Source organism: Rhodococcus sp. PvR044, from assembly GCF_040548995.1.
Taxonomy (GTDB): domain Bacteria; phylum Actinomycetota; class Actinomycetes; order Mycobacteriales; family Mycobacteriaceae; genus Rhodococcus_G; species Rhodococcus_G oryzae.
This window is the reverse complement of sequence record NZ_JBEPSX010000010.1, coordinates 113190-170860: the sequence shown is the minus strand read 5'-3', so window position 1 is coordinate 170860 and position 57671 is coordinate 113190. Positions and strand designations below refer to the sequence as shown.

At 68.5% G+C, this 57671-nt stretch carries 39 protein-coding genes (2 of these 39 cut by a window edge); 21 read left to right on the top strand and 18 right to left on the bottom strand.

Translation table 11 applies throughout. The features are described from left to right. The 6 genes from brxC to ABIC28_RS21645 all read right to left on the bottom strand — a co-directional run. Positions 1–103: the beginning of a BREX system P-loop protein BrxC gene (brxC, locus tag ABIC28_RS21670; protein ID WP_354580793.1), read on the bottom strand. The gene continues 3425 nt to the left of window position 1, outside the view; the window shows 103 of its 3528 coding nt (coding positions 1–103); it begins with the start codon at positions 101–103; the stop codon falls past the left edge of the window. Next, entirely contained in the window at positions 100–723 is a 624-nt protein-coding gene (locus tag ABIC28_RS21665; protein ID WP_242421153.1) for a DUF1788 domain-containing protein, read from the bottom strand. The genes brxC and ABIC28_RS21665 overlap by 4 nt, the downstream gene beginning before the upstream one ends. Further along, on the bottom strand, positions 720–1352 hold the full coding sequence (locus ABIC28_RS21660; RefSeq protein WP_354580790.1) for a DUF1819 family protein: 633 nt from the start codon (positions 1350–1352) through the stop codon (positions 720–722). The genes ABIC28_RS21665 and ABIC28_RS21660 overlap by 4 nt, the downstream gene beginning before the upstream one ends. 150 nt (positions 1353–1502) lie before the next feature. Continuing rightward, positions 1503–3134 carry a DUF5677 domain-containing protein gene (locus ABIC28_RS21655; protein WP_354580788.1) on the bottom strand — a complete coding sequence of 544 codons (1632 nt, stop codon included), beginning with the start codon at positions 3132–3134 and terminating at the stop codon, positions 1503–1505. 984 nt (positions 3135–4118) lie between these two features. Continuing rightward, positions 4119–4400, bottom strand: a complete 282-nt coding sequence (locus ABIC28_RS21650; RefSeq protein ID WP_354580786.1) for a GNAT family N-acetyltransferase — start codon at positions 4398–4400, stop codon at positions 4119–4121. Between the two features lie 65 nt (positions 4401–4465). Continuing rightward, entirely contained in the window at positions 4466–5401 is a 936-nt protein-coding gene (locus ABIC28_RS21645) for an NAD-dependent epimerase/dehydratase family protein (protein ID WP_354580784.1), read from the bottom strand. A gap of 67 nt (positions 5402–5468) precedes the next feature. On the opposite strand from ABIC28_RS21645, the gene ABIC28_RS21640 reads away from it, so the two are divergent. The 9 genes from ABIC28_RS21640 to ABIC28_RS21600 all read left to right on the top strand — a co-directional run bounded on the left by ABIC28_RS21640 (position 5469) and on the right by ABIC28_RS21600 (position 12435). Further along, complete coding sequence (locus ABIC28_RS21640; protein WP_354580782.1) at positions 5469–6080, top strand: TetR/AcrR family transcriptional regulator; 612 nt, start codon at positions 5469–5471, stop codon at positions 6078–6080. 195 nt (positions 6081–6275) lie between these two features. Continuing rightward, positions 6276–6956 (top strand): NUDIX hydrolase, encoded by a 681-nt coding sequence (locus ABIC28_RS21635; RefSeq protein ID WP_354580780.1) that lies wholly within the window; start codon positions 6276–6278, stop codon positions 6954–6956. 291 nt (positions 6957–7247) lie between these two features. Next, positions 7248–7559 carry a WXG100 family type VII secretion target gene (locus tag ABIC28_RS21630; RefSeq protein WP_354580778.1) on the top strand — a complete coding sequence of 104 codons (312 nt, stop codon included), beginning with the start codon at positions 7248–7250 and terminating at the stop codon, positions 7557–7559. Further along, positions 7559–7855 carry a WXG100 family type VII secretion target gene (locus tag ABIC28_RS21625; RefSeq protein WP_354580776.1) on the top strand — a complete coding sequence of 99 codons (297 nt, stop codon included), beginning with the start codon at positions 7559–7561 and terminating at the stop codon, positions 7853–7855. The genes ABIC28_RS21630 and ABIC28_RS21625 overlap by 1 nt, the downstream gene beginning before the upstream one ends. Before the next feature lie 2 nt (positions 7856–7857). Beyond that, positions 7858–9141, top strand: a complete 1284-nt coding sequence (locus tag ABIC28_RS21620; protein ID WP_354580774.1) for a hypothetical protein — start codon at positions 7858–7860, stop codon at positions 9139–9141. A gap of 9 nt (positions 9142–9150) precedes the next feature. Continuing rightward, positions 9151–9498, top strand: coding sequence for a hypothetical protein (locus tag ABIC28_RS21615; RefSeq protein WP_354580772.1), 348 nt, complete (start codon positions 9151–9153; stop codon positions 9496–9498). A gap of 260 nt (positions 9499–9758) precedes the next feature. Continuing rightward, complete coding sequence (locus ABIC28_RS21610) at positions 9759–10622, top strand: hypothetical protein (protein ID WP_354580770.1); 864 nt, start codon at positions 9759–9761, stop codon at positions 10620–10622. A gap of 91 nt (positions 10623–10713) precedes the next feature. Then, positions 10714–11352, top strand: coding sequence for a nicotinamide riboside transporter PnuC (pnuC, locus tag ABIC28_RS21605; RefSeq protein WP_354580768.1), 639 nt, complete (start codon positions 10714–10716; stop codon positions 11350–11352). Positions 11353–11355: 3 nt separating this feature from the next. Further along, positions 11356–12435 carry an AAA family ATPase gene (locus ABIC28_RS21600; protein WP_354580766.1) on the top strand — a complete coding sequence of 360 codons (1080 nt, stop codon included), beginning with the start codon at positions 11356–11358 and terminating at the stop codon, positions 12433–12435. A 37-nt stretch (positions 12436–12472) separates the two neighbouring features. Here the strand turns inward: ABIC28_RS21600 and ABIC28_RS21595 are convergent, their stop codons facing one another. Together ABIC28_RS21595 and ABIC28_RS21590 are read right to left on the bottom strand one after the other, a co-directional pair. Further along, entirely contained in the window at positions 12473–12850 is a 378-nt protein-coding gene (locus ABIC28_RS21595; RefSeq protein ID WP_354580764.1) for a hypothetical protein, read from the bottom strand. Positions 12851–12925: 75 nt separating this feature from the next. Further along, on the bottom strand, positions 12926–16159 hold the full coding sequence (locus ABIC28_RS21590) for a DEAD/DEAH box helicase (protein ID WP_354580762.1): 3234 nt from the start codon (positions 16157–16159) through the stop codon (positions 12926–12928). A 138-nt stretch (positions 16160–16297) separates the two neighbouring features. Here ABIC28_RS21590 and ABIC28_RS21585 point away from each other — a divergent pair, with 138 nt between their 5' ends. The 6 genes from ABIC28_RS21585 to ABIC28_RS21560 all read left to right on the top strand — a co-directional run bounded on the left by ABIC28_RS21585 (position 16298) and on the right by ABIC28_RS21560 (position 23551). Then, positions 16298–17440: a patatin-like phospholipase family protein gene (locus ABIC28_RS21585; protein ID WP_354580760.1), complete on the top strand. Its 1143-nt coding sequence runs from the start codon at positions 16298–16300 to the stop codon at positions 17438–17440. A 260-nt stretch (positions 17441–17700) separates the two neighbouring features. Beyond that, positions 17701–19371 (top strand): thiamine pyrophosphate-binding protein, encoded by a 1671-nt coding sequence (locus tag ABIC28_RS21580; RefSeq protein ID WP_354580758.1) that lies wholly within the window; start codon positions 17701–17703, stop codon positions 19369–19371. Positions 19372–19385: 14 nt separating this feature from the next. Then, positions 19386–20060, top strand: coding sequence for an SRPBCC family protein (locus tag ABIC28_RS21575; RefSeq protein WP_269589942.1), 675 nt, complete (start codon positions 19386–19388; stop codon positions 20058–20060). A 20-nt stretch (positions 20061–20080) separates the two neighbouring features. Beyond that, positions 20081–21118 carry a 3-oxoacyl-ACP synthase III family protein gene (locus ABIC28_RS21570; RefSeq protein ID WP_354580755.1) on the top strand — a complete coding sequence of 346 codons (1038 nt, stop codon included), beginning with the start codon at positions 20081–20083 and terminating at the stop codon, positions 21116–21118. 17 nt (positions 21119–21135) lie between these two features. After that, positions 21136–22143 carry a pyridoxal phosphate-dependent aminotransferase gene (locus ABIC28_RS21565; protein ID WP_502945062.1) on the top strand — a complete coding sequence of 336 codons (1008 nt, stop codon included), beginning with the start codon at positions 21136–21138 and terminating at the stop codon, positions 22141–22143. Positions 22144–22156: 13 nt separating this feature from the next. Continuing rightward, positions 22157–23551, top strand: coding sequence for a cytochrome P450 (locus tag ABIC28_RS21560; RefSeq protein ID WP_354580849.1), 1395 nt, complete (start codon positions 22157–22159; stop codon positions 23549–23551). Between the two features lies 1 nt (position 23552). Here ABIC28_RS21560 and ABIC28_RS21555 read toward each other — a convergent pair whose 3' ends face one another. Together ABIC28_RS21555 and ABIC28_RS21550 are read right to left on the bottom strand one after the other, a co-directional pair. Next, positions 23553–24506, bottom strand: coding sequence for a GTP pyrophosphokinase (locus ABIC28_RS21555; RefSeq protein ID WP_097214082.1), 954 nt, complete (start codon positions 24504–24506; stop codon positions 23553–23555). A gap of 42 nt (positions 24507–24548) precedes the next feature. After that, positions 24549–25607 (bottom strand): TY-Chap domain-containing protein, encoded by a 1059-nt coding sequence (locus ABIC28_RS21550; protein WP_354580751.1) that lies wholly within the window; start codon positions 25605–25607, stop codon positions 24549–24551. Between the two features lie 185 nt (positions 25608–25792). On the opposite strand from ABIC28_RS21550, the gene ABIC28_RS21545 reads away from it, so the two are divergent. From ABIC28_RS21545 to ABIC28_RS21530, 4 genes are read left to right on the top strand one after another with little or no spacing between them, the layout of a single operon-like run. Continuing rightward, the gene (locus ABIC28_RS21545; protein ID WP_257017812.1) at positions 25793–26335 is read left to right on the top strand and encodes a DUF3558 domain-containing protein; all 543 of its coding nucleotides are present in this window, start codon (positions 25793–25795) and stop codon (positions 26333–26335) included. 38 nt (positions 26336–26373) lie between these two features. Next, positions 26374–26757 (top strand): hypothetical protein, encoded by a 384-nt coding sequence (locus ABIC28_RS21540; protein ID WP_257017813.1) that lies wholly within the window; start codon positions 26374–26376, stop codon positions 26755–26757. A 24-nt stretch (positions 26758–26781) separates the two neighbouring features. Further along, a complete protein-coding gene (locus ABIC28_RS21535; protein WP_354580748.1) occupies positions 26782–27372 on the top strand; it encodes a DUF3558 domain-containing protein in 591 nt (196 codons plus the stop codon). Positions 27373–27419: 47 nt separating this feature from the next. Beyond that, complete coding sequence (locus tag ABIC28_RS21530; protein ID WP_354580746.1) at positions 27420–27800, top strand: hypothetical protein; 381 nt, start codon at positions 27420–27422, stop codon at positions 27798–27800. Positions 27801–27809: 9 nt separating this feature from the next. On the opposite strand, the gene ABIC28_RS21525 is transcribed toward ABIC28_RS21530, so the two are convergent. Then, a complete protein-coding gene (locus tag ABIC28_RS21525) occupies positions 27810–29180 on the bottom strand; it encodes an FAD-binding oxidoreductase (protein ID WP_354580744.1) in 1371 nt (456 codons plus the stop codon). Positions 29181–29266: 86 nt separating this feature from the next. After that, positions 29267–29887 carry a DUF4232 domain-containing protein gene (locus tag ABIC28_RS21520; RefSeq protein WP_354580742.1) on the bottom strand — a complete coding sequence of 207 codons (621 nt, stop codon included), beginning with the start codon at positions 29885–29887 and terminating at the stop codon, positions 29267–29269. Between the two features lie 111 nt (positions 29888–29998). Between ABIC28_RS21520 and ABIC28_RS21515 the strand changes: the two genes are divergently transcribed. After that, positions 29999–31492, top strand: a complete 1494-nt coding sequence (locus ABIC28_RS21515) for an HNH endonuclease signature motif containing protein (protein ID WP_354580740.1) — start codon at positions 29999–30001, stop codon at positions 31490–31492. A 411-nt stretch (positions 31493–31903) separates the two neighbouring features. Here the strand turns inward: ABIC28_RS21515 and ABIC28_RS21505 are convergent, their stop codons facing one another. From ABIC28_RS21505 to ABIC28_RS21480, 6 genes are all read right to left on the bottom strand, one after another. Beyond that, complete coding sequence (locus ABIC28_RS21505; RefSeq protein WP_354580738.1) at positions 31904–32857, bottom strand: GDP-mannose 4,6-dehydratase; 954 nt, start codon at positions 32855–32857, stop codon at positions 31904–31906. Positions 32858–32928: 71 nt separating this feature from the next. Next, positions 32929–34071, bottom strand: coding sequence for a UDP-N-acetylglucosamine--N-acetylmuramyl-(pentapeptide) pyrophosphoryl-undecaprenol N-acetylglucosamine transferase (locus tag ABIC28_RS21500; protein ID WP_097213765.1), 1143 nt, complete (start codon positions 34069–34071; stop codon positions 32929–32931). A gap of 144 nt (positions 34072–34215) precedes the next feature. After that, on the bottom strand, positions 34216–35214 hold the full coding sequence (locus ABIC28_RS21495) for an alpha/beta hydrolase (protein WP_354580736.1): 999 nt from the start codon (positions 35212–35214) through the stop codon (positions 34216–34218). Between the two features lie 210 nt (positions 35215–35424). Continuing rightward, positions 35425–36858: an HAD-IB family hydrolase gene (locus ABIC28_RS21490; protein WP_354580734.1), complete on the bottom strand. Its 1434-nt coding sequence runs from the start codon at positions 36856–36858 to the stop codon at positions 35425–35427. Next, the gene (locus ABIC28_RS21485) at positions 36855–39146 is read right to left on the bottom strand and encodes a glycerol-3-phosphate 1-O-acyltransferase (RefSeq protein WP_097213762.1); all 2292 of its coding nucleotides are present in this window, start codon (positions 39144–39146) and stop codon (positions 36855–36857) included. Before ABIC28_RS21485 ends, ABIC28_RS21490 begins: the two co-directional genes overlap by 4 nt. Further along, entirely contained in the window at positions 39143–40615 is a 1473-nt protein-coding gene (locus tag ABIC28_RS21480; protein ID WP_097213761.1) for a wax ester/triacylglycerol synthase domain-containing protein, read from the bottom strand. Before ABIC28_RS21480 ends, ABIC28_RS21485 begins: the two co-directional genes overlap by 4 nt. Before the next feature lie 445 nt (positions 40616–41060). On the opposite strand from ABIC28_RS21480, the gene ABIC28_RS21475 reads away from it, so the two are divergent. Beyond that, positions 41061–57671 carry the 5' portion of a non-ribosomal peptide synthase/polyketide synthase gene (locus ABIC28_RS21475; RefSeq protein WP_354580732.1) on the top strand. It continues 2121 nt past the right edge of the window, so 16611 of the gene's 18732 nt are visible here — the first part of the coding sequence; it begins with the start codon at positions 41061–41063; its stop codon lies off the right edge, out of view.

Sequence of the window (57671 nt, the reverse complement as noted above, 5' to 3'; positions counted from 1 at the left end):
CGACCTCGGTCGCGAGCTGGGAGGTATCGTCGGCCTTGATGACGCCCTCGATCGAGCGGTCGATCGGTTTGGCGAAGATCTCGTTGATCGTGGTCATGCTCATGCCTCCTGCTCCAGAATGTCCTTGGCCCGGTAATAGCTGTCACTCGCGCCAAGGTTCAACGCGCGGAGCTGGTGTCCGGCCGACTGAGTGAACTCGTACGTCCCCGGAAACCACGCCAACATCGGGCGTCCCACCACCACACTCTGCAAGTTCTCCAACACCGTGTGCGTACGGACGAACGGGAATACCTCACCGATTCCGGTGAGGAAGACGACGGTCGTGTTGGGCTCGGTTCTTGACTCGGCGTCGAGCCGGGCGCGGATTGCCGGGGCGAGGTGATCGTGAGGATCGAGCATGCCCTGGAGCATCTCGCGGAAGTCGGTCTTGTCCATCGTCGGTTCCGCTTGGAGAACGCGGTCCCAGACACCCCGCTCGGTGAGGAGTTCGACGGTGAGATCGTAGAGATTGATCTCCACCACGCTGATCCCGTCATCGCTCTGGAGCTTCGTGGTGACCCGATCACGCATGCCGTCGACATCGAGGGCCCAGGCAGGCGGGAAGTGATAGATGAAGAAGGGAACTTCCTTGGAGAGGCCTTCCATCCTCAGGAACCGGTCACTGCGCAACACGTCATAGACATGCTTCTCGTCATGGGTGAGGTTCCGCTGGGTCGTTCTCATCGCTGCACCTGGTCGCCTGAAGATGTGAATGGTGTGGTCGTCGGGAAGAATCGGAGGTCGCTGGGCATGCGGTGGTCCAGCACCTCGGTGACACGCTCGGACATCACGGCGGGGACGATGTCGCCAGCGTCGGTACGCAGACCTGCCTCGCGGAGCATCTGGAACAACGTCTGCCGAAGCCTCTGCCGCGTCGACGGCTTCAGACCGTCGAGCTCGGGATGCCACAGGCTCTTACCGGTGATGAACCGGTCGAAGTCGTCGGCGTCGAGCGTTGGCGTCATCAGAAGAAAACGCTCGCGCAGCACCTCTTCGGCGAAGTCACCGATCAGCGTGTAGCGGCGGCAGGCCGCAGTCCACATCAGGTGGTACTGCTCCGTCGGGCTGCCCGCCACAAGCAGCTCGATCTCGTCGTCGTCCAGCGCCGCAAGTCGTTGTACGGTCTCGCGTGCGAGTCTGATCAGCGATGAGGTGGTGCGGGCCAGCAGGAGGTTCTCATCGACAACGCGGGCACGGGTCGCTTGCCAGTCCCGAGAGTCGAGGTATATCGCTGCGACGATTTCACCCTCGCGGGCTAGGAGGCCGCCACTGGTGAACGACAATGCATAGCGCGATTGCGTCTCGTCGGTCACTTGGCGCTGTGCCTCCCCTCCTGTGTGCTGGGCGGCACTAAGACTATCGGGAACCTACGACCTTTCTGGCAGTGGTTCCGCTGACTGAGGTTAGAAGTCGCACTGTTGCGCGTCCAGTGGTGGTCAAGCCACGTCGCCACATACGTTCCGTCAGGCCGGATGCTCCTCACTATCCTCGCCCTCGCTCATCCAAGCGAAGGCAGCGTCCACCGCGCCCTCGTCAGTCCCCAGGATCTGCAGCCCCGCTCGCACGAGCGAATAGAGCTGATCGACCCATGCGTTTGCGAGCTCGACGTTGCCTCCGTAGTTCAGCGAGAGGCTGGGGATTTGATGCATCCCATGGAGCACGTTCAGACACGGTTCCATCGCATGTGTCTCAACTGACCACCATTCTGAGTGAGCGACACCGCTTGCGAGCGAATACGACTGTCGGTAAAAGTCCAGCACGCCGGCTTCTTCGGCCATCACGCGAATCGACTTGCCTTCCGCAAAGGTGTCGCGGGTGTCGACGATCCGGTGATCGAGCACGTCGTCGTTATGACTCAGCCGCTTGAGTTCAGCGATACTCTCGCGAAAGCCAGCGGTTCTCGCTTCGTCGGGTAGCTCATCCGCGATTCGAGAGTAGAGCTTCGCCTTGCCTGCTCCGTATTCCTGAAACTGTCGATAGATGGCCGGGTCCTGCTGCGCCATCCAGTGGAGGTAAATCTTCGTCTCCACCAACATGCGTCCGATGTGCGCACCGTGCTCAACGCACCACATATCTGGAGCGCCCAGCACCGCGATGACATCACGCCCGGCGCGGGTCACAAGCCCCGAAACGACCTCCTGCCGTTCATTCGCGTAGAGGTCGGCCGGGGCGGTCTCCAGCGCCTCGACGAAGCTGCTGAGCAAATCCATGGTGAACCGACGCAGGTTTTCGCCGCCCTCGGGCATCGGCGTTGGCTGGGCCGGACGGCCAGAAAGTGCCTCAGGGTCCAACTCTTCGGTAAAGGCATCCTGCGCGCCGTCGATCTCCCGCTTTCGGATACATCTCGACGTCATCGAGTTAGCTCCCCAGAACACGCGCGCCCACTCGATCGCTGCATCGAAGTGATTTGGATCATCGACCTGAATCATCGCTTTGTGTGCGCCCCACATTGCCCGCACGACCGAGTCAGCCGCTGCACGTTTGGTTGGCACGACTGGATAGTCCTCGAGCAGCTCGATCGTGTCGGCTCTCGAGCTGAACGTTCCGGCCTGGACGGTGCTCCACGTGCGGAAGCACTTCAGCAGCGCCTCGCGATGGTCATCCTGCATGACACCGAGCACCGCATCCCGGATGAGCTCGAGGTCCTGTTGCTGGGGTGGTGTGACCTCGACGTCGCCGACAAGCCACCGGGCAGGAAGGTACGGATAGGACACCAGCGCACCTCGAACCCCTTCAGAAAGAAGGCCGTGGCGTCTCGCCTCGTCCACGACAATCGCAGATGCGTCGGGGAATTTATCAACCAGCACGGCTAGATGAGTGAGTCGTCCATCGAGTAACTCCGCTACCCATCCGCCCTCGTCATGGTGAGCGAGCCACTCCTGCACAGCCTTCTGCCATTTCACGAACTGCCGGACACCGTCGTTACCCAACTCGACCAGGACGAGTGCAGGCCAAAGGAGATCGGGAAGGTCGTCCTTGAGCCAGTTCGCGACGCTCAGCACACCTGTCGCAGCGAGCGGGGACTTGTAAACGCGTCCCTTTCTCACATGGCCCGTCAGTGGGCCTGAGTGCTGGTTTGGCTTCGGGAAGTTCACGTTCCGAATTTACCTTCAGGGACCGACAACGCTGGCTGACCGCAAGTCCGCACGGGGAATTCCGGTGCCACCAGCGGACTGGTGGATCCAGCCGGAAGCCAGACCGATCGGGTGGAAACAGATGTATGCCCGCTCGCGGCCTCACCTATCGACGCGGACCACTGGGCCTTCCGCGGCACCATGCACTTCACGCCCGAGGATCGAGAGAGACACGAGGCCGAGGAAGCGCGCTCCCACCAAACTCACGAGCATTGCCGTGCCGGCCCTCATTCAGTCAACGGCGCGCTGACGATGCGCTTGTCAACGACGCTGCGCCATTTCCCAAGAAACACCGCACACACCTGCGCGCAACTTGCCCGCACGAATGGCTCTTCCGGGGCTCGACGCACCGCGGCCAGGATATCCGGACCTCATCGATCAATGGTTCCGCGGTTACCTAGATTCGCTACTCCGCGTTGGTGTTTCATCTGATGACCGCGATGATGGCCACCATCACGGCGCTATGCGGTGGGGCGCGATCGAGATCTATCTGAACACCCGAGGCGAGGGCTTTCCCGGCGCGAGCGTCATCTTCGGGGCGATCGGCCTCTTCAGTGCGTCGTATCTCGCTGCCGTGCTGGCCGTCCGGCTGCAGCGGGGATCGCTGATGCTGTCGAGCGACGGTATCTGGCAGCGGGGCTGGAGTTTCGAGTCGTATCTGCCCTGGGAGTCGGTGGCCGGGGCCACTGCCGTGCATCACGGATTTCCGGAGACGCTGGTGATCGCGTACTCGAACGCCCCTTGGGGGCATCACTACACGACTCGACTCTTCCGGACTGACCGCTTGCCGCTGTCGCCGCTGATCGAGGTTGACACCCGCCAGTTCGCCGTCGACCCGGTGCTCCTGCATCACCTGGTCAGCTACTACGCCAACAATTCGGACACCCGAGCTGAGCTCGGCACGGACGCGGCGATCGCCTGCGCCCGTGCCCGCGACTACCCTAGCTACGCCGCCAGCAGGTCCTTGTACTCCGGATTCTGCTCCACAAACTTCTCCACATACGAGCACGACGTCGCGATCGAGATCCCGTCAGCACGCGTCGCGTCCAGCGCCGCCGCGACCAGCTTGCCGGCCAACCCCTGCCCGCGGAATGCGGGATCGGTGACGGTGTGGTCGAAGTCCCGCACGCCGTCGATCACGGTGTAGTCGGCGTACCCGGCGAGGGCGTCGTCGACGTGGATCTCGAAGCGGTTCTCGGCCGGCTTGTGCTCGATGCGGTGCGCCACGGTGACGGGTCCCTTCGTCGGAGGATGCCTCGCACGTTACCCATGCGGGGTACTAGCCGAATCAACTATCCGGCGCCGAGTGCTATTCCGGCCTCCAACAGCGCCGAGCGAAGCTCGTCCAAACTCACCGTCTCGTGCAGCCACGTGGGCGCCTCGATCGGGCTCTGCAGCACCCGCTCAACTGCCAGCGCCGCGACCACCGCCGTCGCTCGCGACTGCCCGCGGCCGGTGGCCCACCACGACCTGCCGTCGCCGCCGCGCGCGGCGATCACCCAGCCGTCGCCGGCGGGCATGCCGCCCGCCGGCATCAGGGCCGCGATCCGCGGGGTCCAGGTCAGTGCCGCCAGGCCGACGGTCGCCAGGCGGGAGTCCAGGCGCAGGTAGCTGCGGACCGGTACCCCCAGCTCCGCGGTCAGCCGGTGCTGGTCGGCAAAGTCCGTGCGCAGGGCCGGGAACCGCGGGTAGCCCGCCTCGGCAGGCAGGTCGAACCGCGTCGGCCGGGTGTAATTGCGCACCCGCGAGCCGTCGGGGTCGTCGAAGCGCTTGCCCAGCAGCCCGTAGGTCCATGCCGTCGCGGCGGGCCCGTGCTCCTCGCCGGCGCCGAGCCCGATAAGCACGTCCACCGGCCCGCCCGCGCGCGCCGCCTCGGTCGCGAGCAGGCCGCTCAGGCCGGGCGCGATCCCGACGCCCAGCAGCACCGGTCCGTCCACCCGCTCAAGCTCCCGCGCGTACCCGGACGTCGCGGTGATGTCGACGAACGCGATGCCGCGTCCGGCGACCGCCGCCGCGACCGCGGGGTCCTCGGCACCGGAGGCGTTCACCACCGCCGACACCCCGTCCAGCCCCGACACCAGCGAGCGGGGGTCCGCGAGGTCGACCACCCGGTCCGCCCGCGCCGGGTCCCGGCCCGCGGCCAGCGCGTCGATGCCCGCCGCGCGCAGCCGCTCGACCACGTGGCTGCCGACCGCGCCGTATCCGCCCAGAACCAGTACCGAAGTCATGTCGATCTCCCATTCGCTTCACTAGAGTAGTGCTCTAGTGCGTCACTCTAGATCTACACTTCAGTTCGTGGCAACACCGAACGAGGACGACAAGACACCGGCGCGGCGGAAGATCCTCACCGCGGCGCGCACCCTGTTCACCACCACCGGCTACGCGTCGACCACCATCAAGGCGATCGCCGCGGAGGCGGGCGTCGCGGTGCAGACCGTCTACTTCGTGTTCGGCAACAAGCGCAGCGTGCTGGCCGCGCTGCTCGACGTCTCGATCGCCGGCGACGACGAGCCGATCGCGACGCTGGACCGGCCGTGGGTGGCCGAGGCCGTCGCGGAGCCGGACCCGATGGCGCAGTTGCGGATCCAGGTGCACGGCGCGCGGCTGATCCTGGACCGGGTGGGCCCGGTGCTGCTGGCGGTCCGCGCGGCGGCGGGCGCGGACCCGGAGGTCGCGCAGCTGTGGGCGACCACCTGCGAGCACCACGAGACGGTGCTGCGGCACCTGGCGACTGCGCTCGCCGGCAAGGTCGACGGACTCGACATCGACCGCTGCATCGACGTCGGGCTGGCGCTGCAGAGCCCCGAGACACACGCCCTGCTCATCGACGAACGGGGCTGGAGTGCAACGGACTACGACGACTGGGTGGTCGAGGCGTTGGCGTCCGCCGCGGGCATCGGGAACTGAGCGTTAGCCGAGCAGTTCCCGGATGTCCTCCGCGGACAGCGTCGCGTTGAACGCCCACGTGCGTCCGCGATACTCGGCGCCGGTCGCGGTGGCGAGCGATCCCACTGCCGCCCGCTCTCACTGCCGTGTAGGCACCCCATGTCAGCCCATCGATAGCGCTAAAGCTATAGAGCGCATTCGAGTTAATATGCAGGCGTGCGCAAGAACGAGGACTCGGGCGGCAAAACGCTGGAGGGCTACCCACGTCCCTCCGTCGCGGTCGACGTCGTCGTTCTGACCTACTCGGAGGGCGCGCTCCGAGTAGTGGTGGTCCAGCACGAGCGCGGCATGCTGGCGCTGCCCGGCGCCTTCCTGCATGAACGCGAACTGCTGACCGCCGCCGCCGAGCGAGCGCTGCTCAAGGCCGACATGGCCGGCACGCAGTTCCATCAGCTGGCCCTGTTCGATCGCCCCGATCGAGATGACCGCGGCTGGGTGCTCTCGATGGCGCACACCGCGGTGTTGCCGATGCGCGAGCTTCCCGACGCCGCGATCCTGGTGCCGGTGCACGACGGCACGGTGGGGCAGGAGCTCGGCTTCGACCATGCGGACATGGTGCGGCTCGCGGTCGACGACCTTCGGGCGCGGTACGCGGCGCGGGTCGACCCGGCGAGATTACTGGGGGAATCGTTCACGATGCTCGAGCTCCGTCAGCTCTACGAGGTGGTGTTCGCGCGGGAAGAGTTGCAGAAGGACTCATTCCGGCGTCATGTGGTCGGTTCTCTCGTGAAAACCGGGGAGTGGTCGAACGTCGGCAACGGTCGGCCCGCCGAATTGTTCCGCAGGAACGGTGACGCCGTGCTTCCGGCGCAGGCCGCGGCGCTGTTCATCGGATAGGTGTCTGCGATCGCGCGCCGTAGCGCGGCTTGCCGCACAGGGAGGAGCGGCCGGTGGCCGAGGTGGACTGGTACGAACCGTGGGCGGCGACGGACGAGCAGTTGACCTTCCCTCAGTGTCTTGCCGCTCAGGTTCTGGATGCAGTGATGGGCTGAGCTTCGGTAATACGCCCCGCCCGGTCGACGGGAGGTGCGGGTCGAGCCCGCGCATCCAGGCTGTTGCATCCCGGCGAGGGCCTGCAGAGAGCTTCCGGTAGCGTCACCTATCGGTTTGCCATGCTGGGGAGGGGACATGGAGGAATCAGACCTTGAAGTGGTGCCGGAAGAAGTTGCTCTGGTAGGGCGAATCGTCCGATCTGCCGCGGTGGATCTTGCTACGGCCATGAAGGCTGTGTCGGGGGACGTCGATGCGCTGCTGTCGAGCTGGACAGGCGGCGCCTCTGCGTCCTACGCCGACGGATGGGCGCACGTTCGCGATGGCGCGGACAAGGTATTCGAGGCGCTCGGCGACATGTCGGAGCTCCTCGGCTCGACAGCCGAAGCCTACGAACAACAAGAGGCGGCAACGGCGGAAAGCCTGAGCTCGCTGAACTGGTTGTCGTGATGGCCGGAGGCTACCGGGTAGACCTGGATGAACTCGAGGCGACCGCAATCCGTATCAGGGGATTTGTGGAACATCTCCAGGACCAATTGGACGAGCTGGACCGGAGAATCTCAGACCTTCACGTCACATGGAGCGGAACCGCGGCGAGAGCGCACCGGGAGGCGCATGACCATTGGTCCGCCGGAGCCCGTGAGATGCGCAATGGTGTCGAGTCGATGAAGAGCGCTGCCGAACAGGCGCATTCGAGCTACAGTGCCGCGGTTGCGGCAAACCTTCGCATGTTCGGCGGCATGTGACCATGGCGCCGGGAACTGTGATTGAAGTCGATTCCGAGCACTTCTATTTCGCGTCGAGCGGCTGCGCGGTGGTATCGAATCGGCTGTCTGTCGGATTTCAGGGCGTTGTCTCGACTTTGGCGGGATGCGATTCGATGGGAGGCAGCGACGACGGCGGTGAGGTGTGGGGCCGGGACTACGACGAACAGGTGAGGGCGACACTCACCGCCGTCAACGAACTGATCCAGGCTTTCGACAACCACGCGCTCCTCTTGATGCAGGCTGGGCGCAATCATGACACTGCGGAGCACGGAGCCACCCTCGATGCCGGCCCGCCACCGTCACTCCCTCCGGACCCGGATTCTGCCGCTCTCGTGACGCCTACAAACCCGGCATCGGCGGTTGGCAATGCGGGAGGAGGCTTGGAAGCCTTTGACGAGCTGATCGAGTCAATCGGCATTCCGTGTCCAAACGGGGATACAACCAAGCTGGCTACGGCCGCCAATGCGTGGGATGAGGTCGCGCAGCTGATCATCGACGACGCAGCAGCAACGGTGTCTCAGTTCATCGACGACCTTCGAAATGTCCGGTCGCCCGAGGTGGACCTCGCAATCGCCGACTGTGAGGCCTTGTCACACCTACTGGGCGAAACAGGATCGACTGTAAGGGGATTAGCGCAGTCTTGTCGCGACCACGCGTCTTCAATCGAGGAAACGCGGTTCGGGATCGTGCCTGTACTTGAGGGTCTGATGACCGACCTCGGGCTTACGGTCGCGGTCACTGTCCTGGCCGCATTGGTGAGCGCGGGTACCTCCGCCGTCGTAGGTGCCGCCAATGCGAGCAGGCTGATCAAGACCGCAGCAGACATGATCCGTCCCATTGTGAGGATCTTCGTCGACAAGACCCCGCGGCTGTTGGCGCGTGAGCGGGTCGGAGATGCGCCTTCTCGAATTCGAAGTGTTGCGGAGAGGCTGCGGGGCAAATCGAAAGAGGAGGCGGACGGTGCGTCGCCGAGGCCCCCCGAGACTGCAAAGCCCTGGACCGCGGAGGACCAGGCAGCATTCGACTTCGCAACCCGTTCGGAGCGCCTTGAACACACATTTCATCCCAAGCACAATTTCGATCCACTCGTCGAGCAGTTCGGTAGCCGGGAGGCTGTCGTGAGAGCGTTCTTGGAGGAGCTCAATGGGTTGACGCCGGCAGCAGGGGTCTTTGAGGAGACGATCGTTGTCGGTGGACAGAACGTTGTGGTTCGGGGCGCCGTCCACGACGGTGTCGTGAAAATTGGAACTGCCTTCACACCGTAGGAGTGATTGATGACGACATTTGAACCCCTCTCCGTGAATGATCTCGCGGTACTCCGCGCCCTGCTCGTCCAGGTCCCGGGCGGGCTCGGCGACGAAGTGGCAGCGCAGTTGCCGCACACGCAACGCGAGTCCGGAGCCGTCACCATGGTCGAACTGGCGGTGGACTCGAGCGTGCCGAGGGCACATGTTGCAGACGGGCCTTTGCCGGGTCGCGCGCTGGTTGAGGACTCGACTGGACTGATCGGAGAGTTGATGGTGTGGATGAAGTCGGGTCACCTGTCCACTCTCGAGTACGCCTGGTACACGGATGATGTTCCGACCGCGCTCCCCAGCCCTGTTCAGATTCGGTTTGCATAACGGCGACGGGCCCAGTCGGTGTGATCGCGATCGCGCCGTGAACATGGCCTGCTGGGTGGAGTGAGTGCGATGGTCCCACCAGCTGGCCGATGGCTGCCGGGATGGGACATGATGCGACGTAGGCGGGAAAGCAAGCCGGTGCTGCCGACGGGGGAAGGCGCACGACGCCGGAGCTGCCGGGCTCTCGGATCGGCCTCGTAGGTGGCCGAGGCGGGTTGAAGACGGCCGATCCGGTGCGCGCATGAGGGGGAATCGTTTTGGTGACCGACCAGCACGGGCGACCGGCACTGCACACGCCGAGCAATTGGCTGCACCCGCGGTACACCGTTCGGGAGGTGCTCTCGATGGTGTTGCTCGCCGGGATGGGCTTCCTGGCGGCCCTCTTCGGCCTGGCCGGCTGGGCGGGTGGGCTGTCCGCGGCGCTTCGCTACGGCGCGGGATTCGCGTGCTTCTTCTTCCTGATTGTCGCGACTGGGGTGGTGATGAGAGGAACGGCGCATCGTCAAACCGACATCGGGGCCGTCACCGTCGGTGATGGGACGGCGACCGAATTGCGGCAGTCGCGTCGTCTGTGGGTCCTGCTCGTGGCGCTGATGGCGGCCTGCGCGACGCTGCCGCTCGCCGGGGCGGTGGAGATCTACCTCAATGTGCCGAGTTCGTTCATTCCCGGTGCCTCGGCGGTGTTGGGGTTGTTCGGCGCGTATTGCGCGAGCTTCCTTGTCGTGGTTGCCGCCCGCCGGGTCAGGCGCGGCGAGATTCGACTCACTCCCACCGGAATCTTCCACCGCGGCTGGAGTTTCGAGTCGTACCTGCCGTGGGATGCCGTGGCCGGTGCAGTGGACGCGTACCACGGTTATCGGGCGATCCTGGTCGTCGGTTACTCGAACGCGGTGTGGCGGCGTCGATACACGACCCGGCTGTGGAGGATCGATCGCCTGCCGCCGGTTCCGCTGATCGAGGTGGACTGTCGCAAGTTCGCGATCGACGAGGCGCTGCTGTTCCATCTCGTGCTCTATTACGCCAACAACCCTTCCGCGCGAACCGAACTGGGCACCGCGATGGCGATTGAGCGGGCTCGGGTGGGGGACTATCCGTCGCCCGCGACCGGACTTCCTGCGCTGTGAACCCTGGGTGGGCGAGTCCCGGGGGCACCCGGAAAAGCGTTAGCGCAATTATGATCTAATTGCCGTCTGGCACTGATCTGAGGGGGTATTGATGGTTTCGTTCCTACAGTCAACCGCGTTCACCGCGTTCGGTGCGCCGACCACCTGGGCGGAGGTGATCGGTTTCGTCACCGGCGCCTGGTGCGTGTGGCTGGTCGGCCGTCAGTCCGCGTGGAACTGGCCGATCGGCATCGCGAACAACGCCGTGTGGATCCTGCTGTTCGCGACCGCCGGACTCTTCGCGGACTCGGGACTGCAGGTGGTCTATATCGGCCTCGCCGTGTGGGGCTGGCACAACTGGGTGCGCGGCCGCGTGGGGGAGACGTTGCCAGTCACCGGGACCTCCTTTGCCGAATGGCGTTGGCTCGCAGGTGCGGGAATCGTGGGCACCGTCGCGCTGACGGTGCTGCTCGACACCGCGACCTCGTCGACCGTCCCGTTCTGGGACGCGGTGACCACCGCGCTGTCGCTGCTCGCGACCTGGGGGCAGGCGAAGAAGCGCTGGGAGTCGTGGCTGCTGTGGATCGCGGCCGACCTGATCTACATCCCGCTCTACCTGCACAAGGGCCTGACGCTCACCGCGCTGCTTTACGTGGGGTTCCTCCTGCTGTGTGTCCGAGGGTTGCTGGCCTGGCGTCGCAGCATGGCTGCCGCACCGGCGGCCACGCCCGTGCCCGTGACGGTCGGCTGAGCGATGTACGAGCACGCGCTGGTGATCGGGAAGTTCTATCCGCCGCACCGCGGCCACCATCACCTGGTTCGGTCGGCGGCGCGCGTTGCCGCGCGGGTGAGCGTCGTCGTGATAGCGTCCGCCGCCGAAACGATCCCGCTCGCGGAGCGGGTGTCGTGGATACGGCAGTCACACGCAGGCGACGCGAACGTGACGATCACCGGGATCGCCTGCGACGCACCGATGGACCTCGAGTCGACGCCGGTGTGGGCGGCGCAGGTCGCCTGCATGAAAGCGGCGGTGCGGCAGATCGACGCGGAACCCGTCGACGCGGTCGTCTCCAGCGAGAAGTACGGCGACGAGCTGGCGCGCTGGTTCTCGGCGACCCACGTCTGCGTCGACCCCGATCGCGTCGACCACCCGGTCTCCGGGACCGACTGCCGCGCGGACCTCGCGGACCGCTGGGACTGGCTCGACGAGCCGGCGCGGGCCGGGCTGGCGACCCGCATCGTGGTGCTCGGCGCCGAGTCGACCGGCACCACCACGGTCAGTCGCGCGGTGGCAGAGCACTATCGGGACCGCGGCGGGGTCTGGTCGCGGACCGGGTGGGTGCCCGAGTACGGGCGTCAGGCCACCCACGACAAGCTGGCCCGGCTGCGCGCGGCGCAACCCGGCGCCCCGGTGAAGGCTCTCACCTGGACCGGTGACGACTTCGCGCACATCGCTTCGGAGCAGACCCGGACGGAGGAGGCCGCCGCCCGGGCCGGTTCGCCCGTTCTGATCTGCGACACCGACGCGTTCGCAACCACGGTGTGGGAGCGGCGGTACCTCGGTCCGGACAGCGGGCGCGCCTGGGAGGCGGTCGCTGATCGGCAGGCGCTGTACCTGCTCACCGACCACGTCGGAGTCCCGTTCGTGCAGGACGGCATTCGAGACGGCGAGCATGTCCGGGCCGAGATGACCGGTTGGTTCGAGGACGCGCTCACCGCGACCGGGCGCTCGTGGGTGCTGCTCACCGGCTCGCTGGAGGAGCGGGTGGAACTTGCGGTCCGGGTGGTCGACCAGGCATTGGCGCAGCGGTCGTCGTTCGGCGCGCCGCTGTGAACAGTTAGTCGGCCATCGTGAGTCCCGCTCGCTCGAGTCAGTCCGCGAGCTCGAACCTGGGCATCTTTCCGCATCGCACGCGTACCTCGCCCCAATCGCCGTCGACGAGATAGGAACCGTCGTCGCTCACCAGGCGGTCGATGTTGCCGAGGTCCTCCTCGCCGCTGGCGTCCACAAATCTGTTCGTCGACCGCCTGATCCATTCGATCTCGGTGACGTCGTCGAAGACCAGTGCGGCATTGGCATAGCAGTATTGCTCGCCGGGCAACGGGTCGTGATAGCTGGGGTGCTCCGGGGTGAGGACGGCCTCCAGCTTGAATGACAACGTGTGTGGGAGCTCCGAGATGGCGAGTACGAAACTGTCCTCGAGATAGACACCCGATAGCCCAGGAAACCGGGTGTAGTCGATTGTCACGGCGGGTCCCATTCGATCGGAGTGTGGCGGCAGAGGAATACGAGCTCGGGGCGCGTCGGGCATGCGGACTGAGCGTTACCCGAACAGTTCCCGGATGTCCTCCGCGGACAGCGTCGCATTGAACGCCCCGCCCTCGTCCACCACGCTGGCGAACAGTTCCGACTTGCGGGCCTGCAGCGCCATCACCTTCTCCTCGATGGTGTCCCTTGCGATCAGCCGGTACACCATCACGTTCCGGGTCTGCCCGATCCGGTGGGTGCGGTCCACGGCCTGCGCCTCGCTGGCCGGGTTCCACCACGGGTCGAGGAGGAAGCAGTAGTCGGCCTCGGTCAGGTTCAGCCCGAACCCGCCCGCCTTGAGGCTGATCAGGAACACCGGCGCGTCGCCGTTCTTGAACTCGCCCAACACCTTCGCCCGGTCCCGGGTGCGGCCGTCGAGGTAGGCGTAGCCGATGCCCTCGGCGTCCAGCCGCGTGCGCACCCGGTCCAGGAACCCGGTGAACTGGCTGAACACCAGCGCCCGGTGACCGCCGTCGATCACGTCCGCCAGCTGCTCGAGCAGGGCGTCGATCTTCGCCGACGCGACCGAGGCGTGCGTGTCGTCGATCAGCGACGCGTCCAGGCTCAGCCGGCGCAGCAACGTCAGCGACTGCAGGATGGTGAACCGGTTGGCGTCCACGTTCTCGACCAGCCCGAGGATCTTCTGGCGCTCGCGCTGCAGGTGGGTGTCGTAGAGCTTGCGGTGCCGCGGCGACAGCTCCACCTCGAGCACCTGCTCCTGCTTGGCGGGCAGGTCGGAGGCGACCTGTTCCTTGGTGCGGCGCAGGATCAGTGGCTTGATCCGCCGCCGCAGCCGGCCGAGCAGCTCGACGTCGCCGCCGTTCTCGATCGGGGTGCGGTAGTACTCGGCGAACCTGGTCGGGTTCGGGAACAGCCCGGGCGCGGTGATCGACAGCAGCGACCACAGCTCCATCAGGTTGTTCTCCATCGGGGTGCCGGTGATCGCGATCTTCGTCGGCGCCTCTATCCGGCGCATGGTCAGGTACGCCTTGGACCGGTGGTTCTTGACGAACTGCGCCTCGTCCAGCAGCAGCATCGACCAGCGGTGCGCCGCGTACTCCTCGTCGTCGAGCCGGGCCAGGGTGTACGAGGTGACCACCACGTCCGCGCCCTCGATCGACTCCGTCAGCGGCGCACCGCGTTTCGCCGCGGTCTCGGACATCGTGACCACCCGCAGGTGCGGGGCGAAGCGCGCGGCCTCCGACGCCCAGTTCGAGACCACCGACGTCGGCGCCACGATCAGCACCGGCGGCTCGGACGGGTTCGCCTCCCGCGCCTGGCAGATCAGCGCCAGCGACTGCACCGTCTTGCCGAGGCCCATGTCGTCGGCGAGGATGCCGCCGAGCCCGTTCGACCAGAGGAAGCTCAGCCAGCGGAACCCGTCGAGCTGGTACGGCCGCAGCGTCGCCCGCAGCGAGGCCGGGGCGTCGAGGGTGGACGACGCCGCCACGTCCAGCAGCCCCTGCACCTGCTCGCGCCACCGGGCAGCCTGCCGCTCCACCACCCCGAGCGCCGCGAACTCCTCCCAGAGCGACACCTGGAACCGGCTCAGCCGCAACCCGTTCGGGTCCTGCTCGTGTAGGCCGGCGGCCTCGGCGATCAGGTCCTTCAACCGCTGCAGCTCCGGCTTGTCCAGCGAGAGGTACGCGCCGTCGGGCAGCAGCAGGTGGGACTGGCCCGCGGTCAGCGCGGCGAACAGGTCCCGGAACGGCACCGGGGCGTCCTCGACGCGGACCGTGATGGACAGGTCGAACCAGTCGCCGCTGTCGGTGGCGTCGGTGCCGACCCCGATGCTCAGGCTGTCGCCCGCGTCGCGGTAGTCGGCGGGCGAGCCCTCCACCCGGACCTCGACGTCGTCGCGCCCGCGCAGCAGAGGCAGCAGTTCGGTGGTCAGCCGCGCGGTGTCGAGCCCGTCGAGGCTCACCCGCGGCAGTAGCCCGCCGCCGGGGCCGAGCAGCCGGTGCTGCTCGAGCGGCAGGTCCAGCCCGGCGAGCAGCGCCCGTTCCCCGGCCGTGTCGCGGAAGGACTCGTCGGCGCCAGGGGCCAGCTCCACCTCGTGGTCGGCGCCGCCGACGGCGTAGAGGAACCGCCAGTGCAGCCGGGCCCGGTGCCCCGCCTGGTACGCGACGTCCAGCAGCAGCGTCGGGCCCTCGATCGTCGGGGCGGTGAACGAGCCGTTGGATGAGCGGACGCTGGCGGCCCGGCTCAGCCGCGGGTAGTAGGAGGTCGCGAACCGGTCGGCGTCGGCGGCGGGCACGGTGATGGAGGCACCGGCGATCGCCAGTTCCTGCATCGCGCGCGTCGCCGTGCCGGACAGCCGGGCGATCCGGAACGGCCACTGCGCGGGCGAGGTGGCCTGCGGGTCGCCGGGGCGCAGGTAGATCACCCCGTGCGCGTCCTCGCCGAGGAAGCCGAGCACCACCACGGGCCCCTCGGAGTCGTCGGTGCGCACGGTCGGGGTGACGACGAGGTCGCCGCCGGCATCGTCGATGTCCACGCACAGCTCGGCGGTGCCGGGGTGGGGGAGGGCGCCCAGCTCCTTGGTGCCGTAGAGCAGCTCGATCCCGGCCCCGGCGGCCTCGTCGAGCAGTGCCCACAGCCGCCGATTGGTGATCGTGGTCAGGTCGAGGTCCTTCTCGGCGGACCCGTAGCCGCTGCGCCTGCGCCCGCCCAGCTGGTGCACCGTGTGCAGCTCGCTCAGTAGGTCCCGGTGCCGGGGGTCCACCTCGTGCATGGTCGGCAGGTTCGCCCAGTTCATGTTCGCGTTGACCCAGCCGGCCCTGCCGGGCCGGGCCAGCCGCGCGTACAGACGCCAGAACTGGGAGCGGGGGCCGGGGGTCAGCGTCAGCTGCACCGCCAGCGGGACGGTCCCGCCGTCGCGCCGGTCCTCGCCGCCGAGGGCGGCGCCCAGCACGTCCTCCCAGGACGGCGGCGCCGCGACCGCCTGGGTGTCCGGCTGGTCGAGGAGCGCGACCGTCAGCGCGACCGAGTGCTTGCAGTTCAGCCGGACCGGGCAGCTGCACTCGCCGCGCGCGAACTCGAGCCGCTCGGCGCGCAGGCTGAACACCGCCGAGGTCCGGTACAGCTCGGTCCCGTCGACCAGGCCGACCGCCCGCCGCTCCGCGGCCAGCCAGTCCAGTTCCAGCACCGAGCCGCCGCGGGCGTAGCGGACCCCGCGGTCGTAGGTGGTCTGGCCGACCGCCCGCACCAGGGTGGTGATGGTGTGGTCGCGATCGGCGGGCGTGAGCATGGCTAGACGGTAGTCGGTGGGGGAGACAGTGCAGGTCGCGCGCCCGCCCGAACTCCTGTTCGCCGTCCTCGTGTCGTCGCGCCGGCGGGAGTACCGTCAGTCAGCGAGGCGAAACGCGTGCGTCGATTGGGGCGGATCGTGGCTGAACGCATCGGGCTGGTCGTAGCGGGAGCGGGCGCACGAGGTGCGTTCGAAGCAGGCGCCATGGCGACGCTGGCGAAACGGATGGCCGCGGACAACACCCCGCCGTCGATCCTGGTAGGCACGAGCGCAGGCGCCCTGAACGTGGTCGGGCTCGGCGGTTACTTCGACCTGGGACTCTCGGCGGCGGCAGGAGAAGTCGTCCATCAGTGGGGTTCGTTGACGCTGGACGACGTCTTCGAGCCGGTGAGCAGCATCGTCGGGAGCGGGTTGCGCTATCTGGGGCAGCTCGCCGGAATGCCGGTACGACTGCCGAGTCTGTTGGACACCGAGCGACTTCGTACGACGCTGTTGGAGCAGCTGCCGTGGGGCAGGCTGCACGAGAACATACGCGAAGGAACGATCGACGCCGTCGCGGTGACCGCGACGTCCGTGGCGACGCGGGGCACGGTCGTGTTCGTGGAGAAGAACTGTTCGGTGAAACTTCCGCCCTACGACCCACGCCGCAACATCACGTACGTGGAGACGACACTCGGCGTCGAGCATGTGCTCGCCTCCTCCGCCGTGCCGGGGCTCTTCCACCCGGTGCAGGTGAAGGAGCCGCAGCGCTGGTCCGGTTGGTACGTCGACGGCGGGTTGCTGCTGAACACGCCGCTGAAGCCCGCGATCGCTTTCGATGTGAACCGGTTGGGTGTCGTTGCGACTCACCCCAGCACCTGGCCGACCGGGTTGCCGTCCGAACAGCTCACTCACACCGGGAAGCCCGACGTGTTCGGGGCCGCGGCGCTCTCCCTGCGCGCCATGCTGGCCGACCGCATGATCGAGGATCTGCGCGCGATCGAACGCCGCAACAAACGTGCCCACCCCTACCCGGACAAGCCCTACCGAATCGACTTCACGTTCGCCGGTCCGTCCCTGGACCGGGCCGGTGAGATCGCCGCGCTCGCGGACGAGGTGTTCCGCGAACAATTCGCCTGCCTGCGAGGCGCCCAGAACCCGTCGTTGTGGGCGCTGGCCCGGCTGATCGGGGGCGAGGCGGCGGACCGGGGCGATCTGCTCAGCTTCCTCTTCTTCGACCCCGCCTTCACTGAGGCGGCAGCGGAGCTCGGACGTGCCGTCGAGTTGGTCGAATCCGGGTAGGACACGTCGCGCACGACCGCGGCCTCACGCTATCGAAGCGTCGGTTCGTCCTGTGTCAACCCGTGACGCTCGCGTCGAGGGGTAGAGATTTGCACCTTGGGGTGCCTAGTCGAGCTGATGGTTTGGGGCGACTCTGGAACCCGAAGGAGCTTAGCAATGGCAAAGATTCTGGGCAGGCCCAGCGCTTTCGAGGGTAACCCCGGCAACAAGCTGTGGCTGTCGCCCAGGGACGGGCCCGAAACATTCGGGAGGACCACCTCATGGGCATGAGCGGTCGAGGACACGGAAACACACAGCGGCGGGTCGTCGACTATCTAGTCGACGCCGTGACCGCGCTGGGAGTTCGGCATATCTTCGGGGTGGACGGCGCCAATATCGAGGACCTCTACGACGCCATCTTCGATGCCGGCGTTGGCATGACCGGAGTGGTGGCGAAACACGAGTTCTCCGCGGTCACGATGGCCGACGGGTACGCACGCTCGACGAGCGGGCTCGGTGTCGTCGCCGCAACCTCTGGCGGCGGTGCGATGAACCTGGTCGCCGGCCTGGCCGAATCCTTCACCTCGCGTGTGCCGGTTCTGGCCATCGTCGGTCAGCCACCGACGGCGTCGGAGGGCAATGGCGCATTCCAGGATTCCAGCGGCCGGGCCGGGTCGATCGACGCGGTGCGGTTGTTCTCCGAAATCTCCCGCTACTGCGCGCGGGTCGAGCGGCCCGAGGACATCGCCGAGCACCTGCAGCGGGCGGTATCCGCCGCCCGGCGCGGGGGGCCGGTGGTGCTGTTGTTACCCAAAGATGTTCAGCAAGCCACCGTGACCGTGCCCCGGTTCACCCCACCCACCCGCCGGGTAGTTCACGATCGCATCGGGCTGGCCCGCGTCACCGAGATGATCGCCGCAGCCAGGAGTACCGGAAAAATCGTGCTCGTCGTCGGCGATCAGGTAGCGCGCAACGACGCCCGCGCGCAGCTGCGCGCACTGGCCGTCGCATTGGACGCGGCGGTCGGGGTGGCACCGGATGCGAAGGATTGCTACACCCCCGACGAACACGGATTCTGCGGTGTCGCGGGCACGATGGGCCACGCCGAACTCGTCGACGCCGTACGGCAATCGGCATTGTGTCTGCTGGTGGGGACCCGGATGCCGATGACCGCGCGGGCCGGCCTCGACGGGGCGCTGGCCGCGGTGCCTGTGGCCAGCATCGGCGCCGAACCACCCTATCTGCCCACGACACACGCGGTCGGCATGAACCTCGGTTCGACGCTGGCCGACCTCGCGGCCGTGTTCCACCGCGACGGCGAACCGGAACCAGCGGCCCCGCAGGCCCTGACGACGCTTGAGGTGCCCGACTCCTCGGGGCCGGGACTTCGCTACCGCCAGGCAGTGGAGGCGATCGCCGCGATGCTGCCGTCCGGGTCGGACGTATTCGCCGACGCCGGGAACACGGGCGCGTCCGTCGTGCATCATCTTTCGGCGCCCCGCGGCGGGCGATTCGTGGTCGCCCTCGGGATGGGCGGCATGGGCTATAGCTTCGGCGCCGGCATCGGCTCGGCGTTCACCAGGAACAGAAGGACATTCGTGATCGCCGGCGACGGCGCGTTCTTCATGCACGGCCTGGAGATCCACACCGCGATCGAGCACAACCTGCCGGTGACGTTCATCATTTTCAACAACAACGCGCACGCCATGTGCGTGACCCGCGAGCAACTGTTCTACCGCAATCGATACAGCTTCAACCGATTCCGGCCGACCCTGCTCGGCGAGGGTATCGCGGCGATGTTCCCGACACTGTCGGCATTCGCCGCGCGAAGCGCCGGCGACCTGACCGACGCGCTGGCCCGCAGCGCCAACACCGAGGGCCCGTCGTTCGTTTCGGTGGACTGCGATCCCGACGAGATACCGCCTTTCCTGCCGTTCCTGACCCAACCCTGATCAAAGGAGAACTCGTGACCATCAATACTCCCGCCCCGACAGGCCTTCCCGCTCTCAGCGACATCACCGAGGACGAAATCCCGGGTGTCCTGCGGATCGAGAATTCCGACAGGGATGCCACCACACCGATCATCATGGACATGCTGCGGTCGGTGTACCCGCACGAGCAGGTGTTCGGCCGGTTCTGCCCGGTCAACGCCTACATCGCGGCGCCGCCGCGGCAGGTGTACGAGTACCTTGCGGACACCCGGTGCCTGGAGGAGTGGACCTACAGCCTCCGCGGGTTCACCGAAGCCGACGAGACCGGGCTGTGGGTCTCCCAGGACAGACTCGGCGACCAGACGAAATGCTTCGTGCGCACCGTCACCGATTCCGGCGCGATGACGGTGGACTACCACTGCGCGTGGGATCAGGGCCAGCACCTGTGGATGATCTATCTGATGCGGGTGGTCGACGCGGAGGCGGTGCTGAACGCGCCGGGATCGGTGGTGCTGTGGAACAACTGCCACCACCCGTTCTACGACGAGAACCCCTACCCGGAGACGGCGCCGGCGGACCGCCCGGTGTGGGTCGGCGACTTCTGGGACATGTTCTCCGCCGGGCATCAGTTGGAGATGGACAACCTCAAGGCCATCTGCGAGTACCGCGCCGCCCACGGACTACCGATCAAGCCGGAGTGGATGAAGTGAGCACGACAGTGCACGCACCTATGACAGCGCCCCTGCCTGCGGTCAGCCTGGTCGACGTCGCCAGTTACCTGCCGGAAAATCGTGTTCCCACCGACTATTTCACCCAGTTCTCCCGCTCGGACCGGATGGCGAAGAACGTCATGTTCCGCTCACCGAGATATCGGCACCACGTGGCCCGTGACGAGACGGCGGTCGACATGGTGGAGCGCGCGGTGGCGCCGCTGATCGACAGGCACGGCGCGGACGCGATCTCCAGCGTGGATGTGCTGCTCACCCACACCCAGCTGCCCGACAATCCCGTCCTGGGAAGCGGCCCGGAGGTGGCCCGCAGGTTGGGGCTGCGACCGGACTGGGTGATCGACGTGCACAACAGCGGCTGCGCGTCGTTCGTGCAGATGATGGCGCTGGCCCAGACCATCCTGCAGAGCACCGATGCGACCACGGCGTTGATCGCCGCGACCCAGAACTGTGCGGGACAGGTCTTCACCCAGACCGCGATCCGCGGGCTGGCGCACGCCCCGGTCCCCGGCGACGGCTGCGGGGTCGGCCTGCTGACCAAATCCAACGACGCGCCGATCCTGGGCATCGAATGCCGCACCCATCCGGAGTTCGGCGGCGACATGACCTTCGAGGCAGTTCCGGTCTCCGATCGCAAGTACTGGGAGCCGGGGCGCGGGCAGGTCTGCGTGGGGTTCACCGAGTCCAAGATCACCAAGGTGTTCGCCCGCGGCAACCGACTGGTGCCGGAGGTCGCGCTCGCAGTCTGCGACCGGATCGGAGTGCAGTCCACCGAGGTCGACACCCTCGTCACCAACCAACCCAACCGGCTGTTCCTGCGGAACTGGCGCGAGGCCATGCAGCTGACCCCCGAGCAGCATCCGGACACCTTCGACGAATGCGGAAACCTTTTCGGCGCAGGCATTCCGGTGACACTGGACACCGCCAACCGCGACGGGCGCATCGGCAACGGGTCACTGGTGTTGATGGCCGCATTCGCCCACGCAGGCGACTTCGCCGGTGCCGCGGCCGTCCGCTGGGGAGCGGGACCGACGACATGACCGGCGACGTCGCGAAGTTGCCGACGCGGTCGGTGGCGGGCGGCCGGACCCGCCCGGCGCGCCATTTCGAGCTCGGGCTGAGCGAAAACCCGTTCCCGCCGTTGCCATCGGTGCTGGCAGCGCTCCACGAACAGATGGCCCAGGCGAATCGGTACCCGGAGTTTCTACCGCAACGACTGCCGCGGATCATCGCGCAGCGGATCGGCGTGCAGCCGACCCAGGTCGTCGTCGGATCGGGCGCCACCGGAGTGGCGATGCAGATCATGCAGACCGCGATCCGCGACGGCGAATCCATGGTGTTCGCGACACCCACGTTCGATGGCTACCCGATCATGGCCGACATGATCGGCACGCGCGCGGTGACCGTGCCGCTCGACCACTGTGGTCGCCAAGAACTACATGCGATGAGCGAGGCGGTCGACGATCGCACCGGGCTGGTGGTGCTGTGCCGACCGCACAACCCCACCGGCACCCTGGTCTCCGCAGCCGACTTGGAGACGTTCCTGTCCTCGATTCCCCAGCGGGTGGTGGTGATACTTGACGAGGCCTACGTCGAGTTCGTCGTCGCCGACGCGCTCGACGTGCACGACATCATCCGCCGTCACCCCAATGTGTTGGTGCTGCGGACATTTTCGAAGGCGTTTGGGCTGGCCGGGTTGCGCATCGGCTACGCATTCGGAGCCGACGACCTGGTGGCGCGCGTGCGACGCCGACAATTGCCGTTCGGAATGAGCTGCGCGGCGGTGGCGGCGGTGACCGCATCCTATGCGGCCGAGGACGAATTGCAGGCCCGGGTCGCCCGGATCATCGCCGAACGCGAACGGTTGCGGAACCGGCTGCAGCAGCATGGACTTCGGGTGCCGTCCAGTCACGCCAACTTCCTTTACCTGAGCGGGCCGCGTACCGCGGACGCGCTGCAGCGCGCGGGCATAGTGGCCAAGTCCTACCCCGACGGCAGCGCCCGCATCGCGGTCGGCGACCCCGCCGCCGGCCGCGCGGTGCTGCGGGCACTGCGGACGATGTGAGCCGATCGTGTCGATGATGCTTCCGCGCGCTGCGCGGTTGAATGCGGCCGGGCTCGGTGCGGTTCGCGCGCTCACCGCCGGAACCGATCCCGATCGCTACTTCCGGTGGCGGCGCGATCGCGACGGTGACCCGTTCGAGGTGCGGTTTCCCGGCTTCCCGCCGATCCTCTTCACCGGGGATCCCAGGGGTGCCCGCGACATCTTTCGTGCGCCTGTCGATTTGGTCGAACCCCCCACGCCGAATCCGATCGCGCCGCTGGTCGGGGATGCGTCGCTGATCTTGATTTCCGGCGAGCGGCACCGCCGGGAACGGAAATTGCTGACACCACCGTTCCACGGGCAGCGGATGCGGGCGTACGGCGAGATCATCCGCGACTCGACGCTCGATGAGATCGGCAATTGGATTCCGGGACGTACTGTCGACTCGCGGTCCGCCCTGCGGGTCATCACCCTGCGCGTGATCCTGGAGGCAGTGTTCGGACTCTCCGGCACTGACCGCCCCGCCGAGTACATCCAGGTGGTCGCCGGTTTCCTCGCCACCTACACCGTCCCACTGATGTTCGTTCCACCGCTACGCCGCGGCGTGTTCGGACGCGCGCCCTGGGATCGATTCGTCCGCGCGCGCGAGAGATTCGATGCGTTGCTGACCGAGGACATCGAGCACCGGCGCGCGAGCCCCGAGAACGACCGGGTGGACATTCTGAGCATGTTGCTCGCCGCGACCTATGACGACGGATCGCGGATCGACGACGCCGAGCTGCGCGAGGAACTCCGCACCTTGCTGGTCGCCGGGCACGAGACCACCGCGACTTCGGTGTGCTGGGCGTTGTTCCACCTGCACCGCCACCCCGCGATGCTGGAGCAGGTGGTTGCCGAGCTGCGGGACGTGGGCCCGACGGCGGCGCCCGACGAACTGGCCCGGTTGCCCTACCTGGACGCTGTGTGCAAGGAAACGCTGCGGCTGAACCCGCCGGTGCCGATCGTGCTGCGCCGGCTGACCGGGCCGCTCACCGTGTGCGGCGTCCCGGTAGCCAAGGGTCGAACGGTCGGTATCGCGCTGCCGCTCCTGCACACGCACCCCGACGTCTGGGAACGGCCCGACCAGTTCGATCCGGGGCGCTTCATGGAGCGGCGCTACAGCCCATTCGAGTTCGCGCCCTTCGGCGGAGCACATCGACGGTGCATCGGATCCGCACTGGCGGAGTACGAGATGCCGATCGTGCTGGCGACGATCCTGTCACGGGTCAGACTGGAGCTGCCGGAGCGGGACCGACACCGACCGCCCCCCGTGTCGGTCCCGCACAACATCGCAACCGGACCGCGCCGACCGATCAGGTTTGAAGTGGTTGGCCTACGACACCAGCGGGACGGGTCGGTCGCGCAGCGGGTGCCGCACCGTCGCCGCTGAGTCAGCTCAGCGCGACCGGGTGGTAGTACAGCGCGGTGTCGGTCTCCTCGACCCGGACGTCGACCATGTCGCCGACGTCGAGGTAGTCGCTGACGTTGATCCGGGCGCTCGACCCCACGAGCCTGCGGACCGAGCGCGCCGGGATGAGGCCCTGTCGGCCGTCGAGGGTGACGGCGAGGGCGTAGCGCGGGCCGGTCCGGGTGACCCGCGCGTAGACCGTCGGCTCCTCCGAACCCTCCGGCGCCGTGCCGTCCGGGTCGGCGTCGAGCTGCGCCGTCTGCCGGTCGAGCTCGGCCGCGAGCAGGTCGGCCATGGAGTCCACGTTGTCCAGCAGCTGGGCCATCTGCCGCGCGACGTCTTGGTGAAACTCGTTGGGCTTGAGTGCCTTACCCGGCTTGTACATGTCCTCGTGGGTCAGCTCGCCCCATGCGTCCTGCAGCAGCGTCTTCACCTGCACCTCGACCTTGACGCCCAGGTCGCCCTCGTGGGTGGCGACCTTGATCATCAGGACCGCGTGATAGGCCCGGTAGCCGCTGTCCTTGGGATTGGCCACGTAGTCCCGCGGCGGAACGGCCAGGCGCACCGAGCAGGCGGGCGAGGTGCAGGCCTCGTACAGCTTCTCGGTGAACGCGGAAAGGTCCCGCGGCGTCTTGCACAGCACCTTGATCCCGACCAGGTCGTGGATGGCGTCCGCGATGTCCTCGGTGGTGGTGGGCCGGGCCATCTGGCCCTCGGCGACCCGGCGCCGGACCTTGTCCGCGGTGCGCTCGCGATCCTTGATCCGGGCGGTCTTGGCGTTGAGCCGGTCGCGGTCGAGGTCCTCGAGCACGTCGTCGGCGAGGGTGTCGAGGAACGTCTGGGCGGTGACCAGCGCCGCGGCCCACGCGCGTTCGCGCTCTCTGTAGAGCTGGTTGACCAGCGCCGCGACGTTGTCCGACTTCTTCTTGGTGCGCATGATCCGATCCGGGTTCAGGGTGTACAGGTGGGCGTGGGCCCGTCAGCTCGGCTCGTCGAACAGGGTCTGCTCACCGGGGTCGGTGAACAGCTCCATCTGCCGAAGCGGTTTCGGGGCCGGCGCGGGGGGAGGGGTGGTGAGCTCCCCGTGGTCGACCTCCATCGGCACGGGGTCGGGCTCCGGGAATCCTTCGAGCTGCCCGCCGAACCGCGCCGCGAACTCGTCGTCCACGGTCTGTGCGAACGAGAACAGCTGCTCGAGCATATCGACGAGGTGCTGCGGGACATACGGATTCGCGAGCACGGCCGCCCACGCCTCGACGCGGTCCGTCGCCAGGGTGAATTTCAGGTGCGGCCACCGGCGATTCAGGTCGGCGATCAGCTCGCTGGCCCGGGTCCGGTCGCTGACCTCGCGCACCAGCGGCACCCGCACCTGCACCTCGCCGCCGTCGAGGTGCGGCCCGACGAATCCGACCACCCGGCCGAGGGCGAGCATGAAGTCGCTGTGGCCGTCGTCGCCGGGCGGCTCGTCGAAGAGGCGGGTCAGGGTCAGCCCGACCAGCTCGTAGAGGTGCTCGTCGTCGCGCGGCACCACCGCGGCGCCGAGGTCCAGCGCGAAGGACTCCTCGTCCGGCAGGTCCGGTTCGAACTCGAGCGCCTCCAGGGTCCCGACCGCCTCGGTCCGCAGGAAGCTCGGGTGCGGCACGCTCCACGTCTCGCGGAACACGGTGATCGCCATCGCCGCGAGCTGATCGGCCCAGTTCGCGGCCTTGTCGACGAAGAACGCCGGCGATCCCGCATCCGGCTCGTCCTCGGGCGCGCGGGTGGGGCGATGCCAGCCCAGCTCGACCAGCCGCGTCTCGTCCGCGGGGGACAGCCGGTGCCGGGGATCGAGGTACGCGTTGGACGGGACCTCGCATCGCACCTGGTCGCCGCCCCACGCCAGGAACTGCACACACGGAACGAAGCCCTCCACCGAGGACTCCTCACCCAGCTCCAACGCGAGGAGGTCGTCGTCGACCATGGCAGCGACATGGTCGGCGAGGACCAACTGGAAGTCGGCCCAGGCCTGCTCGATCCTGTCGTCGAAACTCTCGGTCATCGTTCCCCCTGTCGCGTGTCGTGGAACCCCTGACATCAGCAAACCTATCGCGAGGGTCCGACGATGTCCGGGAAGCGAGCCCGGCGGGGACATCTCGATCCGGCCGCACGGTGGAACCGATGAGCGGGTCGCTGCGTCTATCTAGGGTGGACCGGTATCGATCGGCCGGGAGTGGGGAGTGTCGGGTGCGGTTGCATTTGCGGGGTCTGGCCGGGTTCGGTCTGGTTTGTGGTGCGTTGGTGCTGGTCGGGTGTGGTTCGGAGAGCGTCGCGGGGGAGGCCGAGGCGGTCGGGGCTGGTGCGGGGGAGCCGGTGTTCAGTCCGTGCGATGACATTCCGGACGAGGTTTTGCTTGCCGTGGGAATGGACCCGGCGACCGAATCGAAGGACATCCTCGGTGTTAAGCAGCCGGGATGGAACATCTGTCGTTGGGCCGGGCTCGGGACTGGACCCTCACTCACTGTCTTCGCGACCGACCGCTCGATGGACGATATTCGCTCGAACACACGCAATACAGATTTCGAGGCCCAGACAATCGGAGATCGTGAGGCGTTCTCGTATCGGGAAGTGTCCGATGGTCGTCGCGAGAACTGCGATGTTGCGGTGAGCTCGGGGGATGGCTCGGTTCTGGTACGAATCAGCCTCAACACGGGTGTTCAGCCCGTCGAGGGCCCGTGTCAGACCGCGGTGACCACAGCGCGGCAACTGGAGCCCGCAATTCCGCGCTAGTCCGCCTCGCAAATTGGGTCATCTAATGGAGGGTTGAAGTGCTCAGCAACTCAGATTCACAGTGGCAGCCACTTGGCTCGATGGTCGATTCCGGGGATCTCTATCTCAATCCGGGCGTCGCTCGCCGGTGCGCCCAGCGGTGCGCCGAGTTTGCCGTGCAGCTCGAGGCGTTGAAGGACAACGCGATGAACCTGGCGACGATTGACGGTTTGGGCAACCTTCAGTCCGGCATTACTCTCGCCGCGAAGTTTGGGAAGAAGGCTGTCGGCGGCGACTATTCGCTCGACCAGGCGATCGTCGACCACATCACGATTGTTCAGCAGATGCAGCAGGTCTTCGAGAGGGTCGACGCCATGTACACCGCCTCGGAGGAGCGAAACTCCTCAGGCATCGACAGCGCGGGCGCGCCGCTTGACCGCTGAAACACGGAACCGCTTGGTGCGTTAGTGCGTCTATCTAGGGTGGACCGGTATCGATCGGCCGGGAGTGGGGAGTGTCTGGTGCGGGTGCAGTTGCGGAGTCTGGCCGGGGTCGGACTTGTTTGTGGAGCGGTGGTTCTGGCCGGGTGTGGTTCGGAGACCGTGGCAGGGGAGGCCGAGGCGGTCGGGACCGGGGTCGGTCAGCCGGTGTTCAGTCCGTGCGATGACATTCCTGACGAGGCGCTGCGAACAGTCGGCGTGGACCCGGCGACCGAGTCGAAGGACATTCTCGGTGCCAAGCAGCCTGGCTGGGAGATCTGTCGTTGGAACGGGCCCGAACATATCTTGAGGGTGTTTTCGACTGTGCGGACGATGGACGAGGTCCGGTCCAATGAACAAAACACTGATTTCGCCCCGCTCGAGCTAGGCGGTCGCGATGCGGTCTCATACCGCGAGGTCGCGGACACAGCTCGCGAGACTTGCGATATTGCCTTCGCCTCGGGCGGGGGAACGGTGCTAGTCAGAATCAACACAAGTCTCGGTGACTCCCGCGCCGAAGAACCCTGTGCGATAGCCCTACAAACCGCGACCGAACTCGAGCCCATAGTCCCGCGCTAGCACGGCAATCCGCGCTGCAATAACACTCCGTGAGAACTGAGGTCAGAATGTCCGAAGAGATGAACTCTCCGTGGTCTGCGCTCGGGGGCGCTGTCGATTCAGGCAATCTGTATCTTGAACCCGGCGTTGCGGGGCTCTGTGCGAAGCGGTGTTCCGAGTTCAGAGCCAAGTTGGTTCTCCTCAAGGACGACGCAACTGCGCTGTCGATCGTTGATGGATTCGGCGACCGTTTGCAGTCTGGCATCGATCTCGCGGCCAAGTTTGGGAAGAAGGCGGCCGGCGGAGACTATTCGATGGTCCAGGCAATCGACGACCACATCACCGTGGTCCAAGAGATGCAGCAGACGTTCGAGAAGATCGAGGCCATGTACTCCGCCTCGGAGGACCGCGGCACTGCCGGCATCAACAGCGCGGGATCCCCTCTCTGACCCTGCTACCTACTTGAGCATCGCGCCCGGGTTCAGGATCCCGTCCGGGTCCAGCGCGGTCTTGATCCGCCGGTTCAGCTCCATCACGTCCTCGCCCAGCTGACTCGGCAGCCAGTCCCGCTTGAGCCGGCCCACCCCGTGCTCGCCGGTGATGGTGCCGCCCAACGCGATCGCCAGGTCCATCACCAGGCCGAACGCCCGCTGCGCCCGATCCGCCTCGTCCGGGTCGGTGGGGTCGAACACGATCAGCGGATGCGTGTTCCCGTCGCCCGCATGCGCGACCACGCAGATCAGCACGTCGCAGTCCTCGGCGATCTGCTCGACGCCGGTGATCAGGCGCGGCAGCGCGTCCATCGGCACGCCGACGTCCTCGAGCAGCAGGCTGCCGAGCGCCTGCACGGCCGGGAACACCGACCGCCGGGCCACCGTGAAGGCCTCGCCCTCGTCGGGGTCGTCGGTGGCGAACACCTCGGTGGCGCCGTGCTTTTCGCAGGCCGCGACCATCGCCGCGATCTCATCGGCCGCGACCGCGCCCGGTGCGTCGGACTGCGCGAGCAGCAGCGCCCGCGCCTTCCTGTCCAGGCCCATGTGCACGGAGTCCTCGACCGCGTTGATGCTGGCGTGGTCCATGAACTCGAGCATCGCGGGCCGCAGGTTCCTGGTGATCGCGAGGACCGCGTCGGCCGCGTCCTGCACCGAACCGAACGACGCCACCACGGTCGAGGCGGGCGGCTGCGCGGGGATCAGACGCAGCGTCAGCTCGGTGATGATCCCGAGGGTGCCCTCGCTGCCGACGAACAGCTTGGTGAGCGAGAGCCCGGCCACGTCCTTGAGGCGCGGGCCGCCGAGGCGCACCGCGGTGCCGTCGGCGAGCACCACCTGCATGCCCAGGACGTAATCGGTGGTGACGCCGTACTTGACGCAGCACAGGCCGCCCGCGTTGGTCGCGGCGTTCCCGCCGATGGAACAGATTTCGAACGAGGACGGGTCCGGGGGATACCAGAGCCCGTGCTCGGCTGCGGCCTTCTTCACCTCAGCGTTGAACAGGCCCGGCTGCGCCACCGCGATCCGGGTGACCGGGTCGACGCTGATCTCTCGCATCCGCTCGGTGGTGAGCACGATGCCGCCGTTGACCGCGGTGGAACCTCCGGACAACCCGGACCCGGCACCGCGAGGCACCACGGGCACCCTGTGCGCCGACACCCACCGCATCACGGCCTGGACGTCCTCGGTGCACGTCGCGCGGACCACCGCCAGCGGCCGCCCGGCGTTCGGGTCCGCCGCCCAGTCCTGGCGGTAGCCCTCCGTCAGGTCCGGATCGGTGAGCACCGCACCGTCGGGCAGCGCGGCGACGAGCTCGGTGAGGTCGGCGGTCGACATGCCACCAATCATGCTCCGAAACCCGCCGATGTCGTCGGATGTTTCCGACTCAGCGGGCAACGGCCGTACTCCGAACGTGCGGGCGCCTACCCGCCCGCGACCACCGAGGTCACCTCGAGCTGAGTGACCTCAGGTGCGGTCTTCGCGCACCCGGTCCCCGGCATCGGCAGGAACAGTGACGCGTACGCGTTCGGCGGGAACACCCGCAGCCCGGCGACAGGGGTCGGATCGCACAGCTCCGGCGGGTAGTTCGCGACCTGGATCGCCCGCACCTGCGCGGTCGCCTTGCCGTTCGAGGTGAGCTCCACCGGTCCCTGGCCGGCGCCGGAGCGGGTGGCCGGCGCACCGATCTCCGGGCCGTGCTCCTCGGCGACATAGGAGACGCCGGGGAAGCCGTCGAGCAGGCAGGTGCGGCCGCCGATGTTGGTGAACACCAGCGGGATCATGGTCGACCCGGCCGCGCCCTCGACCTGGCCCGCGGTGAGCATCAGCTCGGTGGCGGCGCAGGTGTTCGGATCGTCCGGGGCGGTGGTGGGCGGCGGGGGACCGGCGGCCGTGGTGTCCACCGGCGGCGCCTCGCTGGAGGTCGTGGTGGGGCTCGGTGCGGGCGCGGCCGTCGGGTTGCCCTCGGTGCCGGAGGAATCGCACGCGGCCAGCGTCAGGGCCGAGGTGGCGAGCAGTACGGCGACAATCCGGGTACGGGTCATGTCATCCCCTCCGTTTCGGCATCGACATCACAAATCCTAGTGCCTTGATCGATCTTCGATGGACTGCTCCGATTCCTGTCTTTCGAACGTATGTTCTAGTAGGCTTCGAATATGGATCTGGACGAGATGCTCATCGCGCCACTGGATGTGGCCGCATGGCAGCTCGCTGATGCCGAACTTCTGCGGCTGCTTCCCGCGCTCTCGCTGCGAATGCGGCAACTCGAGGCGCTGCGGGTGCGCCTCATGCACCAGGTCGACCAGCGCTGTGTGGCCGAACAGGCGGGGGCCTCATCGCCCGGCAACTGGCTCGCGGGCGCGACCACCATGACGCCGGGCCAGGCGAACAAGATCGTCCGGCTCGGGCGGGGGCTGGCGGAGCATCCGGAGGTTGCCGCCTCCTTTGATGCAGGCAGGACCGACTACGACCAGGTCCGCGTGATCGTCGAACTCCTCGCGAAGGTCCCGGACGGAGACGACCCGGTAGGCCTGAGCGCTGCCGCGAAGGCTGGGGAGACCTCCGGCGAACCCGATGACACCCAAACCGAAGCTGACGGGGATGCCGGCCCGAACGGTGACGATGGCGAAGGCGATGCGCACCGCGCCGACGGAGATGGCGCCGAGGCCGCTGACGAGCCGGACATCGAGTCGGTGATCTTCGGGCCCGACGTCACACGGTCCGAGGCCTGCGCCCGGTACCTCCTCTACGCCGCCCGCACCGAAGACTCCACCACCCTCGCCCGCCGCGCGAAGGCGCTCGATCAGATCCTCAACGGGGACAAGAAGAGAGCCGATTCGGAGAACGCCGAACTCAACGAGTTCTACGCCTCACCCGGGCTCGGCGGCCGCGTCCACCTCAAGGGACACCTCGACGCCGCCTCCGGCGAAGCCCTCCTCACCGCCCTCTCCGCCCTGTCCAAGCCCCGTCCCGAGGCCGAAAACCGCGACGGACAAACCGGCAAGGACCAACGCTCGCCCGCTCAACGCCGAGCCGACGCCCTCACCCACATCGTCCGGAACTTTCTGGACTCCGGGCAGGCACCCGTCGAAGGTGGCGAACGACCCCACATCAACGTCTTCGTCGACGCCGACGACCTGGCCGCCACCACCGACGACCACCATCACGAACGCGACCGCCACCGCCACTTTCGGGGGCGACGGCGCGGGCCCGCCTGGATGCCCTGGTTGGGGCCGATCTCCCTCGACCTCGCCGCCCAGATCTCCTGCGACGCCGACATCACCCCCATCGCCATGGACTCCGACGGCAACCCGATCGACGTTGGACGGACCACCCGCCTCATCCCCCGCAAACTCCGCCGCGCCCTCAATGCGAGGGATTGCGGCTGCGCCTTCCCCGGCTGCGGACGACCCGCCGCCTGGACTGAAGGCCACCACATCCAACACTGGTCCAACGGCGGACCCACCAACCTGTCAAACCTGGTACTGCTCTGCCGCTTCCACCACACCACGATCCACCGCGGCGACTGGGCCGTCCACATCAGCAAAGACGACAGCCATCCTTGGTTCACCCCACCACCATGGATCGACCCACACCGAAGACCACTGCCGGCACACAACCGGCGCAACCAACTCCCCTTCGCCGCCTAAAGCGAAACCACCAGGCACCGCCCGACATCACCCAGAAACGGGAGGCGTCGGCGCGGTGCCCGCCGCGCGTTCGGGGGAGTGATGGCGGCCTCGCCGTCGAGTTGACCGCCTGGATGCAGACCCTCGCCCTCACCGAGACCGAAGCCCCGCAACGGGATCCGAAAAAGTTACGACTGCGGCAGTTTTCGATCGCGGATGGATCGTCCGACATGCCCGGCGAACCCACCTGAGACGGTCTGCGTACGTACCGTAGCGACACCTGATCGAGGCCGCCCTTGTGCCAGGATCGGCGCTTGTTCCGTCCCAGCCTGACTAGTTTGAACCGGCCCTTACAGGCCGACACGGATATCACCGGAACTCGTGGAACGCGGCCGTCAAACCCGGCTACCTCGGGTGCGTGATCGGCTCACCTCACACGCGGTAGCGGCGAGCATCGGTGATCGGATGAGACCTGACCCATTCGGAGGTGCGGGTGAGCCCGTCGCGCAGGGAGACCTGCGGGACCCAGTCCGTCAGCTCCCGCACCCGCCTGTTGTCCGACAACAGCCGATGGACCTCGCTCCCCGCGGGACGCTGGCGTGAGTCCTCCGTGGTGATCGATGCGGAGGAACCCGAGATCTCGATGAGCAGACCGATCAGGTCGCGGATCGAGATCTCCTTGCCGGTGCCGAGATTCAGCGTCTGGCCCAGTGTCCGCTCGGACTCGGCGATCGCCATGAAGCCGCGAGCGGTGTCCTCGACGTACGTGAAGTCTCGGGTCGGGGTCAGCGCGCCGACGGCGATCTCCTCTGCGCCGGAGTGCAACTGGTGCAGGATCGCGGGGATCACGGCGCGCGTCGATTGTCGCGGGCCGAAGGTATTGAACGGGCGGCAGACCGAGACCGGCGTGTCGAACGAGTGGAAATGCGACAGCGCGACCATGTCCGCGGCGATCTTCGATGCCGAGTAGGGCGACTGCGGTTGCAGCGGGTGCGCCTCGGAAATGGGCACTTCTCTCGCGGTTCCGTACACCTCGCTCGTCGATGTGTGGACAACCCGTCGCACCTCGCGTCGGCGCGCGGCGTCGACGATGTTCTGGGTGCCCAGCACATTCGTCTCGAGATAGGTCAGGGGAGCCTGGTAGCTGTAGGGGATTCCGATCAGTGCCGCGAGGTGGAAGATGGTGTCGACACCCTCGGCGGCATCGAGGACCTGTCCGCTGTCGCGGACATCTCCCGCGATCATCTCGATATCGTCCAGGTGTTCCGACAGGAAGCCGGCCGGCGCGTAGGGCTTGTAGTGCGCCAGCACCCGTACCTCAGCGCCCTGCGTGAGCAACTGTTCGACCAGGCTGCTGCCGATGAAGCCCTCTCCGCCGGTGACCAAGACTCTTCTGTCGGACCAGAATTCATTCACGGGTACACCCCTTCGTTTGATGTGCTCAGCGTTTGATGTGTTCATGCGTTGACGACGTCGCGTGCCGCGGACTTGTGACCGCCGAGCTGCCGGATCCAGTTCGCCACCGTTCGCGCGGAGTCATTCATTCCCGGATGGGTGGCGTGTTCGACCGTGGCGCGCCCAGTGGCGTCGCCGACCAGGTCGTCGATTGATCGCGCCAGGGTTGCCGGGCTCAGGTCACCGTCCGCCAGCATCCTGGCGGCGCCGCGAGCCACGAGGGCTTGCGCGTTGTGTCGCTGATGGTCACCGATCGCGTGTGGGTAGGGCACGAGGACGCTGGGCACGCCCACATGGGATATCTCGGCGACGGTGATCGCGCCTGCCCGTCCGACGAAGACATCGGCGCCCGCGTACACCAGGTCCATCCTGTCCAGATACGGCAGCACCAGCACGTTGCCGAGGCCTTCGACCGCTGCGGACGCCGTCGCGAAATGCTCGGGCCCCGCTTTCACGATCAGGCGGACGTCGTCGCGGTCGCGCCACTGGCGCGCGAGCGACAGCGCGGTATCGGTCAGCCGGCGAGATCCGAGGCTGCCGCCGCACACGACCACGAGTTTCTGGCCCGGTTCCGCGCCGAAGACGGTTCGTGCCTGATCGCGAATCGCCCACTTGTCGAGCCGCGCGATCTCCCGCATCAGCGGTGTGCCGACCACCCGAACCTCATTGCGGGTGAAGGCGCGAGCCGCCTCCGGGAATGCCACCGCCACCCGGGACGACAGGAGCGCGCTCAGGCGGTTTGCCCGTCCCGGCACGGCGTTGGACTCATGAATCAGGGTCGGGACGCCCGCGATGCGGGCGGCCAGCACGATCGGCAGGCTGGGATATCCGCCGGTGCCGAAGACGACGTCGATGCCGAGCTCACGGATCTGTCTCGCGCACTGGGCGCTGGCTCGTACGAGTCGTGTTGCCGCCCTCGCGCTGCCGCGCATGCCGGTCAGTCCGTCGACCTCGGCGGTATGAAGTCGGTAGCCCGCCGCGGGCACGAGTGTTTCTTCGAGTCTGCCCTTGGCGCCGAAGAAGTCGATCTGAACGTCGGTGTCTTCGCGCAGAGCCTCGGCGACGGCAAGACCGGGATAGATGTGTCCACCGGTGCCGCCCGCGCCGATGGCGACTCGAAGCGTCGATCGCGGTTCGAATGTCATATCCGCACTGTGCGCGACCGAGATTAGAACTCCGTTAGACCCCGGATCGGGTGGGCAGCGACCGCCGCCGGGCCGAGCAACGAAAACGCCCGGCGGCCTGGAACTTCCAGGCCGCCGGACGCTTCGCGAAACGAGTGGACAGTCTCACCACGCGTTCAAGGTGTTCAGGATCTGGGGGCGCGCCTTCCACAGTTCGGCGGACCAGTACTGCCACGAGTGGGTGCCGCTGGCCGGGAAGCTGTATGTGGCCGGGATGCCCATCGAGTTCAAGCGGAACTCGAAGGCGCGGGTGTTGGCCAGCGCCAATGCCTCGAGTCCCATGCCCGCCGCGGTGTTGAAGTACTCGATCGGGGCGTTCGGCTGATCGTAGGGGCCCGGAAGACCGCTGGCCGCATAGACATACATGGACAGCCCGCGCAGCTGCTCGGCCTGGACGAACGGGTCGTTGCGCAACCACGCGGGCGACCAGGGCGGGCCCCACATGGAGTCGACGTTGTAGCGACCGGCGTCGAGCATCGCGACGCGGATGGCCTCCCGCATGCCCGGTGCGGACAGGTTGAGGTAGCCCGACAGGGAGCCGGCGAACGTGAACTGGTCGCGATGGTGCGCCGCGAGGGTCATCGCCGCAGAGCCGCCCATCGACAGGCCGAGCACGCCGTTGTTGTTGCGGGAGACCCCGCGGGTCTCGAGGTAGTTCGGCAGGTCGCGGGTCAGGAAGGTCTCCCACTTGTAGGTGGTCTGCTGTCCGTTGAGGTTCGACGGCGCCATCCAGTCGGTGTAGAAGCTGGACTCGCCACCGACCGGCATCACCAGGGTGACGTTGTCGTTGCGGAACTGGTCGAGCGCGTTGGTCTCGAACGTCCACGCGTTGCGGTCGTCACGCGCCCTCAGCCCGTCGAGCAGGTACAGCGCGGCATTGCCGCCGCGGGAGGCCCATTGGATCTGCACCTTGATCGGGCCCATCTCCGAGGGGACCCACACTTCCTCGTACCCACCCGACGGCGCGCGGTGCGCGACGGGCGCGGCACCTGCGGTTGCCTGACCCGAGATCCCCGCGAGCATCGCGCCCGCGAGCAGCGCCGCTGTGACGGTGAGCAGGCGTTGGAGAAGTCGGTTGGTCCATTGTGGTCTGGCAATGCTCATCAAAACTACTGGGTTCCGTCCTGTCCGTGCGATGTGCGGCGGCCGCCCCAGCGGAGAGTGGCGCCGCCCCGACCCACATCGGGCACGAAGGTACGGACGAATTATTAGCGAACCTTAAGAAATGGGAGCCCTCCTGGGGCAACCCGAAATCGGCGAGTTCTACATCACATGGGTGCGCCTGCCCGATCGGGACCGGGTGGCGATCCGGCCCTACTGGTGCCCGTCGTGCAGGCATTCCTCGAACAGCGTCCGCACCTCGTCGACGTGCTTGTCGAGAGTCTCCACGGTCCAGTTCTCGGTGCTCACCGGCTCCAGCACGTCCACATACACCGTGCCCGGATGCGCCACAAGTGAGTTGCGCCACATCAGTTCTCCGGCGTTGTGGATGACGATCGGCACGATCGGCACCCCCGCCTGGATCGCCAGGTGGAAGCCGCCCTTCTTGAACCGGCCGAGGCGCGGCGTCACCGTCCGGGTCCCCTCCGGCGAGATCGCGATCGAGATGCCCGACTTCAGCTTGTCCACCGCCGGCGCCAGCGCGGCCTTCGCCTTCTCGCTGTCCGACCGGTCGATGTACGCCACGTCCAGCAGCGCGCCGATCGGCACGAAACGCGGATCGCGGGACGCCTCCATCTTCGCCACCCCGGTCACGTCGCGGCGGATCACCCCGCCGACGATCAGCATGTCCAGCGAACTGGTGTGATTGAACATGAACACCGCGGGCCGATCGCTCCACGCGTTGTCCTTGCCGCTGATCTTCACCGAGACCCCGCAGATCGCCAGGGCCAGGTCCGGGCCGAAGGTGCCGACGAGGTTCGCCGCGCTCTGCCGGTTGCGCAGCAACAGCCCGGCCGCGCCGCCCGCCACGGCCGTCGCCATCAGCGCGCCCACCGCGGTGGAGGTCCGCAGCACCGACACCGGATCGGCGCCGAGCTGCGGCTTGCGCAGGTTCACCACCGGCCAGCCCTTCCGCTGGGCGACGCCGGTCAGCTTGCGGTCCGGGTTCAGGGCCACCGGATGGCCCACCGACTCCAGCATCGGAATGTCCTCGCCGCCATTGGAGTACGCGAAGCTGCGGGACAGATCGGCCTCCTTCCGCTCGGCATACGAGCGCAGCGCGTCGGCCTTCGCCTGCCCCCACAGCGGCGGCGTGCTCAGCTCGCCGGTGAGCATCCCGTCCACCACCTCCGGTTCCGTCGACAGCACGTCCGCGATGTCGAGGTCCGCCGCCACCCACTGGGCTTGGTACGGGGTGGCGGAGGTGGCCATCACGATCGTGTGGCCGGCGCTCCGGTGCGCGGCGAGCAACCCGCGGACCTCCGGGTAGATCATCCCGGCGATCTCCTGCCGGAACAGCCGCTGCCCCCACTCGCGCAGCTCGTCGTCCATCCGCCCGGCCAGGGCCTGGACCCCGATCCGCATCAGCCCGCCGACGTCGGCGCCGCGGAACTGGGTGTCGATCGCCGCGCCGGTGGTGCGCAGCAGCTCGGCGAGGCTGATGTCGAAGCGGCGCAGCCGATCCCGGTACACCACGCTCGCGGAGTAGCCGCTGATCAGGGTGCCGTCCAGGTCGAACGCGGCGAGGGTCCGCGGGCCGGGCTCGGCGGCGGCGATGGCCTCGTGCAACGCGTCCACATCGCTCACAGATCACGCTCCTTGGGCGAAGTGCTGGGCTCCCGGAACTGGTCGAGACGCCCCTGGGTGAGGCCGCGGATGTGCCGTATCCGGGCGACCAGGGTGCGGATCTCGGCGGCGAATGCCGTCCGCCGCCGTGCCAGGTCGCCCTCGGCGTCCCCGTCGGCGGCCTCGACCAGATTGCGGTTGCGCGCCAGTTTCAGCGCGGTGCCGAACAGCTCGCTCGAGATGGACTCGCTGCTGGCGATCTGCTGGCGCAGCCGCCGCTGCTCGGCCAACGCGAGACACGTTGTGATGAAGTCCTTCTCGTCGAACTTCCCGGACAATGGGGTGTGGACCAGCTGATCGGCCACCACCTCGTACGCCTCCAGGAACGGTTGCAGGACCCGGTGCGCCAGGTAGGGGCGCACCCGGTCGAGCATCTTCTCGGCCAGCTTCGGATCATCGAGGTTGCTCTGCCACGTCGGGTCGAGCAGGCCCATCTCCCGGCGCATGTCGTGCTCGAAGGTGTCCCGGTCACTGAAGAAGAACTCGAACTTGAGCAGATCGCGGATCCGCTTCGCCTCGATCCAGCCGTCGACCTCCAGGTTGCCGTACTGCGCTTCGATGGCGCCCAGCAGCACCAGCTCCGTGATCGCCCGGACCACGAAGAAGTGGATGGTGTTGTTGCGGTAGAACGCCGCCACCAGGTGCTGGTCCTTGCCGAGGTAGTAGACGCGCGTGCCGCCCTTGTCGAAGCACTGCAGCACACCGGATTCCACGTGCGTGTCCAGGGCCTTGCGGTACACCTGCGGGTTCTGCAGGTCCACACCGCCTGCGGTCGGTAGCGAGCGGGCGGAGATGTAGTCGACCAGTGGCGTGAGGATGAAGGCCAGCTCGGGGACGGTGAGCGCGCGGTCCTCGATGCCGAGGAAGGCGAGCATGACCAGTGACGACACCGTGATCGGGGTGACCTCGTTGATCCGGTGACAGACCTCGAACGCGGTCTTCTGAATGGCCAGGCGCAGGTCCTTCTCGCCGCCGAGCGACTCGGCGAGCGAGAGCGGCCGGCCGACGGTCACGTGCGCCACGCCGTGCCGCTTGCCCTGGGCTCGCACGTAGCCGACCATCCAGCGCAGGCTCTCCTTCGTCTTCGCCTCGCCGTGCGCCTCGGCGGCCATCGCGCTGACCTCGTAGAGCTGGTCGTAGGTGAGCGAGACCGGTACCAGGTAGACGTCCTTGATGCCGCTGGATTGATAGGCCTTGGTCAGATAGGTGAGCAGCCCGAAGCGAGGTGGCCGCAGCTTTCCGGTGCGGCTGCGTCCGCCCTCGATGTACCACTCGAGGTTGAACCGCTTGATCAGCAGATAGCGCATGTACTCGCGCAGCGTCCACTTGTAGACCTCGTCGCCGTCGAACTTGCGGCGGATGAAGACGGTGCCGCTGCGCCTGCTGATGGGCCCGATCGGCCAGAAGCTGACGTTCAGCCCGCCCATCACGTGATTGAGGGGCAGGTCGTTCGCGAGCAGCGCCGGCCGCAGCACCAGCGGATCCAGGTACGAGCGGTGACTCGGCAGGAACACCAGCGAGTGCTCCCGGTTCAGCTCACGCAGTTCCTCGAACCGTGAGGTGTCGACATCGAGCCGGTAGGCGCGGGAGAAGTAGCGGCCCAGCCGATCCCACAGGGCGATCGCGCGCCTGCTCTGCGCGGCCACCATCTCGCCCAGCGCCTCCCTGGCCCGCTTGTCGACGTCGGCCAGCGGGAGGTTCAGCCGCAAGGACAGGTCGCTGATGCCGGCGTGGAAGCGGGCGGTGTCGGTGATCTCCTCGGTCACGAACCGCGACACCTTGTACTGATTGCCGAGCAGGGCGCGCTCGGACCGTTCCAGCGCGAGGGCGGCCTGCCTGCGGATGTATTCCGGCAGCGAGCCGCCGCCGCTCTCGTCGAGCCTGCGCTTGAGGTCGCTGAGGGGGGCGGGCTCGCCCTCGATCACCTGGCAGCGCGCCGGGTCGCTGCGCAGCACCCGCCGCTGTGCGCCGTGGCCCGGGTGCAGCGGATCCCTCGGGGACAGCGCATCCCGCAGTCCGGGTCGATGCCCGTTGTCGGGCGGTGGCAGCCACACCACGCGCACGGGGGTGAGCATCGGGTCGTCCTGCCTGCGGGTGAGCTCGGCCAGCGACTGGCTGCCGATCGGCACCGCGGTCGCGGGCTGCCCGGTGTCGGTGGGGCGGCGGCTGAGCCACGACCGCAGCACGTCGTCCTCGGCCGCCGTCACGGTCTCGGTGAGATAGACCCGAGGGTGCTGCGTGCTCGTCATCGTTGCGTCCCTTCGTTCGGGCCGGCCAGTGCGATAACCTCGTCCAGGCTCTCCTGCAGGCAGCGCATGAACAGTTTGGGAGCGGTGACCGCTGCGGTGTCGAGGTTGACCCCGATGCAGCAGGTGCCAACGTGCGAGACCAGGGTTGCCATCACCGCGCAGCCGGGTGCGGGACCGAACGGGAACATCCGCTCGATCCGGGCCCCCGCGAGATACACCGGGACCGGGACGCCCGCGACGTTGCTGGCCTGCAGGTCGAGGCCGGTGGACTGGGACAGGTACCACTCGGCGAGCAGCCAGTTCGGCAACCGCTTGAGCACGGGAGCGGCGAGGTCGATCGCGTCGATCGCCGGTTCCTCGCGCAGTCCGAGGACGATGGCGCGCACCTTCTTGATCCGCTCGACCGGGTCCGCCTCGGCGGCGGGCCCGGCGAACCGGACGGCCGCGAACCGATTGCCGCCCGAGGGGTCCGAGGCCGCCCGCATGTTCACCGGCATGCCCATCGGGATCGGGCCGATCTGCTGGCCGTGGGCCTGCGCGTAGCGGCGGAAACCGCCGAGCAGCGCGGCGACGTACGCGTCGTTGATCGAGCCGTGCGCGGCGCGGGCGGCGGCCTTGAACTCGGGCAGGCCCACCTCGAGTACGCCGAACCAGCGACCGAGCCCACGCCCGCGCAGCAGTGGCAAACCCGCCGCCGGGGGAGGGGTGACGATGCGGCGCAGCGAATTGGCATAGCCGAGTGCGTCGCTCGCGGCGCCGATCGGGTCGGCGAGGGCGCCCACCGCGGCCCTGGTCGCGCCCGTGATGAGCCCGGTGATCCGGCCGGGCGCCTTGCGCACCTCCGTCATTACGTCCTGGCCGAGCGCCTCGAAGTGGGAGAGGTGCTCGGGCGGCGCGGGCAGCCGGTCCGGCTTGTTGGGGCTGGGCGCGGACCGGCGGCTGTGCAGCAGCGTCATCATCCGGATGCCGCCCATGCCGTCGGTCATGCTGTGGTGCGTCTTGACGACATACACCGCGCGGCCGTCGTCGAGGCCCTCGATGAGCATCGCCACCCACGGCGGCCGAGCCTTGTCGAACGGCTCGGTGCCCATGTGCCTGCAGATCCGCAGCGCGTGGTTGAAGTCGGCAGGCGCAGGCAGCCGGATGCGCCGCAGGTGATAGCCGAGATCGAACTCGGGGTCCACCGACCACACCGGGTTGCCGAGACCGAACGCGGGCTCCACCGCGCGCATCCGGATCCGGGGGACGATGTGCGAGGCCCACTCGTGCGCCCGCACCAGGCGATCCCAGTCCGGCGGGCGATCGAGGAGGTCGACCGCGACGATGGGGGTGCGCAACCGTGGCTGGGACTCCTCCATCCGCCACATGCCGGTCTCGAGGTCGGACATCGACCGGTCCCAGCCGTCCGCGACGGCGGACAGGTCGACGTCGACCGCGCTCGGTGGTATCTGCGGAACGCCGTCGGTCATGCCCGCACTCCCTCGGTCGTCGAGTCCTCCCGCGGTTGGCTACTCCCGGCGCAGAGCCTGCGGAGCGCCCACAAAGCCAGTGTGGACCCGTGGGGTGGGGGACGCACAGGGTTTCGTGGCCCCGGTGGCCACTGGTACGGGTGGTTGCTCGGCGACCCGGATGTTCTCGTTCCAGCGCGCGGGTCCCTCCCCGAGTGACCGCGTCATCATCCGGTGGGCTCTACGCTGTCAGTGCCGACACGTCGAGGTCGGTTTGACCACTTGTTTAACGGTAGGTGATGCGCACTACACATGTGGTGACCTGGTGATATATGGCGAGAGTGCGAGTTCGGGACTGCCCGGCGGCTCCGGGCGATCACGCTCGGCACCTCAGTTGGTCGGGCGTTCATCCGATCGGCCGCGCCGCGACACATGCATCGCCTAACGTGCACATGTAGTTGCTCTATTGAGGGGTCGGATTTTGTCGTTGGAACGCGGGCCCGTCGGGGGTCAGGGTGCTGCAGGCTCCACCGAGGAGCGCTCAACCTCCAGGGGTGAGTTGTTTCCACTTTCGGCAGCTCAGCGTGGTATTTGGTTTGCGCAGCACCTGCTCGGGGACGTGCCGATCGCGATTGCGCAGTACGTCGAGATCGTCGGCGACCTCGACATCGAGGCCCTTGCCGATGCCGGCGCCACCGCCGCCCGTGAGATGGGCACCGGCATGCTCCGCATCACCGAGGTGGACGCCGAGCCCTTCCAGCAGATCGACCACTCCCTGCGGGACCGGATGGCGCAGGTCGATTTCCGCGGCGACGAGGATCCGCACGCCGCGGCCCAGGCCTGGATGCGTGCCGAGTACAGCGCGCCGATGGACCTGCTCTCGGACCGGCTGATCGAGTCGGCGACCCTGCGCGTCGGCGACGACCATTACTACTGGTACTCCCGCATTCACCACATCGCGCTCGACGGCTTCGGTGCGATGACCTTCATGGGCCGCACCGCCGAGCGGTACACCGCGATCGTCGAGGGTCGCGAGCCCGACGAGCTCAAGGCCACGGCGCTGCCCGACATCAGTGCCGAGGAGGCGACCTACCGTTCGTCCAGCCGGTTCGAGAAGGACCGCGAGCACTGGGCGGAGCGGGCGCGCGACCTGCCGCCCGCGATCAGCCTGTCCGGCCGCACGGGCCCGGTCGGGCCCTCGTCCCTGGTGATCAGCGGCCCCCTGCCGGCCGAGGCCGAGGCCGCCGTCGCGCGCGTCGCGGACCGTCAGCCCGGCGCCTCGCTGGCGACGGTCGCGGTCGCAGCCGTCGCCGCGTACCTGTCCCGACTGACCGGTGAGGACGACATCGCGCTGAGCCTGCCGGTGTCCGCCCGCACCACCGCCAAGCTCCGTCGCTCCGGCGGCATGGTGTCCAATGTCGTGCCGCTGCGGCTGGCGGTGGCCGACGACACCACCCCGACCGATCTGATCGGCGCCGTCGCGCTCGAGCTGACCGGCGCGCTGCGACACCAGCGGTACCGGCACGAGGACATCCGGCGCGACGCCGGGTCGGGCGGGGCCAGGCGCGGCTTCTTCGGACCCGCGATCAACATCATGATGTTCCACAGCGAGATCCGGCTCGGTGAGCTGATCGGCCGCCTCAACGTGCTCACCACCGGGCCCGTCGAGGACATCTCGGTCAACATCTACCCGAGCGTGGCGGGCAGCCACGCGCACATCGACTTCGAGGCCAATCCCAATCTGTATTCGGAGGAGGAACTGCGCGGGCACCACGCACGTTTCCTCGAGTTCTTCGCGGCCTTCGCCGCGGCCGAGCCCGACGCAGCCGTCACGGCCCTCGAGGTGCTGCACCCGGACGAGTACGCCGACCTGGTGCCGTTCCGCGGTCCGGCGGCCCTGCCCGCCCGCACGCTGCCGGACCTGCTGACGGCAGGGTTCGCCGCGAACCCGGACGGCATCGCGATCTGGACGACGGAGACCGAGGTCAGCTACCGGGAGCTCGAGGCCAAATCGAACCAGCTCGCGCGGTTGCTCATCGATGCCGGAGCGGGGCCCGAGACCTTTGTCGCGCTTGCGTTCTCGCGTTCCGCCGACGCGCTGGTCGCGTGCTGGGCGGTAGCGAAGGCGGGGGCCGCGTTCGTCCCGATCGACCCGAAGCTGCCCGCCGACCGGATCGGCCACATGCTCGACGACTCGGGTGTGCTGCTCGGACTCACTGGTGCGGACCGGGTCTCGCTGCTGCCGGATTTCGTCGACTGGATCGTCCTCGACGACAGCGCCGTCCGGCGCCGGTGCGAGTCGCGTTCGGCGTCACGGATCTCCGACGCCGACCGAGTGGCGCCGCTCGTGGTGGAGAACACCGCGTACATGATCTACACCTCCGGCTCCACCGGTGTGCCGAAGGGCGTGCTCGTCACCCACTCGGCGCTGGTCGACTTCGCCGCCGGCTCCCGCGACGAGCTGCGGGTCTCCGCTGCCTCGCGGGTGCTGCGGTTCTCCTCCGCCAGCTTCGACGCCTCCGTCTTCGAGATGATCCAGGCGTTCAGCGCGGGGGCGACCATGGTCGTCGCGCCTGAGCAGATGTTCGGTGGCGACGAACTCGCCGAACTGTTGCGGGAGCAGCGGGTCACCCACATCTTGTCGGCGCCGACCCTGCTCAGCACCGTCGAGACGAAGGGTCTCGAACACCTCGAGGCCGTGGTGGTGGGCGGCGACATCTGCACCCCCGACCTGGTCGAGCGGTTCGCGGAGGTCTGCCGTTTCACCAACAGCTACGGTCCGACGGAGACCACCATCGTCATCACCACCGGCGATCCGCTCGACGGCAGCACGCCGATCACGATCGGCCGCCCGATCCAGGGCGCCGAGGTGATGGTGCTGGACCGCAAGCTGCGGCCGGTTCCGGTCGGCGTCGTGGGTGAGCTGTATCTGGCGGGCGCCGGGTTGGCCCGCGGCTACCATCGACGCCCCGAGTTGACCGCGGACCGGTTCGTGGCCAACCCCTTCGGTGCGCCCGGCTCCCGGATGTACCGCAGCGGTGACGAGGTCCGCTGGACCGCCGATCACCAACTCGACTTCGTCGGCAGATCCGATTTCCAGGTCAAGATCCGCGGCTTCCGGATCGAACTCGGCGAGATCGACGCGGCGCTGCTCGCCCAGGACGGCATCGACTTCGCCGTCACCATCGCCTACGAGACCGCCAGCGGCAGTACGGCCCTGGTTTCTTATGTGCGGCCGGAACCGGGCGTCGACATCGACCCGGGCGCCGTCACCGCGCGACTGGCGGAGTTCCTGCCCGCGCACATGGTGCCGGCCGCGGTGATGCCGCTCGAGCAGGTGCCGCTCACCTCGGCGGGCAAGCTGGACCGGCGGGCGCTACCCGAGCCGGTCTTCGGCTCGCGCGACCAGCAGTACCGGGCGCCGAGCACCGACGCCGAGCGGCTGATCGCGGGTGTCGTAGAGGAGGCGCTCGGTCTGGACCGGCTGAGCGTGGACGAGTCGCTCTTCGCGGTCGGTGCGGACAGCATCATCGCGATGCAGATCGTGGCCCGCACCCGTGCACTGGGACTGAGCTTCACCGCGCGGGAAGTGTTCGAACGCAAGACCGTTGCCGAGATCGCCAAGATCGCGGTGCCTGTGACCGCGGCGCCCGCCGTGGCACTCACCGAGCTCGAGGGCGGGGGAGTCGGGTCGGTGGCGCTGACCCCGATCGTGACTTCGCTCCTCGATCGCGGCGACTTCGACGCTTTCTACCAGTCGGTGCTGTTGACCCTGCCCGAACAGGTCGACGGCGACCGGCTCCGGCGGGCGCTGCAGGCCGTCCTCGACCGGCACGACGCGCTCCGCTCACGCCTGCGCCGCGACGTCGGTGGTGACTGGGTCTTCGAGACCGGCGCGCCGGGAACAGTCGACGCGCCCGCGCTGATCACTCGCGTGGTGACGCCGAGTGTGCCCGGCAGCCCCGCCTTCGACGAGTTGGTCCTCGCCGAATGCGGCGCAGCCGCAGCGCGTTTGGATCCCACGGCCGGGGTCATGGTCCAGCTCGTGTGGCTCGACCCGCAGGAGTCCGCCGGCCGACTGCTCGTGGTGATCCACCACCTCTCCGTCGACGGGGTGTCCTGGCGGATCCTGCTTCCGGACCTCGCCACCGCCTGGACCCAGCTCGGCGCGGGCCTCGAACCGGAGCTTGCGCCGGTCGTCACCTCGCTGCGCCGGTGGGCGCACGGCGTGCTGGACTCGGCGCGCAAGGGCGACCACGCCGCGGAGCTGCCCCGGTGGAGCGAGATCCTCGAAGGCCCTGACCCGCAGCTCGGCCGCCGCGCGCTGGACCCCGCCCTCGACCGCGTCGGGGACGCGGAGCGGGTGCACGTCGAGCTCGCAACCGCGACCACGCAGAGCCTGCTCACCACCTTGCCAGGCGCATTCGGGTGCGGCGTGAACGACGGACTGCTGTCCGCTCTCGCCGTCGCGCTGACGGCCTGGCGCCGCGACCGCGGGATCGACGGGTCGTCGGTGCTGCTCACCCTGGAGGGCCACGGCCGCGAGGAGGAGGCCGTCGCGGGGGCGGACCTGTCCCGCACCGTCGGCTGGTTCACCAGCGCCTTCCCCGTTCGCCTCGAACTGCCGAGCGCAGATCTGGACGACGTGCTGGCGGGTGGCCCCGCGGCGGGCACGGTGATCAAGGCGGTCAAGGAGCAGCTTCTCGACGTGCCCTCGCGCGGAGTCGGATTCGGCGTACTGCGTCATCTCGACGCGGAGGCGGGCGCAGTCCTTGCGCCGCTGCCCGTGCCGCAGATCAGCTTCAACTACCTCGGTAGGCTCGGCACCGGCCACCTCGGCGAGGCGCTACGGCACCTCGGCTTCACCCCGGATCCCGCCGCACCGGACCTGAACGCGGGCAGCGGGCTCGCGATGACCGCGGCCGTCGCCGTGGACATCAACGCGATGGTCGTGGACGGCGCCGACGGCCCGATCCTGCGGGCGTCGTTCGCCTTCCTGCCCGGCCTGCTGACCGTCGAGGAGATCGACGCCTTCGCGGCGCTGTGGCGCCGCGCGCTCGAGGGCCTGGCCGGGCACGCCGAGCAGCCGGATGCGGGCGGACTGACCCCGTCGGACCTGCCGCTGGTGTCCGTCAGCCAGCACGAGATCGATCGCTGGCAGCACCGCTACCCCTCGCTGACCGACGTGTGGTCGTTGTCCCCGCTGCAGTCCGGCATGCTGTTCCACGCAACCCTGGCCGCGGAGACGATCGACGTCTACACCGCGCAACTCGTGATGGATCTGGCCGGCACCGTTGATCCCGCCCGCCTTCGCGGCGCTGCGAACGCGCTGGTGGCCCATCATCCGAACCTGCGCACGGCATTCGTCTACGACGACAACGGAATCGCCGCACAGCTCGTGCTCGATCAGGTGGACGTGCCGTTCGTTGAGGTCGACCTGACCGAGGTCGCGGCCGCCGGCCGCGAGGCCGAACTCCGGCGCCTGCTCGACGAGGAGCGGGTCGCTCGCTTCGCGATGGATCGGCCGCCACTGCTCCGGATGCTGCTGATCCGCACCTCCGCCGATCGGTGCGTGCTCGCACTGACCAACCACCACATCATCCTCGACGGCTGGTCGATGCCGCTGCTCGTGCGCGAGCTGCTGGTCCGGTACGCCGCGGGCGGCGCGGGACCGGCCCTGCCCGATGCCCGCCGCTACCGGGATTACCTGGAGTGGCGGGCGTACTGGGACTCCGACGAGTCCGCGCACGCATGGGCGGGCGTCCTCGACGGGGTCACCGAGCCGACGCTGATCGCGTCGGCGCAGGCCCCGGCCGCCGGGCTCGGCTTGCCCGGCGAGGTGGACGTCGCGCTGCCAGCCGGTCTGGTCGATGCGCTCGGCGAGCTCGCCCGTGCACACGGCGTCACCCTCAACACCGTCATCCAGACCGCGTGGGGACTGTTGCTGTCCCGCTTGCTCTCCCGCGATGACGTCCTGTTCGGCGCGACCGTGTCCGGTCGGCCCGCCCAGCTGCCCGGCGTCGAGGAGATCCTCGGACTATTCATCAACACCGTGCCGGTGCGGGTCCGGGTGGATCCGCACGCGACCGTCGCGCAGTTGCTGCGCCTGGTGCAGGACGAGCAGACCGCGCTGCTCGAGCACCACCAGCTGGGGCTCGCCGACATCCAGGCCGAGGCCGGTCTCGGCGCACTGTTCGACACCCTGACCGTCTTCGAGTCCTACCCGGTGGACCGGGCCGGCTTCGACGAGAACACCGACATCGCCGGCATGCGCGTCACGGGGCTGCAGGGCCACGACGCGACGCACTATCCGCTGACGCTGATGTCGATCCTCGACCCGCAGCTGCATCTGCACCTGCGCTACCGCACCGATCTGTTCGATCTCGTGGATGCAACCACGCTCGCGGATCGGCTGGCGCTGGTCCTCGGTGCGATGGCCGAGAACCCGGAAGCGACCGCGGCCGGTGTGGAGGTGCTCGGCCCCGCCGAACGCGAACTCGTGCTGCGGGCGTGGAACGAGACCGACCACGAACTCGAGCCGGCAACCCTGGTCGACCTGTTCGAGGCGCAGGTGGCCCGCACCCCTGACGCGAACGCCGTCGTGTTCGGCACCGATGCACTGTCCTACGCGGAGTTCGACGCCAGGGCCAACCGGTTGGCGCGTCACCTGATCGGCGCGGGCGTCGGGCCGGAGTCGCTGGTCGGGATCGCGATGCGCCGCTCGGTGGAGATGGTGATCGCGATCTACGCGGTGCTCAAGGCGGGTGGTGCCTACCTGCCGATCGACCCCGAGCAGCCCGACGAGCGGATCGAGTATGTCGCGGGGCTGTCCGCCCCTGTCCTGGTGCTCAGCACCGTCGCCGACCGCGAGTCGATGCCCGCGTCCGTCGCAACAGTCGCGGTCGACGAGCTGGACCTCGCCGATCTGTCTCCGTCGGCGGTGCGCGACGGTGACCGGGCGGCGCCGCTGCGACCGCATGCCACCGCGTACGTGATCTTCACCTCCGGCTCGACCGGCAGGCCCAAGGGCGTGGCGGTCCCGCATCGGGGGATCGTCAACCGGCTGCGGTGGATGCAGGACAGCTATCCGCTCGCCGGGGATGACGCGGTGCTGCTCAAGACCCCCGCGACGTTCGACGTCTCGGTGTGGGAACTGTTCTGGCCGTTGCAGACCGGGTCCAGGATGGTGATCGCGGAAGCGGACGGCCACCGCGAACCGGTCTACCTGGAGACCGCAGTCCGCGAGTACGGCATCACCACCATGCATTTCGTGCCGTCGATGCTCGAGGTGTTCCTCTTGGGCGCCGACATCGCCCGGTGCGGCTCGCTGCGCCGGATCTTCACCAGCGGCGAGGCGCTCGCGCCGGGCACCGTCGCGGCGCTGCACGGCCGCACCGATGCCGAACTGCACAACCTGTACGGGCCCACAGAGGCGTCGGTCGACGTCACCTACCACCGCACGGCGGTGGACGAGACGGTCGTCCCGATCGGGGCGCCCGTCTGGAACACCCAGACCTACGTGCTCGATGCAGGGCTGCGCCCGTCGCCCGTCGGTGTCGCGGGAGAGCTCTATCTCGCGGGCGTCCAGCTGGCCCGCGGGTATGTCGCGCGGCCGGACCTGACCGCGGACCGCTTTGTGGCCAACCCGTTCGGTGAGCCCGGCTCGCGGATGTACCGGACCGGTGACCTGGTGCGCTGGAACGCAACCGGGGAACTGGAGTACATCGGCCGCACCGACTTCCAGGTCAAGCTGCGCGGCCAGCGCATCGAGCTCGGCGAGATCGAGGCCGCGCTGCTGCGCGACGATCGTGTGGCCCAGGCCGTCGTGGTGGTCCGAGGCGACGGACCGGCGGGGGACTACCTGGCGGCGTACGCGGTGCCCGCCACCGGTTCCGGCCTCGACGATCAGGTGCTGGACACCGGCGCTGTGCTGGACGCCGTCGCAGGGGCGCTGCCGCGCTACATGGTGCCGTCCGTGCTGACGGTCCTCGACGCGCTGCCGCTGAACCCGAGCGGCAAGCTGGACCGCAAGGCGCTGCCCGCCCCCGAGTTCGCCGGTACCGCCGAGTTCGTCGCCGCGAGCACCCCCACCGAGCTGGCCCTGGCCGAGATCTTCTCCGGGGTCCTCGAATCCGCGCACCCGGTGGGCGCGACGGACAGCTTCTTCGACCTCGGCGGCAACTCGCTGGCCGCGACGCGGCTGCTGGCCAGGGTGAACGCCGAGTTCGGCACCCGGGTGAGCGTGCGCGAGCTGTTCGAGGCGCCGACGGTCGCCGGGCTGGCAGCCGTCGTGGATGACGTGCTCACCGGCCACGTGCACCGCCAGGAGTTGCTCGCCGGCCCGCGTCCCGACCCGATCCCATTGTCCCCGGCGCAGTCCCGGATGTGGTTCCTCAACCGGTTCGACCCCGCGTCCGGCGCATACAACGTCGCCGCCGCGCTGCGGATGACCGGGACACTCGACGTGTCCGCGCTCGCGGAGGCCGTCGCCGACATCCTCGAACGGCACGAGTCGCTGCGGACGGTGTACCCGGACTCGCCGTCCGGCCCCTACCAGCAGATCCTGCCGACATCCGAGGTGCTCGACGAGCTCGCGCTCGACTCACTCCGAGACGACGAGCCACTCGGGGCGGACGAACTGGCCGAGCGGGTCCGGGCCGCGGTGGCCTCCGGCTTCGACGTCACCGCGGAGATCCCGCTCGAGCTCACCCTGCTGACGGCCGGGCACGACGACCACGTGCTGGTGGTCGTGGTGCACCACATCAGCATCGACGGATGGTCGATCCAGGCGCTGGCCCGGGACCTGGTGCAGGCCTACTCCGCCCGCACGGGCGGGCAGGCGCCGTCGTGGACGCCGCTACCGGTGCAGTACGCGGACTACGCGGTGTGGAAGCGCGCAGTGCTCGGGTCCGAGGACGACCCGGACTCGACCGCAGCCCGCCAGATCGACTACTGGACCGCAGCCCTGGCAGGCGCACCCGAGGTGCTGGCCCTGCCGACCGACCGCCGACGACCCGCCGTGCCGTCCTATCGCGGCGGCACCGTCGAGTGCGAACTCGACACCGCCGCCTATGACGCGGTGAAGGCCCTCGCCCGGTCGACGAATTCGACGCCCTTCATGATCCTGCATGCCGCCCTCGCGGTGCTGCTGGCACGGATGAGCGACACCGCCGACATCGCGGTCGGCACCCCGGTGGCCGGCCGCGGTGAGCAGGCCCTCGACGATGTCGTCGGCATGTTCGTCAACACCCTGGTGCTCCGCACCGAGGTGGACCCGGCCCGGTCGTTCGCCGCGCTGCTCGAGCGGGTCCGGGCCACCGACCTCGCCGCATATGGCAATGCCGACGTGCCGTTCGAGCGTCTCGTCGAGGTGGTCAGCCCGGCCCGCTCGACCGCCCACCACCCGCTGTTCCAGGTGGTGCTCGCGCTCGAGGACGCCCGCGAACACACCATCGCCCTGCCCGGACTGCAGATCGCCTCGGAGCCGATCGATTTCGGGCTCGCCAAGTTCGACCTGCAGCTGACCGTGACCGAGCACTTCGACGGCAGCGGTGACCCTGCCGGTGCGATCGCCGCCTTCACGTACGCGCGGGACCTGTTCGACCGCCGCACCGTCGAGGGCTTCGCCGCGCGGTTCCTGACCATCCTGCGCGACGGCACGGGCGATCCGTCCCGGCCCATCGGCGACTTCGACCTGCTCGACGGCCATGAGCGCGCGACGCTGGTACCGGTGACGGGCCAGGCGCCCGCCGAGACCCGTACCCTGCCCGAACTGCTGCTCGAATCGATCCGGAACCCGCGCGACATCGCTCTGGTCGAGGGCGAGGCCGAGCTCACCTATGGCGAGCTGGACGAGCGCTCGAACCAGCTCGCCCGAATCCTCATCTCGCGCGGCGTCGGACCGGAATCCTATGTCGCGCTTGCGGTCCCGCGCTCCATGGAGTCGGTGCTGGCGTTGTGGGCCGTGGCCAAGACGGGCGCAGCCTTCCTGCCCATCGACCCGACCTACCCGGCCGAGCGGATCGCGCACATGGTCACCGATTCGGCTGTGGCCATCGGTGTCACCGTGACCGCACACCGGGGCGAGCTCCCGGACACGGTGTCCTGGATGTCACTCGACGACGAGGTCACGGTGGCGGAGCTGTCTCGCGCGGACGCCGAACCTGTCGGCGACGTCGACCGGCTCGCTCCGCTCCGGCCGGGGCATCCCGCGTACATGATCTACACCTCCGGCTCCACGGGCACGCCCAAGGGTGTGGTCGTGACCCACCTCGGGCTCGCCTCCTTCGTGGCCGAGCAGCGCGCCGACTACGCCGTCGGGCCGGATTCGCGCACCCTGCATTTCGCGTCGCCGAGCTTCGACGCATCGATTCTCGAACTGCTGATGGCGGTCGGCGGCGGCGCGGCGATGGTCGTGGTGCCGGTCGGCGTCTACGGCGGCGCCGAGCTGGCCGGGGTGCTCCGGTCCGGCCGTGTCACGCACGCCTTCGTGACCCCCGGCGCGCTCGCCACCCTCGACCCCGACGGGTTGGACACGATCGGCGTGGTCGTCGTCGGCGGCGATGCCTGCGAACAGGCACTGGTTCGCCGTTGGGCGCCGGGACGCCGGATGTTCAACGCGTACGGCCCGACCGAGTCGACCATCATGGCCACCCACCAGGGCCCGCTGGAGCCGGGCCTGCCGGTGCTGATCGGGGCACCGGTGGTCGGCACGGACGTGGTGGTCCTCGACGGGCGGCTGCATCCGGTGCCCGCCGGCGTCGCCGGCGAGCTGTACGTGGCGGGCGTCGGCCTGGCACGCGGCTACCACGGCCGGTCCGGGCTCACCGCGGACCGCTTCGTCGCGAACCCGTTCGGCGAGCCGGGTTCGCGGCTGTACCGCACCGGTGACCTGGTCCGCGCCAACCCGGCAGGCGAGGTGGAGTACCTGGGCCGCACCGACTTCCAGGTGAAGGTCCGCGGACACCGCGTCGAGCTCGGCGAGATCGATGCCGTGCTGGCCGGGCACGCGAGCGTGCAGGCGGCGGTCACCGTCGGCCATACCGGCGCCGATGGCGTGGTGACCGTGATCTCCTACGTGCTCCCGGTGCCGGGCCGGACCACCGACGCGGACACCCTCACCGCGCACGCGCGGGAGCTGCTGCCGGTCTACATGGTGCCGTCGGCGATCACCGTGCTGGACGAACTGCCGTTGACGCCTGCGGGCAAGGTGGACACCCGCGCGCTGCCGGAGCCGGTGTTCACGGTCCGCGAGTTCGTCGCGCCCCGCACCCGCACCGAGACCTCGGTGGCCGACGTCTTTGCCGAGGTGCTCGGCGTCGAACGCGTCGGTGCGGACGACGACTTCTTCGCGGTCGGCGGCAACTCGCTGAGCGCGACCCGGGCGATGGCCCGGATCAACGCGATCGCGGGCACCGGGCTGGGCGTGCGTGAGCTCTTCGAGGCGACCACGGTCGCGGCGCTGGCCGCCCGCGTGGACGGCGCGCAGCGCGAGATCGCCCGCCCGGAACTGGTGGCCGAGGCGCGCCCCGCGTGGGTGCCGCTCTCCGCCGCGCAGCAACGGATGTGGTTCCTCAACCAGTTCGACCCGACGTCCCCGGCCTACAACATCCCGCTGGCCGTCAGCCTCACCGGCGCCCTCGACGTGCCCGCGCTGGCGGCTGCCGTGCGCGATGTGATCGATCGGCACGAGTCGCTGCGCACGGTGTTCCCCGCCTCGGAGCAGGGCCCGCACCAGGTGATCGTGCCCGCGGCTCGGATAGATCTGGACCTGACCCCCGTCCCAGTATCGGGCAGGGACGAGCTGCGCGCCGCCATGGTGGCGTTGCTGTCGCAGGGCTTCGATGTCACCGCGGCGGTTCCGGTGCGCGGGAGCCTGTTCCGGCTCGCGGATCGGGAACACGCTTGCTCCGCAAGCTCCGCTCAGAAGCACGTGCTGGTGCTGGTGGTGCACCACATCAGCGGCGACGGCGCCTCGACCGTGCCGCTGGCCCGCGACCTGATGATCGCGTACTCCGCGCGGACCGTCGGGGAGGAGCCGTCCTGGCGGCCGCTGCCCGTTCAGTACGCCGACTTCGCGCTCTGGCAGCGGCGGGTCCTCGGCGACGAGGACGACCCCCTGTCCCTCGCCGCCCGGCAGCTCGCGTACTGGCGCGGCCAGCTCGCCGGTACCCCGGGCGTGCTCGAGCTGCCGACCGATCGGCCCCGGCCAGCCGTCGCGTCGTATCACGGCGCCCGCGCCGACCTGGAGATCGGCGCCGAGCTGACCGCGGCACTGAACGCACTCGCACGCGAACACAGCGCCACCCTGTTCATGGTGCTGCACGCCGCGCTGTCGGTGTTGCTCGCCCGGCTCAGCGGGAGCACCGACATCTCGGTGGGCACCCCCATCGCAGGCCGAGGTGAGCAGGTGCTCGACGATGTCGTCGGCATGTTCGTCAACACGTTGGTGTTGCGCACCGAGGTCGAGCCGGGCACCGCCTTCACGGACCTGCTGGCGACCACCAGGAGCACGGACCTGGCCGCGTACGGCCACGCCGACGTACCGTTCGAGCAGGTCGTCGACGCGGCGAATCCGCCTCGTTCGCAGGCGCACTCGCCGCTGTTCCAGGTGGGGCTCTCGCTCCAGAACCAGGGCGTCGGCTCGCTCGAGCTGCCGGGCCTCACCGTGGCCGCGCTCGACCCGGGTGTCGATGTCGCGAAGTTCGACCTGGAGCTCACCTTCCGCGAGCACGGCTCCGGCGGTGGCATGGCGGCCTCGGTGACCTACGCCGCCGACCTGTTCGACCGGGACACGATCGACGGGTTCGCACGGCGGCTGGTGCGGGTGTTCGAGTCCGTCGCGGCGGATCCGGCGATTCCGGTCGGCGAGATCGAGGTGCTCGACGCAGCCGAACGGCTCGCCGCCATGGCGGGCCCCGCGTTGCCCGCGCCGCCGGTGCGTACCCTGCCGCAGATCCTCGCGGCCGGTGCGGGCATCGACCCGGCGGCGGTGGCCCTGCGCTGCGCAGGCGATGTCGAGGTGTCCTATGCGGATCTGGAGGCCGAGTCGAACCGGCTGGCGAGGCTACTGCTCGGACGCGGCATCGGTCCGGAATCGTTCGTGGCCACTTCCTTTGCCCGGTCCGCCGAATCCGTGCTCGCCCTCTGGGCGGTCGCGAAGACGGGCGCGGCCTTCGTGCCGATCGACCCGGCGCTGCCCGCCGATCGCGCGCGGCACATGCTCACCGACTCGGGGGCGGTCCTCGGCCTGACCGTCGCGGCCGAACGCGATCGGCTGCCAGGCACGGTCGAGTGGCTTGCGCTCGACGACGTCGAGCTCACCCGCCAGCGGTCCACACTGCCCGCGGGCCCGGTGTCGGCCGACGAACTCGCCGCGCCGATCGACCCGGCGAGCGCCGCGTACATGATCTACACCTCCGGCTCCACCGGCGTCCCGAAGGGCGTGGTGGTCACCCACACCGGCCTGTCCACCTTCTGCGCGGACGTGCGCACCGAACTGGCCGTGACGAGTTCGTCACGGGTGCTGCGGTTCTCGTCGTCGAGTTTCGACGCCTCGGTGTTCGAGATGCTGGTCGGTTTCAGCGCAGGCGCCACCATGGTCATCGCGGCGCCGGGGATCATCGGAGGCGGTGAGCTGGCCGCACTGTTGCGGTCCGAGCGGGTCAGTCACATCCTGACCGCGCCCGCGGCGCTCGGCACGGTCGACGCGGACGGGCTCGAGGACCTGCGCTCGGTGATGGTCGGCGGTGACGTCTGCCCGCCCGAGCTGGTGGCGAGGTTCGCGCCCGGCCGCAACTTCTTCAACAGCTACGGGCCCACCGAGAGCACCATCGTCATCACCGTGACGGCGCCGCTTGGCGAGGGCGACCGGATCACCATCGGGACACCGCTCGAGGGTGCCGGGGCGGTCGTGCTCGACCGCCGCCTGCGCCCCGTCCCGGTCGGGGTGGTCGGCGAGCTCTACCTCTCCGGTCCCGGTCTCGCCCGCGGCTACCACCGCCGCGGCGCGCTGACGGCGGCGAGCTTCGTGGCGAACCCGTACGGCGACGGCCAGCGGATGTATCGCACGGGCGACCTGGTACGCCGGACCCGTGACGGGGCACTGGATTTCATCGGCCGGGGCGACACCCAGGTCCAGCTGCGTGGCCTGCGCATCGAGCTCGGCGAGATCGAGGCTGCGCTGGTCGGCCGTCCTGGCGTTGCCCAGTCGGTGGTCGCGCTGCACCGCGACCCGCACACCGGGGAGAACCTGGTCGGATACGTGACGGCCGAGGCGGGCGTCGCGCTGGACCCGCAGGAGCTACGCACCGCGATTGGCGAGGCGTTGCCCGCTTACATGGTGCCGTCGGTGGTGATGGTGCTCGACGCGCTGCCGATCAACGCGACCGGCAAGCTGGACCGTCGCGCGTTGCCGGTGCCGGATTTCGTGACCGACCGCGAGTTCCGCGGCCCGACCAATCCGGTCGAGGAGGCCATCGCCCGCGTCTACGCCGAGCTGCTCGGAGCGGAGCGGGTGTCGGTGGACGACAGCTTCTTCGAGCTCGGCGGCAACTCGCTGCTGGCGACCAGGCTGGTGGCCCGGGTGAACTCCGCCCTCGGTACGTCGCTGGCGATCCGCGCGGTGTTCGAGCATCCGACGGTGGCGGAGCTGGCCGTGCGCGCCGAATCCGCGTCGCTGGAGGCGGGCCGCATCCCGCTGGCGAGGATGCCGCGGCCGGAACGGATTCCGCTGTCCCTTGCCCAGCAGCGGATGTGGTTCCTCAACCGTTTCGACACTGCGTCCGCGGTGAACAACATCCCCCTCGCGCTGCGGTTGTCCGGCCGGCTCGACGTGACGGCGTTGCGCGCCGCGGTCGCCGACGCGGTCGAGCGGCACGAATCGCTGCGCACCGTGTACCCGGACGGCGATGACGGGCCGTGCCAGGTGATCCTGCCGACCGAACAGGCGGTCCCGGAGCTGGTGCCGGTCCCGGTCGTCGAGGACGAGGTGCTCGCCCGCGTGATCGAACTGGCGACCACCGGTTTCGATGTCACCACCCAGGTCCCGTTGCACGTGCAGTTGTTGCGGGTCAGCGAGACCGAACACGTGCTCGCGCTGGTGGTACACCACATCTCGGCGGACGGCTTCTCGATGGGCCCGCTGGCGCGGGACGTGATGGTCGCCTACGCGGCGCACCTGCACGGGGCGCAGCCGACCTGGGCGCCGCTCGAGGTGCAGTACGCGGACTACAGCCTCTGGCAGCGCGCGGTACTCGGCGACGAGCAGGACCCGGCCTCGGTGGCCGCGCGTCAGGTTGCGTACTGGACCGCCGAGCTTGCCGGCCTGCCCGAGCAGCTCGATCTGCCCGCCGACCGGCCGAGGCCCGCCGAACAGTCCTACCGCGGCGACACCTACGCGTTCACCCTTGACGCCCGCACCCACCGGGCCTTGCTCGACCTCGCCCGCGGCCAGGACGCCACGCTGTTCATGGTCATGCACAGCGCATTGGCGGTGCTGCTGAGCAGGCTCGGCAACGAGTCCGACATCGCGATCGGCTCGCCCATCGCCGGTCGCGGCGAGGAAGCGCTCGACGACCTGGTCGGCATGTTCGTCAACACCCTGGTGCTGCGCACCCGGGTCGGCCAGGACCAGCGTTTCAGCGAGGTGCTCGACCTGGCGCGCGCGAACGACCTGGCCGCCTTCGGCCACGCCGACGTGCCGTTCGAGCGGCTCGTCGAGGTGCTCAACCCGACCCGGTCGACCGCGCGGCACCCGCTGTTCCAGGTGGCGCTGTCCTTCCACAACCTCGAGCGCAACCGGTTCACGTTGCCGGACCTCGAGATCGGGGTGCTCGACGCCGGGTTCGAGCCGGCGAAGTTCGACCTGCACCTGACGCTGGTGGACCGCCATGACGAGACCGGGGATCCCGCCGAGATCGCCGGGTCGTTCACCTACGCGACCGACCTGTTCGACCGGGACACCGTCGCACAGTTCGCGGCCCGGTTCGAGCGGATCCTGAGGACGGTGATCGCCGACCGGGACACCGTCGTCGGCGACATCCCGATCCTCGACCCTTTGCACCGCGAGGAGCTGGTGACGGGGCGGAATCAGACCGGTCACCCGGTGCCCGAGACGACCCTCGCCGAGATGTTCGACGCGCAGGTCCGCCGGACCCCAGGCGCGACCGCGACGGTGTTCGAGGGCGCGGAACTGACCTATGCGCAGTTCGACGCTCGGGCAAACAGGCTGGCCCGCGAGCTCATCGCCCGCGGTGTCGGTCCGGAAGCCCGCGTGGCGCTGGCCATCCGGCGTTCGGTGGAGCTGCTCGTCGCGATGTACGCGGTGGCCAAGGCGGGCGGCGTGTATGTGCCGATCGACCCGGACCACCCGGCCGAGCGCACCTCCTACGTGCTCGACTCGGCGCGGCCGGTGGCGCTGCTGACCACGACCGGCGTCTCCGTCACCCCGCCCGACGGGGTGGACCTGCTGCTGGTCGATGGCCTCGGCAGTGTCCTCGACGAGCACAGCGCGGCGCCGATCACCGATGCGGACCGGATCTCCCCGCTGCGGCCGGAGAACACCGCCTACGTGATCTACACCTCCGGCTCGACGGGCAGGCCGAAGGGCGTCGCGGTGCCGCACCGCGCCATCGCGAACCAGTTGCTGTGGAAGCAGTCCGAGTATTCGCTCGGGGCCGACGACGCGGTGATGCTGAAGACCGCGGCCACCTTCGACCTGTCGGTGTGGGAGTTCTGGTGGGCGTTGACCACCGGGGCGCGGTTGGTGATCGCGAAGCCGGGCGGCGAGCAGGACCCGTCGTACCTGGCCCGGTTGATGCGCGAGACCCGGGTCACCACAATGCATTTCGTGCCGTCGCTGCTGACCGCGTTCCTGGCCTCGGTTGGCTCGGAGCTGATCCCGTCGCTGCGCCGCGTGATCTGCATCGGCGAGGCGCTGCCCGCCGAGACGGTGCGCCGGTTCGCCGAGTTCAGCGATGCGGCGATGTTCAATCTGTACGGCCCCACCGAGGCAGCGGTGAGCGTCACCCACCACCGTTGCGGGCCCGAGGACGAGCGCACCGTGCCGATCGGTGTG

What these genes read in the sequence shown, in the direction of transcription:
- ABIC28_RS21580 (WP_354580758.1), top strand. Translation starts at nt 17,701, where the DNA reads ATGGGCATGAGCGGTCGAGGACACGGAAACACACAGCGGCGGGTCGTC.
- pnuC (WP_354580768.1), top strand. Translation starts at nt 10,714, where the DNA reads ATGGTTTCGTTCCTACAGTCAACCGCGTTCACCGCGTTCGGTGCGCCG.
- ABIC28_RS21665 (WP_242421153.1), bottom strand. Translation starts at nt 723, where the DNA reads ATGAGAACGACCCAGCGGAACCTCACCCATGACGAGAAGCATGTCTAT.
- ABIC28_RS21625 (WP_354580776.1), top strand. Translation starts at nt 7,559, where the DNA reads ATGGCCGGAGGCTACCGGGTAGACCTGGATGAACTCGAGGCGACCGCA.
- ABIC28_RS21555 (WP_097214082.1), bottom strand. Translation starts at nt 24,506, where the DNA reads ATGCGCACCAAGAAGAAGTCGGACAACGTCGCGGCGCTGGTCAACCAG.
- ABIC28_RS21485 (WP_097213762.1), bottom strand. Translation starts at nt 39,146, where the DNA reads ATGACGAGCACGCAGCACCCTCGGGTCTATCTCACCGAGACCGTGACG.
- ABIC28_RS21525 (WP_354580744.1), bottom strand. Translation starts at nt 29,180, where the DNA reads ATGTCGACCGCCGACCTCACCGAGCTCGTCGCCGCGCTGCCCGACGGT.
- ABIC28_RS21600 (WP_354580766.1), top strand. Translation starts at nt 11,356, where the DNA reads ATGTACGAGCACGCGCTGGTGATCGGGAAGTTCTATCCGCCGCACCGC.
- ABIC28_RS21480 (WP_097213761.1), bottom strand. Translation starts at nt 40,615, where the DNA reads ATGACCGACGGCGTTCCGCAGATACCACCGAGCGCGGTCGACGTCGAC.
- ABIC28_RS21620 (WP_354580774.1), top strand. Translation starts at nt 7,858, where the DNA reads ATGGCGCCGGGAACTGTGATTGAAGTCGATTCCGAGCACTTCTATTTC.
- ABIC28_RS21530 (WP_354580746.1), top strand. Translation starts at nt 27,420, where the DNA reads ATGTCCGAAGAGATGAACTCTCCGTGGTCTGCGCTCGGGGGCGCTGTC.
- ABIC28_RS21570 (WP_354580755.1), top strand. Translation starts at nt 20,081, where the DNA reads ATGACAGCGCCCCTGCCTGCGGTCAGCCTGGTCGACGTCGCCAGTTAC.
- ABIC28_RS21500 (WP_097213765.1), bottom strand. Translation starts at nt 34,071, where the DNA reads ATGACATTCGAACCGCGATCGACGCTTCGAGTCGCCATCGGCGCGGGC.
- ABIC28_RS21560 (WP_354580849.1), top strand. Translation starts at nt 22,157, where the DNA reads ATGATGCTTCCGCGCGCTGCGCGGTTGAATGCGGCCGGGCTCGGTGCG.
- ABIC28_RS21645 (WP_354580784.1), bottom strand. Translation starts at nt 5,401, where the DNA reads ATGACTTCGGTACTGGTTCTGGGCGGATACGGCGCGGTCGGCAGCCAC.
- ABIC28_RS21590 (WP_354580762.1), bottom strand. Translation starts at nt 16,159, where the DNA reads ATGCTCACGCCCGCCGATCGCGACCACACCATCACCACCCTGGTGCGG.
- ABIC28_RS21615 (WP_354580772.1), top strand. Translation starts at nt 9,151, where the DNA reads ATGACGACATTTGAACCCCTCTCCGTGAATGATCTCGCGGTACTCCGC.
- ABIC28_RS21515 (WP_354580740.1), top strand. Translation starts at nt 29,999, where the DNA reads ATGGATCTGGACGAGATGCTCATCGCGCCACTGGATGTGGCCGCATGG.
- ABIC28_RS21495 (WP_354580736.1), bottom strand. Translation starts at nt 35,214, where the DNA reads ATGAGCATTGCCAGACCACAATGGACCAACCGACTTCTCCAACGCCTG.
- ABIC28_RS21550 (WP_354580751.1), bottom strand. Translation starts at nt 25,607, where the DNA reads ATGACCGAGAGTTTCGACGACAGGATCGAGCAGGCCTGGGCCGACTTC.
- ABIC28_RS21520 (WP_354580742.1), bottom strand. Translation starts at nt 29,887, where the DNA reads ATGACCCGTACCCGGATTGTCGCCGTACTGCTCGCCACCTCGGCCCTG.
- ABIC28_RS21630 (WP_354580778.1), top strand. Translation starts at nt 7,248, where the DNA reads ATGGAGGAATCAGACCTTGAAGTGGTGCCGGAAGAAGTTGCTCTGGTA.